Genomic DNA, 55,292 nt, shown 5'->3' with positions numbered 1-55,292 from the left:
CGCTCCGCCCTTTGCGTTTTGCTCATGCCGATTGCTGCTCTCTATCACGCCGTGCCGCCCCCTCAGGTCCCCGCGCGCCGGATATTTCGGGCGACCGCCACGCGCCGATCCGTCAGCTGCGCCAAGGCACAGCTTTCCTGTCCGGACAAGCGGTCCGAAAAGTTGCGAATCATGTCGATGTGGCGGCCACCGGCGAAGGCCGACGACGCCCCTGTCTAGTCAGGGCGCGGCGAGTCGATCAAGGGCTGGCCATGTAAAAATACTGAAATAAAAATCTTGACTCACCGGGGGGACCGGAATCCCGCCAAGATGCGATTTTTTCTATTGTTTTCAGTATCTTATTTGTGACAATCCGGAGGCAAAACAACGAATCGCCGTAAATCCGTCACTTACCGCGGTGCAACACTATTGCCACGGCGTTGTCACAATATCCGATGCAAAAAAGGACCCGCGGGCAAGATGCCCGCGGGTCCTTTTTGTTCCCTTTCGGGACGCGATGAATCAGGCGATCGCGTTCACGCTCTTGGTCAGGCGCGAATATTTGCGGGCCACGGTGTTCTTGTGGAGCACGCCCTTCGCGACGCCACGCGCCATTTCGGGCTGCGCCGCCTTCAGCGCGGCAGCGGCGCCATCCTTGTCACCGGCGGCGACGGCGGTTTCGACCTTCTTCACCAGCGTGCGAATGCGCGAAACGCGATTCTTGTTCACGATGGTGCGCGCGGTGTTGCGGCGGATGCGCTTCTTTGCCTGCGGCGTATTGGCCATAAATTCCTCTAGTCTTTCAAACGGTCTACATGGTCGGAGCACAGCCTCAACGGAGCAGCCGAATCGTGCGAGGTGCAGCGAATCAATGTCCGGATGCGGCCGGTTCCGGACGCCCGGACCCTGCTCGAAGGGTGCGCGCATAGCGGCGACAGGCGATTTGGTCAATGGGTTTACGGGAAAAATCCCGCACTAGCGCTGGCATTTGGGGCAATAGAAGGTCGAGCGGCCCGATTGCACGATCCGCGCGATCGTCCCGCCGCATTCGCATTGCTCGCCTTCCCGGCCATAGACGCGCCAGTCCTTGGCGAAATAGCCGAGATCACCTTCGGGGCCGAGAAAATCGCGCAGGGTCGAGCCGCCGGCCGCGATCGCGGCGATCAACACCTCCTTGATCGCGGGGGCCAGCAGGGCGAGCTTCGCCCTGGAGACATCGGCGGCGGGCTTCACCGGCGAAATACGCGCCATGTTGAGCGCTTCGCAGACATAGATGTTGCCGAGCCCCGCGACGATGGTCTGGTCGAGCAGCATCGCCTTGACCGGCGCGCGCCGCCCGGCGAGCGCCTTTGCCAGATAGGCGGCATCGAACGCTTCGGACAAGGGTTCGGGACCGAGCGTCACAAAGGCGGAGAAGCGCGTCAGCGGGTCGCCGCTCACCAGGTCGACCGAACCGAAACGGCGCGGATCGTGGAGGAAGAGCCGATGCCCGGCGCCGGTTTCGAGCAGCAGATGGTCGTGCTTGCCCGCCGCGCCGCCCTCGGTCCGCCAACGCCCCGACATGCCGAGGTGGAAGATCATATGGTCGTCGCGGTCAGTCGAGATGACGCCATATTTGGCGCGGCGCGACAAGGTCGTGACCGTCGCCCCGGTCAGCCGCTGCGCAAGGTCGGCGGGAAAGGGCCGACGCAGGTCCGGACGAAATGTGGTGACCGCCGTCAGCCTTTGCCCTTGGAGAAAGGGCGCGAGGCCGCGGACGGTGGTTTCGACTTCGGGCAACTCTGGCATATCGCCTGTCGGGCTACGCGCCATTTGCGCGCGCGACAAGGCCCCGCTAAAGGCCGTTCGACTTTATCTCTCCCCCGCAAAGGCGCGCACTCCATGGCCACCCCCGATACCGTCAGCTTCGGCTATGAACAGGTCCCCGCGGGCGAGAAGACCGCGATGGTTGGCGAAGTGTTCAGCCGCGTCGCGCGCAAGTACGACATCATGAACGACGCGATGTCGGGCGGCATGCACCGCCTGTGGAAAGACCGCTTCGTGCGCCGCGTGAAACCGCGCGAGGGCGAGACGATCCTCGACATGGCGGGCGGCACCGGCGACATCGCCTTTCGCATGGAGCGCTTCGGCGCCAGCATAACCGTCGCCGACATCAACCCCGACATGCTCGGCGTCGGCGTCGAACGCGCCGCCGAGCGCGGCATCGACAGCCTCGTCTGGTCCGAGCAGAATGCCGAGAAGCTCTCCTTCCCCGACCAGTTTTTCGACGCCTATACGATCGCCTTCGGCATCCGCAACGTCACCGACATCCCGGCGGCGCTGAAGGAAGCGCACCGCGTGCTGCGCTATGGCGGGCGCTTTTTCTGCCTCGAATTTTCGACCAACGAATGGCCGGGTTTCGCGCAGGCCTATGACGCTTACTCGCACCACCTCGTCCCCAAGCTCGGCAAGCTGATCGCCGATGACGAGGACAGCTATCGCTACCTGATCGAATCGATCCGCCGCTTCCCGCCGATGCCGAAGTTCGCGCAGATGATCCGCGACGCGGGCTTCACCGCGGTGAAGGTCGAGCCGATCCTCGGCGGTCTCGTCGCGATCCACAGCGGGTGGAAAGCTTGACCCGACCCGTCACCCATATCGTCCGCCTGCTGAAGTGGGGGCGCATCCTTGCGCGCCACGGCGCGCTGCGCGGGATCGAGACCGCGCCGCAGACGCCGCCGGGGGTGAAGCGGCTGTGCCGCCTCGCGCGGCTCGGGACGATTCAGCCCAAAATCCCCGATTATGCCGCTGCCTTTCAGGCGATCGGCCCTGCGGCGGTCAAGCTGGGCCAGACGCTCGCGACGCGCCCCGATCTGGTCGGCGAAGAGGCCGCGCGCAACCTGCTGAGCCTGCAGGACGCGCTCGCGCCGGTCGCGTTCGAGCGCATCCGCCAGGAAATCGAGGCGACCTTCGAGGTTCCGCTCGAAAGCCTTTACAGCGCATTCGACCCCGAACCCGTCGGATCGGCGTCGATTGCGCAGGTCCACCGCGCGGTGACGACCGACGGGCGCCAGGTCGCGGTCAAGGTGCGCCGACCCGGCATCGACAAGCAGTTCGCGCGCGACATCGAAACCTATGAATGGGCGGCCGCGCATCTCGAAGCCTTTGGCGGCGAAGCGTCGCGCCTCCGCCCGCGGCAGGTGATCGCCAATTTCCGCCGCTGGACGCTGCGCGAGCTCGACCTGCGCCGCGAGGCCGCCTCGGCGTCCGAACTGGCCGACGCGATGGCGGCGGTGCCCGAATATGAGGTGCCCGCGATCGACTGGGACCGCACCGCCAGCCGGGTGATGACGCTGGACTGGATCGACGGCATCAAGATTTCGCATCGCGAGCAGCTCATCGCCGCGGGGCACGACATGGAAAAATTGTCGGCGAACCTCGTCAACGCCTTCCTGCGCCAGGCGATCGCCGAGGGCTTCTTCCACGCCGACATGCATCAGGGCAATTTGTTCGTGAAGGCCGACGGCACGATCGCGGCGGTCGATTTCGGAATCATGGGGCGGATCAACCGGCAGGCGCGCTACTGGCTTGCCGAGATCCTCTATGGGCTAACCACGGGCAATTACCGCCGCGTCGCCGAAATCCATTTCGAGGCGCAATATGTGCCCGACTATCACAATGTCGAAGAATTCGCGACGGCGCTGCGCGCGGTCGGCGAGCCGATGCGCGGCAAGCCGGTGAGCGAGCTCAGCGTCGGGCAGATGCTCGACGGGCTGTTCGCGATCACGCGCGACTTCGACATGCAGACGCAGCCGCACCTGCTCCTCCTTCAGAAGACGATGGTGATGGTCGAGGGCGTCGCGACGATGCTCAATCCCAAGATCAACATGTGGGACGTCTCGGGTCCCTTCGTAAGCGCATGGATCCGCGACGAACTCGGCCCCGAGGCCGCGCTCGCCGACGGTCTGCGCGAACAGGGCAAGACGCTGGCGTTGATCCCCGACATCATCCGCCGCCTCGACGCGCAATTGCCGAAGAAGGGCGCTGCGCCGCCTGCGCCGCCGCTGCCCGACATTCCGCTGATGTGGGACAAGGGCGAGAAGCGGCGCTGGTGGCGCTATGCGCTGACCGCCGTCGCGGGGGCCGCGGCGGGATCCGGCCTCCTCAACTGGCTCGGCTGAGCCGGCGAGCACGCGCGGCTTTTGGTTACCGGACATTTACCCTAAATCATTATGGCCTGACCTCGACCAACCCCGGACGTGAAATCCGGATAGAGCCGAGGTTTCATGCGCCACGACATATTGATTGCCGATTCGCCGCTGACGATCGATGCGCTGCCGCTCGATGTCGCGGTGGTCGTGCCGACGCTCAACGAAGCCGCCAATGTCGAAAAGCTGATCGCGAAACTGTCGGTGGTGCTCGCCGGACGCGGCTGGGAAGTCCTTTTCGTCGATGACAATTCCGCCGACGGGACGAGCGAATTGGTGCGCCGCATCGCCCGCGAATCGCGCCATGTCCGCATCGTCCAGCGCGTCGGCCGGCGAGGCCTGTCGTCGGCGGTGGTCGAGGGCATTTTGGCGACCGCAGCACCCATCGTCGCGGTGATGGACGGCGACCTCCAGCATAGCGAGGACGCGCTGCCGCGGCTGATCGACGCGATTGCGGACGACGGAGCCGATATCGCCGTCGGCACGCGCTATGTCGCGGGCGGCGGGATCGGCGACTGGGACAGCGACCGTGCACGGATGAGCCGGCTCGCGACGCGCGCCGGACAGATCGCGCTCGGCACCGACGTCAGCGACCCGATGAGCGGCTTTTTCGCGATCCGCCGCGACGCCTTCGAGCGCGCCCTGCCGCGCCTGTCGGCGATCGGTTTCAAGATATTGCTCGACATATTGGCGTCTAGCCCCACCCCGCTGAAGGTCGCCGAAATCCCCTATCAATTCCGCAGCCGCGAGGCTGGCGAAAGCAAGATCGGGGCGCGCGTGATCGCCGAATATGCCGAACTGATCGCCGACAAGACGATCGGCCGCTTCGTTCCCGTGCGCCTGATCAAATTCCTGATGGTCGGCGGGCTCGGCGTGTTCGTCCACCTCGCCGTGCTGCGCGCGGTGCTCGGCACGGGCAGCGCCTTTGTCGCCGCGCAGACGGCGGCGGTGATGACCGCGATCGCCTTTAACTTCTTCCTCAACAACAGCTTCACCTATGCCGACCGCAAGCTGAAAGGCTGGCGCCTGATCGGCGGCCTTGCGAGCTTCTATGCGATTTCGGCGCTGGGCGCGGTGGCCAACATCGGCATCGGCACCTGGATGGCAGGACAGGACGAACGCTGGTGGGTCGCGGGGGTCGCGGGCGTCGTCGTCGGCGCGATCTGGAACTTCGCCATGTCGTCGGCGCTGACCTGGCGCAAATGACCGGCGCCGCATCCGGCTGGAACCGTTTTGGCGGGGCATCGCGCCCGGCGGCGGCGGCGGTGCTGGCGCTGCTTGCCCTCGTGATGCTGTGGGGCGCGACCGGCGGCGTCGGGCGCGATCACCTCCGCACCGCGGTGCCGACTTCGGCGCGGTTCGACGGGCTCGTCGGCGATCATGCGCTCTATGCGCGCATTGTGCAGCGTGTCGGCGCTGGCGAATCCTATTATGCCGCGGCGGCGGCCGAGCACCGGGCAGGAAATTATCCGCTGCGCCCGTTCGTGACGGTCCGCCTGCCGACGCTCGCCCATATCCTCGCCACGCTCGGCGAGTGGAATATGATGCTCGCGCTCCTCCTGATCGGCGGCGCGGCGATCCTCTTCTGGTACCGAAGACTGCGGACCGAGGCCGGGCTGCCCCGCTATGCTGCGGTGGGCGCGCTGTTCGTCGCGGCGAACCTAACGCAGCTCGCCGCGCGCGAGTGGCTGTATATTCACGAGGTGACGGCGGGCGTCCTTCTCGCACTGGCGCTCGCGTTCTATCGCCCGGCGCGGCCGTGGGTGACGATGGCCCTCGTCGCAGCCGCGCTGGCGATCCGCGAGACCGTCCTGCCCGTCGCGATGCTGTTCGGGCTGTTCGCGCTGATCGACCGCGACTGGCGCGCGGCCGCCGGGTGGATGGCGGTCGGTCTGGCCTTTGCGGGCGGGCTCGCTGCCCATATCGCCGCGCTCGCCGCGGTCACATCGCCGGCCGACGCGGCGAGCCAGGGCTGGCACGGGCAAGGCGGCTGGATCGCCTATCTGTCGTTCGTTCAGGCTTCGTCGCTGCTGCGTTTCTTCGCGGGCTGGACCGGCGCGCTGCTCGTCCCGCTCGCGCTGCTCGGGTGGGCCGCGTGGCGCTCGCGGCTCGGGCTGGCCGTGCTCGTCGTCCAGCTCCTTTATGCCGCGCTGCTCATGCTCTTTGCGCGGCCCGCCAATTTCTATTGGGCGATGCTGGTCACGCCGACGCTGTTCATCGGTCTTGCCTTCGCGCCCGCCGCGCTCGCCGCGCTGGCGCGTTCGCTGTGGCGCCCGGCACGCACCGTGGCTCCCGCCGCCTAGCTATCCTTGAACTGGCGCGCCGAAGCGCATAACTGGGGAGCGAAGGAGACGGCGATGAATCACCCCCTGTCGATCGCCGCCTGCGGCGGACCGGCCTGCCCCCGCTGATGGCCGCCCCGCGCATCCTGCTCATCATCGGCGGCGGCATCGCCGCGTACAAGAGCATCGAGCTTGTCCGCCTGCTTCGCAAGGCAGGCATGACCGTGCGCTGCGTGATCACGCGCGCGGGCGAGCAGTTCGTGACCCCGCTGACGCTCGCGGCATTGAGCGAGAACAAGGTCCATACCAATCTCTTCGACCTCAAGGACGAGGTCGAGATGGGGCATATTCAATTAAGCCGCGAGGCCGACCTGGTCGTCGTCGCGCCCGCGACCGCGGCCCTGCTCGCGAAAATGGCCGCTGGCATCGCCGACGACCTTGCGACGACGCTGCTGCTCGCGACCGACAAACCGGTGCTCGCGGCGCCCGCGATGAATGTGCGAATGTGGCTGCACGCCGCGACGCGGCGCAATGTCGCCACGCTGCGCGGCGATGGCGTCACGGTGATGGAACCCGACGAGGGCGAGATGGCGTGCGGCGAATATGGCCCCGGCCGCCTGCCCGAGCCCGAAACGATCAAGGCGGCGATCGATACCGCCCTCGCCCACGCGCCCGCCGCAATACCGCTCACCGGCCAGCCCGATTTCGCGCCTGCGAACCATCGCCCGCTGTTCGGACGCCGCATATTGGTCACCGCGGGGCCGACGCACGAGCCGATCGACCCGGTGCGCTATATCGCCAACCGCTCGAGCGGGAAGCAGGGCTTCGCGATCGCCGCCGCCGCCGCCGAGGCGGGCGCGGAGGTGCTGCTGATCGCAGGGCCGGTGCCGCTGCCGACGCCGCCCGGCGTGATCCGCGTCGATGTCGAGACCGCGGTCGAGATGGCCACCGAAGTCGCCGAGGGCCTGCCGGTCGATGCGGCGATCATGGTTGCCGCGGTTGCCGACTGGCGCGCCGCCGACGCGAAGGCGCAAAAGATCAAGAAGGATGGCAGCGGCACCGTCGCGCCGCTCGCGCTCGCCGAAAATCCCGACATATTGGCGAGCGTCGCCAAAAGCCCGGATCGCCCGCCGCTGCTGATCGGTTTCGCCGCCGAAACCAACGACGTCATCGCGCACGCCGAGGCCAAGCTCGCGCGCAAGGGATGCGACTGGATCGTCGCCAACGACGTGTCCGCCGACCCGATGGGCGGCGAAAGCAACCGGGTGCATATCGTTAGCAAAGACGGCGTAGACAGCTGGGACCGGCTCCCCAAACCGGCCGTCGCCCGCAAATTGATGGAAAAGATCGCCGATGAACTCGACAAGCATGTCCCCCTTGCAAGAGATTGAAATCGCCATCCAGCGCCTGCCCAACGGCGGCGGCCTGCCCCTGCCCGCCTATGCGTCGGATGGCGCGGCGGGGATGGACGTCGTCGCGGCGGAGTCGCTGACGATCCGCCCCGGCACGCGCCACGCGGTCGCGACGGGCTTCGCGATGGCGATTCCCGCAGGGTATGAGGTGCAGGTGCGACCGCGTTCGGGGCTCGCGCTCAAGCATGGAGTCACCTGCCTCAACACGCCGGGGACGATCGACAGCGATTATCGCGGCGAAGTGAAGGTGATCCTCGCCAATCTGGGCGACGAACCCTTCGAGATCAGGCGCGGCGACCGCATCGCGCAACTCGTGCCCGCGCCAGTCCAGCGCGCCGCCTTCGCCGAAGTCGAGACGCTTGACGAGACGGCGCGCGGCGCGGGGGGCTTCGGGTCGACCGGGGTCGAAAGCGACGCCGTCGACGAGACGGCGGACACGTTGGGCCTTGCCTCGCTGTCGGGCATCAAGCTGCGCCGCCCGGGCGAATAATGCTCGGCGACGCCGAACTCGACCGGTACGCACGCCAGATCATCCTTCCGGCCTTTGGCGGCGCGGGACAGGCGAAGCTGAAGGCGGCGCATGTCGCGCTGATCGGTGCGGGCGGGATCGGTTGCCCGGCGATCACCTATCTGGCGGCGGCGGGCGTCGGAAAGCTGACGATCATCGATCACGACCGGGTCGAGCTGTCGAACCTCCAGCGCCAACCGCTGTTTACCGACGCCGACCTGGGCGCGCGCAAGGCGGAGGTTGCGGCAGAGGCGGCGCGGCGGATCAATCCGCACGTCGATGCCGTTGCGGTGGCGCAGCGGCTCGACGACGCGAACGCCGAAGCGCTTCTGGCGGGCGCGAACCTGATCCTCGACGGCTGCGACAATTTCGCCACACGGCTTGCGGTCAACCGCGCGGCGGTGACGCTCCAAATTCCGCTGCTCAGCGCCGCGATCGGCGCGTTCGAGGGACAGGTCGCGCTCTATGAGGGCTGGCGCGCGGGCCATGCCTGCTACGCCTGCCTCGTCGGCAACGATCCCGACCGGCCGGGGATCAACTGCGCCGAAACCGGCGTGATGGGCGCGCTCGCGGGGATGATCGGGACGATGGCGGCGCTGGAGGCGGTGCGCGCGCTTTCCGGCTGGGGATCCCCGCTCGCCGGCCGCCTCGCGATCGTCGATATGCTCGATCGCCGCTGGCGCGAGGTCGGCGTGCCCGAGGACCCCGAGTGCCCGATATGCAAGGCCTGAACATCATCGTCGCGGTCGCCGAGGGGCGGCGGCTCTATGCGGCGCTCGAGGCGGGGATGGCGGCGGCCGCGCTCGGGCGCCGGGTGCGCATCTTCCTGCAGGGCGAAGCCGCGGCGCTGCTGCGCGATCCGGTGTCCTTTGCCGGCGACGAGGCGCGCCGCGCGGCGGGCCAGCCCGACCTTGCCTCGCTGGTCGAGGAAGCGGTGGCGATGGAGGTCGCGCTGTTCGTCTGCCAGTCGGGCATGGCGCTCGTCGGCATGGCGGCGACCGATCTGGTGCCGCACGTCCGCGCTGCGGGACTGGTCAGCTTCCTCGCCGACGTGGGCGCCGATGACCAGCTGATCGTCTATTAGGGACACAGACCTAGGGGTTGTCGCAGACCTTGATCGCGTCCGGTTCGGGGCGTTTGCCCTTGGGCACGAAGCGCGCGAGATAGCCGCCGGCGTGCTGCTTGTCGTCGTAGGAGACGAGCTTGTAGCCCACCGCCTGAAACTCGCAGACGAGCAGGCGGAAGGGCGTGCCGTGCTGCGCGATCGGGCGGTCGCCATCGACGACGATCACCTGCCCGCCCGCCCGCAGCGCCGGGCGGAGGCGCCACAGGAAGGCGTAGGGTTCGCCGATCTCGTGATACATATGGACCATGAAAACGCGGTCGAAGCTCGCGCCGGGCAAGCGCGGATCGTCGACCGCGCCGAGTTTCAGCGAAACATTGTCGAGCCGTTCGCGCGCGACGCGGTCGGCGAGCCGCTCGATTACTTCGGGCATGATGTCCTGCGCGAGCACGCGGCCATTGGCGCCGACGCGCTGCGCGAGGCGGACGGTATAATAGCCGTCGCCCGCGCCGATGTCGGCGACGGTCATGCCGGGCCGGACGTCGGCCGAATCCATGACGTCGTCGGCCTCGTTGACGCGATCGCGTGCTTCCTCGGTCGACCATTTGGTCGAGGTGATCGGGGCCACCGGGCGGTCGGCGGGAGGAAATTTGCGCGCCGTTTCGATGCGGTCGCTGTCGTCGCCCCAAGGCGCATCGCAACCACCGAGCAGCGGCAGGAGCGCAAGGAGGGCGAGCGCGCGGCGGATCAATCGATATCCTCCACCTCGACCTTTTCGCCGGTCACCTTCTGCGACAGCGCCGCCGCCATGAACGGGTCGAGCGCGCCGTCGAGCACGTCGCCGGGGGCGGTCGAGGTCACCCCGGTACGCAGGTCCTTCACCAGCTGATAGGGCTGGAGGACGTAGGAGCGGATCTGGTGGCCCCAGCCGATTTCGGTCTTCGCCTGATATTCGCCCGAGGCCGCCGCCTCTCGCTTCTGAAGCTCGGCCTCGTACATCCGTGCCTTGAGCATCCCCATCGCGGTCGCGCGGTTCTTGTGCTGCGAGCGGTCGTTCTGGCTCGCGACGACGATCCCGGTCGGGATGTGCGTGATGCGGACGGCCGAGTCGGTCGTGTTGACGTGCTGCCCGCCCGCGCCCGAGGCGCGATAGGTATCGATCTTGAGGTCGCCCTCGTTGATCTCAATCTCGATATTGTCGTCGATCACCGGATAGACCCAGACGCTCGAAAAGCTGGTGTGGCGGCGCGCCGAGCTGTCATAGGGCGAGATGCGGACGAGGCGGTGGACGCCGCTCTCGGTCTTCGCATAGCCATAGGCATTCTCGCCCTTCACCAGCATCGTCGCCGACTTGATGCCCGCCTGTTCGCCGGCCTGATATTCGACGAGTTCGACCTTCATTCCGCGCTTTTCGGCCCAGCGCATATACATGCGCTGGAGCATTTCGGCCCAGTCCTGGCTCTCGGTCCCGCCGGCGCCGGCATGGACTTCGATATAGGCGTCATTGCCATCGGCCTCACCCGCTAGCAGCGCCTTGATCTTGTCTTCCTCGGCGCGCGCCGCGAGCGCCGCGAGCGAAGCCACCGCCTCGTCGACCATCGCTTCGTCGCCTTCCATCTCGGCGAGTTCGATCAGCTCGGCGGTGTCGGCGCATTCGCTTTCGATCGCGCGCGTCGCCGTGATCGCCTCGTCGAGACGGCGGCGTTCGCGCATGACCTCTTGCGCCGCCTTCGCGTCGTTCCACAGCGTCGGGTCCTCGACCTTCGCATTGAGTTCGTCGAGCCGCCGCACCGCGCGGTCCCAGTCGAGAAAGCGGCGCAGCAACGCCAACGCGGCGCCAATCTTGTCGATATGATCCTGCGCTTCGGCGCGCATGTCCTTGCTCCTGAAATATGTTGGTCCCGCCCTTAGGGCTTCGCGCGCTCCATGAAAAGGCGGCGCGAAAGGAGATGTGCGGCGTCAGATGATGCCGCCGCGATCCTCCAGGAATTCGCTGTCGCTGCGCCGACCCGGACTTTGCTGAACGGGCGCGTCCTGACGCCGCGGTGTCCTGACGGGCTTGATTTCTTCTTCGCGGATCGTCCGCCGCGGCTCGCTTTCGGGCTTGAAGGCCTCCCAGATGATCGATGCCTTGGGATCGGTGCCCGGCCAGCTGCCATAGACGCGCCGGCCCGACTGGCGGTCGATGCGTACCATACGGACGCCCTTTGGCGCCGCGAAGGGAATCGGCTGGCGATCGGCGAGCGCCGCGAGCGCAAAATCCTTGAAGATCGGCGCGGCATAGCTGCCGCCCTGCGCATAGCCGCCCATGCTTCGCGGCTGGTCGAAGCCGATATACATGCCCGCGACCACATCGGGCGTGCCGCCGACGAACCAGACGTCGTTCGGCCCCGTCGTCGTCCCGGTCTTGCCGAATAGCGGCACGCCAAGGTCGCGCAGCCGCACTGCGGTGCCGCGCTGGACGACGCCTTCGAGCATATGGACGACCTGATAGGCGGTGATCGGGTCCATCAGCTGCTTGCCCGACTTGGCGAAGCGCGGCATCGGCCGCCCGTCCCAATCCTTTTTGTTGCAGCCTTCGCACGGTTTCCAGTTCGCCGGGAAGATCACCTTGCCGCGGCGATCCTGCGCATAATCGATCACGCGCGGCTTGAGTTCACGCCCGTGATTGGCGAGCATGGCAAAGGCGTTGGTCATCTTCTCGACCGTTGTCGATCCGGCGCCGAGCGCGGTCGATAGATAGGGTTCGTGCTTGCCGATGCCCATCCTGCCGATCATCTCGACGACCGGTTCCATGCCGACCTGACTCGCCGCGCGCACCGTCATCAGGTTGCGCGACTGTTCGAGACCCCAGCGCATCGTATGCTCGCCGCTGCCGCCCGAATTGCCGAAGTTGCGGAAGCATTTGTTGCCCAGCGCCGCGCCCTGATAGACGCAGAACGGCCCGTCGACGATCATCGTCGCCGGCGTCATGCCATTGTCGAGCGCGGCGGCGTAGACGAAGGGTTTGATCGTCGAGCCCGGCTGGCGTTCGGCCTGCGTCGCGCGGTTGAAGGGAGACAGGCGGACGTCGAAGCCGCCCTGCACCGCATAGATACGGCCCGAATGCGGGCTTTCGACGACCATGCCGCCCGATACTTCGGGAATGTTGCGCAGCGCGTAGCGGTCGGCTCCGGTCGATTTGACGGCGATCAGGTCGCCGGGGCGCATCGCAGAAAAGGCGCTGCCGCCCGTCTTGCGATAACGCAGGGTCGCGGCGCTCGCGGGCAGGCGTCCGCTATCGCCGTTCGCAAAGCCGATCCGCGCCTCACCGCCCGATTTAGAGAGCACCGCGGCAACGCGCCAATTGTCATAGTCGATGCCGATAAAGCTCGACGCAAGGCGGCTCTGCCACTGGTCGTCGGCCTCGATCGTCGCGATCGGCCCCGACCAGCCCTTGCCCGCATCATAACGCTGGAGCCCCTTGCGCAGCGCCATCGCCGCCGCCTGCTGCATCTTGCCGTCATAGGGCGTGCGCACCCAGAGGCCGCCGGCATAGACGCTGAGCGGGCCGTCCTCGGCGGTTTCGCCGAACTGCGCGATCAACTGGCGCCGCACCTCTTCCATATAATAACCGCCGACCTGCGCGATCGCGGTATTGCCACTGTTGGTCAGGCCGAGCGGCATCGCGCGCGCGGCGTCGCGCTGCGCCGCGCTGATCCAGCCATTATCCTCCATCGATCCGAGCACGAAATTGCGGCGCGCCAGCGCCTCGCGCTCGAAGCGCGCGCGGCCATATTTCTCGGGCGCCTTGGGCAGAATCGCGAGGAAGGCCATTTCGTGGAGCTGAAGCTGGTCGACATCCTTGTCGAAATAGGCGCGGCTCGCCGCCTGGACGCCGAAGCTGCGGCGGCCGAGCGGAATTTCGTTGAGATAAAGCTCGAGAATCTGTTCCTTGGTCAGCGCATTCTCGATGCGCATCGCGAGTATCGCCTCGCGCACCTTGCGGCGATAGCTGAGCTCGTTCGTGAGCAGGAGGTTCTTCGCGACCTGCTGCGTGATGGTCGAGGCGCCGATCGGACGGCCGCTGCTCGTCAGGTTGGTGATGATCGCCGAGGCGATGCCCGGATAATCGATGCCGCCGTGGCTGAAGAAGGTCTTGTCTTCGGCCGCGAGGAAGGAGCGCACCAAAAGCTGCGGATATTCGCTATATTCGAGCTGGACGCGGCGTTCACGGGCATAGCTGTGCACCGGCTTGCCCTCGCCATCGCGGACCATCGTCGGCAGCGGCGGCTCATAGTCGCGCAGCTGGTCGACCGAGGGCAGGTCGCGCGCGAAAACGGCCCAGATCAGCGCGATGCCGAGCAGGCCGGCAAGCACCAGATAGCCGAGCCAACGGAACCAGCGCCGCGTCCACATGTCGCGGAACCAGGCGATGACGGCATTGCCGTCGCGGCGGAGGCGAAGGCGGAAATCGGGCGGACTGTCGGCGGCCATATGCCCCGCCTCTAAAGCCTGTGTCGCCGAAAGGGAAGCATGGTTGCGGCGAGGCGGGCTATGAGGCGCTGTCGGCCAGATCGAGCAGCGTCCGGCGTAGCATCGAGGCGACTTCGGCGAAGACGGTGCCGGACGAAACGCGATCTTCTTCGTAAAGCATTTCGTCGACCGCAAAGCCGATCTCGACCGCGAGCCGCAGGGGCGTCCACAGGGTTTGGCGGTCGGCGCCGGGAAGATGCGGGCCACAGGCGTCCGTCAACCGGTCGGCAACATCGCGATGCGATTCGAGTCGGACGTGGACAAGTTGCGGCGACGCGTGGAGTGCGCGCAAAATCCACACCGCCCCCGGTTCGGCGCGCGTCACAGCCGCATTTTCGGCCAGCAGTTCGCCGATATGATCGGCCATGTCCGCGATTCCGGCCGGAGCATGGCGCGCCAGCCAGGCTTCGAGGACGGTGTTCTGGCGTTGCATCAGCCGCCGGCCGAGCGCTTCGAGCACCGCATATTTGTCACCGAAATAACGGTAAAGCGCGGGCGGGGTGAGCCCGGCGCGCGCCGCGATCATATTGGTCGAGATCCGTTCGATTCCGACCTCGGCAAGCAATTCGCCCGCGACGTCGAGCAGGCGTTCGCGCGTCTGGCGCGCGCGATCCTGCTGCGGCGGGCGGCGGGCGGCTACGCTCATCGCGCGCGGCCGCGCGCGCTGACCGGCCAGATGTCGATGAGCGCGTCGCCGGAAACGACATGGTAGAAATCATAGAGATTCACCGTCGGATCGCAGTGCGGAACGGTCAGGCTGACCGGATCGCCGGGGGCGAGTTCGGTCCCGATTTCGGGCGCGATGAGCGCGGCATGTTCGTCGCCCATGAAAGCGAAAAAGGCCGTTTCGGACGCGCCGCGCTGCACCACCGCGACACCGCCGTCGGTCGAGAGCGACTTGTAGCCGGCATCGATCGTGACGAGCCCGCTGTGGTTCGCGCTGACGACGCGCGCATCGACCGACAGCGACACCTCGAACGGCGACGCTTCACCACCCGTGATGTCGCAATCGAGATATTGCTTGTCCATGAAGACGTATGACCCGGCCTGCAACTCGGTGAAGACGCCGAGGTCGAGGTCTATCCGGTGCGTTCCCGTGCCCGATCCGGTGACGATGGCGGGCGCGAAGCCGGCATCGGTCAGCGCGGCGATGACCTCCTGCAGATAGGCGGTGCGCTCGACGATCGCGGCGCGGCGATCGGCATAGCTTTCGATATGCTGCTGCGACCCGCAATAATATTGGACGCCGCGATATCGAAGCTTGGATGACCGGTGGATCGCCTTGGCGAGTGCGACCGCCGCCTCGGCCGAGGCGACACCGGTGCGCGCGATCCCCGGGTCGATGTCGATGACGACGTCGAGCCGCGCGTCGGCAGCGGCGAGCGCGACCTGCACCCGTTCGGCGACGGCGGGATGGTCGACCACCGCCATCAGCCCTTCGGCCCGCGCGGCGAGCCCCGCCAGCCGCTCGACCGCGCGCGGCGCAGCGACGGGCGAGGTGATGAGGATGCCTGTCACGCCGCCATCGGCCAGCACCTCGGCCTCGCCGATCTTGGCGCAGCAGACACCGACCGCGCCCGCCGCGATCTGGCGCTTGGCGATATCGACGCTTTTATGCGTCTTCGCATGCGGGCGCAGCGCGACCCCCTTGCCCGCCGTCAGCGCGGCCATCGCCGCAATATTGCGGTCGAGCGCCTCGACGTCGAGCACCAGCACGGGCGTGTTGAGGTCAGCGCGCGATCCCTGGCGGCCGATCAGATGTTCGTGCAATTCGCGGTCGGTCGTCATGCGAAAAAGGCCTCCAGATGCGGATTGAGAAATTTTCCGCGCGGGTCGGCGGCGTGGCGCACGGCGCTGTAGCGCCCCGCCATCGGATAGAGCGCCGTGACGTCGGCACGGTTCAATGTGTGACGCTTGGCCCAGTGCGGTCGCCCGCCGGCGCTTCGGAAGATCGCCTCGGCCTCGGCGAACAGGGAAGCCCATGGCATCTTCGCATATTGGTGCATCGAGATCGCGGCGACCGGGCCCGCGTTCATCGGGCTCATCCATATATCGTCGGCGGCGACGGTGCGATATTCGAAGGGAAAGGCCACCGGCAGACGTTTCCTTCGGATCCAGCCGACGATCTCGTCCAGCGTGTCGAGCCCGACGGCACGCGGCATTTCATATTCCATCTCCTCGAAGCGGACCGTGCGGTCGGACGGAAAGATGTTGTGCGCGGGGCCGCGGCGGCGGCCCGAAATGCCGCTTTTCATCATCAATCGCTGGAGAAAGGGGGTCAGGAACGGCAGGCGCGCCGAGATATCGAGGATACGGCGAAAGGTCGCCTCCTCCATGTCGGTCGTCGTCGGCGGCGGGTCGCAGGGATCGCAGGGATCGAGCGTCTTCAGGATCACATGGTCGCTGTGCGGGAAGAACCAGAATTCGATATGGCGATGCCGCTGCGCCAGTTCGTCATGGCTTTCGCGGATTTCGGCCCAGCGTCGTTTTTCGATCCGTTCGGCGAGATGAAAGGCCGGGACGACAGCGACCTCGATTTCGGTCGCAACGCCGAACAGCCCGAGCGACAGGCGCTGCGCCTGATAGAGATCGGCGTTGGTCGTCGCATCGCACCAATGCACATCGCCCTCGGCATCGACGAGGCGGAAACCGCGCGCGAAGGTCGAAAGCGAACCAAGATCGACACCGGTGCCGTGGGTGCCGGTCGCCATTGCGCCGGCAAGCGATTGCGGATTGACGTCGCCCTGATTGGCGAGCGCCAGCCCCTCCTCCCACAAGGCCGCGGTGAGCCGGCGGATGCTCCAGCCGGCCGGAATACGCGCGGTCCGGCGGTCGGCGGCCACGCGGATCGCGCCCGCCATATCTTCGAGGCTGAGGATCAGCTCGCTCGATTCGCACAGCGGCATGAAGCTGTGCCCAGCGCCGGTGACGCGCAATTTGCTGGCGCTGCGGACGAGCGCCGCCAGCTCATCCTCGCTTTGCGGGCGCGCAAGGGCGGCGCTCGCGGTCACGCTGCCCGACCAGTTGCTCCACGCCATACGCCTCTCCCAACCCGCCGAGGCTGGCGGCGCACGAAAAGTTAGTCAAGACTATATATTGCCGGAAGGGCGGTTCATCGCTCCGCGATCCGGCGGGCGAAGTGGATCTGCACCGCTTCGCGAACGCCGCGTGCGACCTTCTTCTGGCCGGCGGACGAAGCGAGGAATTCGATATCGTCCTTGTTCGAGATGAAGCCGGTTTCGAAAAGCACCGATGGGGTGTCGGGCGCCTTCAGCACGATGAAGGAGGCGAAGCGGTGCGCGGTGGTGCGGAATTTGACCTCGTCGGACGCCTCGCGCTGAAGCAGCCGCGCGAAGTCGGAGGCGACGTTCATCGACTCGCGCTGGGTGAGGTCGAGCAGGATCGCCGACACGTCGCCGCTATGCGCGCCGAGATCGACGCCATTGATGATATTCGCCTTGTTCTCCCGCGCCGCCAGCCGCGCCGCCTCGCGGTCGGAAGCGACCTCTGACAGCGTATAGATCGACGCGCCGCTGGCCTCCTGGTTTTCGGCGGCGTCGGCGTGGACCGAGATGAACAGGTCGGCTTTCAGCCGCCGCGCGATGCCGTAACGTTCCTCGAGCACGAGGAAACGGTCGTCCGAGCGCGTAAGCGCGACGCGCACCCGGCCCAGCGCGAGCAGATCCTTTCGGATCGCGCGGGCCAGCGCCAGCGTGATGTCCTTTTCCCGGCTGCCGTCGTGCGGCGAGATCGCGCCGGGATCGTGCCCGCCGTGACCGGCGTCGATCACGACCAGCGGCAGCCGCGCATCGGCAGGGCCATCGATGCGCGGCAGCGTCACCGCGGGCTTGGGCTTTCCGATCGGGACGGTCACGCTGTAGCGCTTTTCCGGGCGCTTGGCGCGAAAGCCGGCGAATGATCGCGGTTCGCCGCGCGGAGCCCGCGAAGCAGGCCCAAATTCGCCCGTTATGAGGGGGCGCGGATCGCCATCGATCGCGCCCGCCTGCCCCGGCGATGCTGCCGGGAGGGCTCCGATCAGGCCAATCAGGACGAGCAGCGGACTCATGGCCTGTCTATGCCGTCCACGGCGGGCGATGGTCCAGCTTTATTCGGATTCGTCGGCGCCCGGCACGTCATCGCGGTGAATCCGCCCTTGACCATGGCGGGACAATGCCGCGCCGACCGGCGGGTCAGCCGCCGATTCCGCAAACGCAACCCGATGGTTTTCTTGCAACACCTCCACGCCATCCCATCTTTCTGCGGCGGTTGTGGTTGCCGTCGGTCCGTGCCGATGCTAGCACGCCATCACTGACGGTGTCGTTCCCGGTGCCGTCCGGCCTTTTGAGGGGAGGGCCTGTTCCGCGAATATGCGGATCATGGCCGCCTTGGCGCCGGACATATTGGGAAGGACAAGCCTGCCGCCAGTCCACCCGGTTGACCGGACAGTCGGGGCGTTCGCAAGGCGCCCGCCCTGCCCGCCCGCTCATCCCGTAACAGGTTGATGCCGTATGAGGCTTGCCATGCCCTCTTCATATCCCGACGCGGGCGCTTTCGCCCCGGCCGTCGCCGGATTTGAAGACCGCATGCGCGTCCAGGACCGGACGCAGGCTCCTTTCGGCAATAACGTCTTTTTTCCTTTCATCCGTATCCGCCGCGGCCTTCCGCAAGGAGGGTTAGCGGGATTTTTTGATGGCGCGCCGAGGCGCGCTTGGAGTGTAACTAATGACCACGCGCATGTTGATCGACGCGCGGCACCGGGAAGAAACCCGGGTCGCCGTCACCAAGGGAAACCGAATCGAGGAGTTTGATTTCGAGTCCGCCGAGCACAAGCAGCTCAAGGGCAATATCTATCTGGCCAAGGTGACCCGCGTCGAACCGTCGCTGCAGGCGGCGTTCGTCGAATATGGCGGCAATCGCCACGGCTTCCTCGCCTTCAGCGAAATCCACCCCGACTATTACCAGATTCCGAAAGAGGATCGCGAAGCACTGCTCCGCGAAGAGGCCGAGCACGCCGCCGCCGCCGCGCAGCGCGCCGAGGAGGACCTCGACGAGCTCGAAGGCGATGTCGCCGACGTCGAATATCATGACGAAGACGAAAATGGCGACGCCCCCGCCCCCGAAACCATCGGCGAAGACGCCGACGGCGACGAAGGCGACGCTGAAAACGGCGACGCCGAGGACGGGGAAGAAGGCGCCGAGGAAGGCTCAGAAGGAACCGGGGACGGTCGCGGCGACCGCAAGCGCCGTGGACGCGATGGCCGCAAGGGCGGCCGTGGCCGCGGGCGCGGGCGTCGGGGTGACGACGAGGACGGCGAGAGCCGCATGTCGCTGCGCCGCCGCTACAAGATCCAGGACGTCATCCGTCGCCGCCAGGTGATGCTGGTGCAGGTCGTCAAGGAAGAACGCGGCAACAAGGGCGCTGCGCTCACCACCTATCTGTCGCTCGCCGGCCGCTATTGCGTGCTGATGCCGAACACGATGCACGGTGGCGGGATCAGCCGGAAGATTTCGAACGGCGCCGATCGCCGCAAGCTGAAGGCGATGATCGACGAGCTCAATCTGCCGCCGACGATGGGCTGCATCGTGCGCACCGCAGGGATGAGCCGCACCAAGGTCGAGATCAAGCGCGACTTCGACTATCTCGCGCGCCTGTGGGACGAAATTCGCGAGAATACGCTGGGTTCGAGCGCGCCGGCGCTGATCCATTCGGACAGCGACCTCGTCAAGCGCGCGATCCGCGACATCTATCACAAGGACATCGAGGAAGTGCTCGTCGAGGGCGACGAGGGCTACAAGGCCGCCAAGCAGTTCATGAAGCTGTTGATGCCGAGCCACGCGCGGCGCGTGAAGCAATATGCCGATCCCGTGTCGCTCTATCAGCGTTACGGCGTCGAGGATCAGCTCGCCGGGATGCTCAATCCGGTCGTCCAGCTGAAATCGGGCGGCTATCTGGTGATCAACCCGACCGAAGCCTTGGTGTCGATCGACATCAATTCGGGCCGATCGACGCGCGAGCATAATATCGAGCAGACCGCGCTCAGCACCAACCTCGAGGCTGCGGCCGAAATCGCGCGCCAGCTGCGCCTGCGCGACATGGCCGGGCTGGTCGTGATCGACTTCATCGACATGGATCATGGCTCGAACGTCCGCAAGGTCGAGCGCGCGATGAAGGATGCGTTGAAGAACGACCGTGCGCGCATCCAAGTCGGCCGCATCTCGGGCTTTGGCCTGATGGAGATGAGCCGCCAGCGCTTGCGCACCGGCGTGCTCGAAGCCTCGACGCGTCCCTGCCCGCATTGCGAAGGCACCGGCCTCGTCCGCACCGCCTCGTCGGCGGGTCTCAGCGCACTGCGCCTGATCGAAGAGGAAGCCGCGCGCGGCAAGGGTAACAAGATCACCCTGCGCGCGAGCCAGGAGGCGACCTTCTACCTCCTCAACGAAAAGCGCCGCGAACTGCGCGAGATCGAGGAGCTTTATGGCGTCACGGTCGAGATCCTGCCCGATGGCGAGACCGAAGGTGCGCGCATGGCGGTCGAAGTGAGCGGTCCGCCGCCGATCGCCCGCCGCAGCTTCGCACCGATCACACCGATCGAGGACGATGACGACGACTATCCCGAGGACGAGGAAGAAGAAGCCGAAGAAGAGGCCGCCGAAGATCGTCCTGCGCGTTCGCGTGACCGCGAAGAAGGCGCGCGCGACCGCGAGGAAGGCGATGCCGACGGCGAAGGCCGCAAGCGCCGCCGCCGCCGCCGCCGCGGCCGCCGCGGGCGTCGCGACGAGGAAGGCAATGAGACCGCTGACACCGTCGAAAGCGGCGAGGAAGGCGAAGGCGATGCCGCCGGGGCCGGCGAAGACGAGGAGGCTCCCGCCGACGCAGCCGTGGCTTCCGAGGCGGAGGCCGAAGAGGCCGAAGCCAAGCCGCGGCGCCGCCGTGGTGGCCGGAGCCGCAAAAAGGCCGACGCCGAGGAAAACTCCGGTGAGGCCGTGGCCGAAGAAGCGGCACCGCTAGAAGTGGCCGAAGCGCCGCCCGAACCGGTTGTCGAGGAAGCGCCGGCCGCCGAGGAGAAGCCGAAACGCAAGCGCGCGCCGCGCAAGACCAAGGCCGCCGCGGCCGCCGAAGCCGAAGCTGCGGAAGCCGCTGCAGAGGCGCCGGTCCCCGAAGCGCCTGCCGTCGAAGCGCCGACCGAAGCCGAACCCGCCAAGCCCGCGCCAAAGAAGCGCGCAAGCCGGGCGAAGAAAGCCGTCGCCGCCGAAGCCGCCCCCGAAGCCACGCGCGAGGCCGAACCCGTCGCCGCCAATGGCGACGAGTCGGGCGAAGGCGCCGAGGGCGAACCGCGCCGCGGCTGGTGGCAGCGCACATTTGGCAACTGATTGACCAAGTCGATCGGGCGGAAACTGATCCGCGGCAACCGATCGCAGAATCTGCAAGCTGACCTTGCGTCCGCGCGTGCTGGCCCCCAATAAGCCTTTATGGCTTCACTCGGGGTTCAGGCGCGCGGCGCAAGAGAGGCGGGGATGACCGCTTTCCCGCCGCAACCCGCGTCCGGCGCGCAAAGGCTGCGCCCCATTTTCCATATCCTGCTGACTTTGCTCGCGATGGTCGCGATCGCGATGCGCCCGGCAGCGGCGCAGTCGATCCTGCGCGACGCCGAGACCGAGGCCTTGTTCCAGGACATGATGGACCCGCTGCTCGTCGCCGCGGGGCTCCGGCCCGGACAGGTGCGTGTCCACCTGCTCGGCGACCGCAGCATCAACGCCTTCGTCGCAGGCAGCCAGGATATTTACGTTTTCAGCGGGCTGATCGAGGCGGCCGACAGCGCCGAAGAGGTGCAGGGTGTGCTCGCGCACGAACTCGGCCATGTCATGGGCGGCCACGCGATCCGCGTCAACGAGGGCGCCAAGGCGGCGAGCGGCATTTCGCTGCTCAGCTTGTTGCTCGGCGCCGCGGCGATTGCCGCCGGCGGCGGGGAGGCCGGCATGGGAATCATGATGGCCGGCCAGCAGGCGGCGCTCGGCAAGTTCCTCGCGTTCAGCCGCGTTCAGGAATCGACCGCCGATGCCGCGGGCGCGCAATATCTGTCGAAAGCGGGGATCAGCGGCCGCGGCAGCCTCGCCTTCTTCAAGAAGCTCCAGAACCTCGAATTCCGCTATGCGGTGAAGCAGGACGACGACCAGGCCTATGGTCGCACTCACCCGATGTCGGGCGACCGTATCCAGACGTTACGCGAGGTCTATGTCATCGATCCCGCGTGGAACAAACCCGCCGATCCCGCGATCGAGAAACGGTTCCAGCGCATCAAGGCCAAGCTTTCGGGCTATATGTCCGACCCGGAGCGAACGTTGCGCCAGTTTCCGGAGAGCAACAGCAGCATCCCCGCGCGCTATGCTCGCGCCTATGCCTGGCACAAGAGCGCCTATCCGCAAAAGGCATTGGCGGAGGTTGAGGGATTGCTCGCGACGAACCCGAACGATCCCTATTTCCTCGAGCTCGAAGGGCAGGTGCTGCTCGAATCGGGGCGGCCCAAGGACGCCATCCCCCCGCTGCGCAAGGCGGTTTCGCAGTCGCGCTCGCAGCCGCTGATCAGCGCGACGCTGGGCCATGCACTGATCGCGACAGAGGATCCCGCCAATTACCCCGAAGCCGAAGAGGTCCTGAAAACGGCGGTGGCACTCGACAATGAAAATCCTTTCGCCTGGTACCAGCTCGGTATCGTCTATGCGAGCAAGGGCGATCAGGCGCGCGCCGCGCTCGCCTCGGCCGAACGCTACAGCCTGGAGGGTGGACAGGCCGGGCTCGCGCTGCGTAATGCCGAAATGGCGATGCAGGGACTGCCCCAGGGCTCCCCCGACTGGATCCGTGCACAGGATATTTCGATGGTGGCTCGCGCCGAGGTGGAACGCGAGCGCAAACGGCGTTAGATTCAAGCAGGGCAAACGGGGACCGCATCGCCAATAATGATGCGCAAGGGCGTGAGGGTCAGCTCCTATGAATGGGACGGCTGAGGTTTGGGGCAAATTTGTTCAGTGCGAGGAAGAGCGGCGCAGGCATATGGGAATATTCCAAGGCGCTCTGACGCGGCAATGGACAAATTTGACCAAATCCCCGAGGGACGGAAAAATGGCTTCCCTCTCGGACCAAATGTCCCTTGGACATAGAACCACTATGACCGGCGGGCCATTCGGCCCGATATGTTCGCCATTTTTCCGCCTCAGCCGTCCCATTCATAGGACCTGACCCTTAGTGACTGACCGAAAAGACGATTATTACCAGCCGTGGCTGCGCGATCCCGCGCCGACGTCGGGCATGGGCGCGCCGACACCGGACGAAGGATTGGCGAAACCGAAGGAGGAGCCCCCCGTCGGCATCGACCTGACGCGCTATAACAAGCCCGAGAAGCCGCGCGGCGAGCCGCTGGTAAAGCCCGAGGCGATCAAGGCCGGTGCCGCGAACCTGTGGGACCGCATCCAGGGCGGCGCCGAGGCTTTTGCCGACTGGACGATCCGCGTCGGCGAGCGCGCCGATATTCCCGCACGCGTCGAGGCGATGGAAATCCCCCGCCGCTCGCGCGAACTGGCAGCGAGAACCGGCGCGGCGACCGCGCGCGCGGCGCGCGCCGCCGGACGCGGATCGGCGCAGGCCGGTCGCGCGGCGGCCAAGGCGGGCGGTGAAGCGTGGGAAAAAATGGCACTCGGCGACAAGGCGCGGAAGCTGTCGAGCGAGGCCGGGCGCGGGCTTGGCGAGGTCGCGGGCAAGACCAGGGCGGGGGTCGTCGATATTGCCAAGGCCGGAAGCGAAAGCCTGCGCGAGCAGCTGGGCGATGCGGCGACCAAGCTGCGTCCCGCGCCGCGCGAGGAGATGGCGCCGCCGCCGTCGGGGCTCGAACAATTGCTCGCGCGCGAAGAATCCGAAGCGAAAGCCGCAGCGACGGCGGCCGCCGCGCCCGACCTGCCACTCTTCGCGGGTGACACCGCAATCCCGGCCATGGCGAAGCCTGCTCCGGCGGACGCGGCGGCCATGGCGGAAGGCGACGACCGTTCGCCGATCGCCCCACCGGCGAAGAAGCCCGCGGGCGCCAAAGCCATGTCGGCGCAGCGCCTGCCGCAAATCAAGGGGACCGGGATGGAAGGCGTTGCCACGCGCGCATGGGGCCTTGCGCTCGGCGGCCTGTTGCTACTCGCGCTCGTCTTCTGGCTCGGCGGCCGTTTCGGCGGCGGAATGAGCAAGGCCGAGGTCGAAACCATCGTCGCCGACTATATCAAGGCGAACCCGCAGATCATTCCCGAGGCGCTCGAAGCGCAGCGCGACGGCGAAATCGCGAAGGCGATCGACGCGATCCGCCCGGCGCTCGAAAAGCCCTATGCCGGCGCGTGGGCAGGCAACGCCGACGGCGATGTCACGCTGGTCGTGTTCACCGACTATGCCTGCGGTTTCTGCCGCGCGAGCGTGCCCGACGTCGACCGGCTGATCCGCGAGGACAAGCGCCTGAAGGTCGTGTTCCGCGAGCTGCCGATCATCGCGCCGCAGAGCCGCGACGCCGCGATCATGGCGCTCGCCGCCGCGCGGCAGGGCAAATATGACGCCTTCCACCACGCGATGTTCCGGGCATCGTCGCTCGACCCCTCGGCGATCGCCGCGGCGGCGGAAAAGGCGGGCGTCGTGACCGACGGCAGCGCCGACGCGACCGCGAACGAGGCGCTGTTCCAGCGCGAACTCGACAGCAACCTCGCGATCGCGACCCAGCTCCAGCTCAACGCCACCCCAACGTGGGTCGTCGGCGACCAGCTGTTCCAGGGCCAGATCGGCTATGACGCGCTGCGGCAGGCGGTAGCCAAGGCCCGCGCGGCGAAAAGCTGAGGCGGGGGCATTTGGCGACCGTCACGCTCGATCAGGCGCTCGCCAACGCCCGCCAGCTCCTGAACGGCCAGCCCGGGGCGGCGCTGGCGCAGGCGCAGGCGATCATCGACGAAGTGCCGACATCGGCGGCGGCGCACCGCCTTGCCGCGCATGCGCTGCGCGCGCTGAACCGCGAAGAGGAAGCGCAGGCGGCGTCGCTCGCTGCGGTTTCGGCCGCCGTCCACGACGAGGCCATGGTCGATACGGCGCTCGCGCTTGCCGAAAACCGGTTGCCCGACGCCGAGGGCGCGCTGCGCCAGCGGCTGCGCGAGGATGCGACCGACGTCGCGGCGATCCGCATGCTCGCCGAGGTAGCGGGGCGGCTCGGGCGCTATGAGGACGCCGAAAAGCTGCTTTCGCGCGCGCTTGCGCTTGCGCCGGGTTTCGGTGCGGCGCGCGCCAATCTTGCGACCGTCTATTACAAGCAGAACCGCTTTGCCGAGGCGGCCGAAACGCTCGAGGCCGTGCTCGAAAGCGATCCGGGCAATCCCGCGCACGCGAACCTTCGCGCCGCCGCGCTCGGGCGCATCGGCGGGTATGACGAAGCGCTCGCGCTTTACGAGGAACTGACGCGCCGTTTTCCCGATCACGCCAAGCTGTGGATGAGCTATGGCCATATGCTGAAGACCGTCGGGCGGCAGGAGGACGGCATCGCCGCCTATCGTCGAGCGCTCGCCGCCGATCCCGGGCTCGGCGAAATCTGGTGGAGCCTCGCGAACCTCAAGACGATCCGCTTCGACGCCGCCGATCGCTCCGCGATGGAAGCGGCGCTGGTTGCCGCCGAACCCGAAAGCGACGCGCGCGCCGACGACCGCCTTCATCTCCATTTTGCGCTCGGCAAGGCGTATGACGACAGCGACGAGCACGAACCCGCCTTTCGCCATTATGCCGCAGGCAACGCGATCCGTTCCGCCCAGCTCGGCTATCGCGCCGCCGAGACGCGCGCGACGGTCGATGCGATCATCGCCGCCAGCACAGCCGAATTCTTCGCCGCGCGCGCCGGCGCGGGCGACCCGGCGCCCGATCCGATCTTCATCCTCGGCATGCCGCGCGCCGGGTCGACGCTGATCGAACAGATCCTGAGCTGCCACTCGGCGATCGAGGGCACGATGGAGCTGCCCGACATCCCTGCGCTCGCGCTCGGACTCGGTCGCGAGACAAAGCAGGACGGACGCCGATGGATCGAGGCGCTGGCCGAGGCGCCGCACGCCCAGCTCGCCGAACTGGGCGCGGCCTTCCTCGATCGCACCGCCGTGCAGCGCAAGACCGGCAAGCCCTTCTATATCGACAAGCTGCCGAACAACTGGCTCTATACCGTTTTCATCCGCCTGATCCTGCCCAATGCGAAGATCATCGACGCGCGGCGCGCGCCCCTCGATTGCTGTTTTTCGAACTTCCGGCAGCATTTCGCCAAGGGGCAGGCTTTCAGCTACGGCCTCGCCGATGTCGGCGCTTATTACCGCGATTATGTCCGGCTGATGGCCCATATCGACGCCGTGCAGCCGGGGCGCGTCCACCGCGTGGTCCACGAAGCGCTGCTCGACGAACCCGAGGCCGAAGTGCGCAAGATGATCGCCTATCTGGGCCAACCGTTCGAGGAGGCGTGCATGGCGTTCCACGCCAACGCGCGCGCGGTGCGCACCGCGTCGAGCGAACAGGTGCGCCGCCCGATCAATCGCGACGGCGTCGGGCAATGGCAGCCTTACGAAGAATGGCTCGGCCCGCTGAAGGACGCATTGGGGCCCGTGCTCACCGCCTATCCGGCCGTGCCCGCCGATTTCGGCTGAGCACGTCCACGACAAAACGTTGCCTTTCGGCAACAGCAGGCGACATTTTCGACCAACGACCGCTGCGCTGCACAACAATGCTTGCGCTTGCGCTGCGCCGCGTCATTCTCCGTCACAGGACTGTCATCTGAGGGGGATCTCATGCGGAAGCTACCGGCAGTATTTACCAAAAGCGGCGCCTTTCTGCTCGGCAGCACGATCCTGTGCACGTCGGGAACCGCGCTCGCGCAGGAGGCGAGCACCAACGACGACCGCGACATCGTGGTCACCGCGTCGAAGCGCGAACAGAATTTGCAGGATGTGCCGCTTGCGATCACCGCGATCGGGACCGAGCGGCTCGACGAGCTGCAGGTCAAGGAATTTCAGGATGTCGTCAAATTCCTGCCGTCGGTGACGATCCAGACCGCTGCGCCCGGGTTCAGCCAGGTCTATTTCCGCGGCGTCGCGTCGGGCGAGAACGCCAATCACTCGGCGTCGCTGCCGACCGTCGGCACCTATCTGGACGAAATGCCGATCACGACGATCCAGGGCGCGCTCGACATCCACGCCTATGACTTGGCGCGCGTCGAGGCGCTCGCCGGGCCGCAGGGCACGCTTTACGGTGCAAGCTCGATGGCGGGGACGATCAAGCTCGTCACCAACCAGCCCGACACCAGCGGCACCTATGGCGAGGTAGGAGTCGAGGTCAACAATGTCGCGCACGGCGATTTCGGCGGCGTGGTCGAGGGCTTCATCAACGCCCCGCTCGGCGAGCGGGCGGCGCTGCGCCTTGTCGGCTGGTATCGCCATGACGCGGGCTATATCGACAATATCCCGGGAAGCCGAACCTATCCGATCAAGCAATTTGTCGGCGATGACCTTGTCGACCTGCCCGGCGACGACATTGTCCAGACCAATGCGGGCCTTGCCGAAAAGAATTACAACGACGCCGACACCTATGGCGCGCGGCTCGCGCTCGGGATCGATCTTGACGACGACTGGACGCTGCGCCCGACGATCATGGGCCAGATCCAGAAGACGAACGGCAGCTTCGCCCAGGAACGGTCGAGCGCCGTCACCGACAAGCTGCAAACCGTCCAGTACAACCCCGAATCGTCGAAGGACAAATGGCTGCAGGCCGCGCTGACGATCGAGGGCAAGCTCGGCAATTGGGATCTGACCGTGACCGGCGGGCACCTGCGCCGCAAGACCGACGTCGAGAGCGACTATTCGGACTATGCCTATTTCTATGACGCGCTCTATGGATCGGCGGTCTATTTCTACGATAATGCGGGCGACCAGATCAGTCCGAACCAGTATATCCAGGGCATCGACCGCTATCGGCGTAATTTCTTCGAAGCGCGCGTCGCCTCGCCCGCCGATGCACGCATCCGCTTTATCGGCGGCGTGTTCTGGCAACGGCAGAAGCATAATATCGAACAGCATTACATCATCGACGACCTGTCCGACGATCTGCAGGTCCCCGGCACCGTCGACAATATCTGGCTGACCAAGCAGATCCGCGTCGACCGCGATTATGCCGCATTCGGCGAGATCAGCTTCGACATCACCGACCAGCTGACGCTGACCGGCGGCGGGCGGGTGTATAAATATGACAACAGCCTCGTCGGCTTCTTCGGTTACAACAACCCCGGCTTCAGCGGCAATCCGGTCTATGCCTGCCAGGGGCCGGCGGTGGTCGACGGGTCGCCCTGTACCAACCTCGACAAGCGGACGAAGAAGACCGACTTCATCCACAAGCTGAACCTCACCTACAAGTTCAGCGACGACGCGCTCGTCTATGCGACCTGGTCGCGGGGTTTCCGCCCCGGCGGGATCAACCGGCGCGGATCGTTGCCGCCCTATGGCTCGGACACGCTCGACAATTACGAGTTCGGGTGGAAGACGAGCTGGGGCCCGGTGCGTTTCAACGGCGCGATATACCAGCAGGACTGGAACGACATCCAGCTCTCCTTCCTCGGCCTCAACGGGCTCAGCGAAATCCGCAATGCGGGTGTCGCGCGGATTCGCGGGATCGAACTCGACCTCGGCTACCGCCAGGACGGCTTCTCGATCAACGCGGGCATGAGCTATAACGACGCCGAAATCCGCCGCGATTTCTGCGCCATTGCCAATGACGCCTTCGACTGCACGCTGCCGGGCGCCGACGGCGCCGACAACGCGCTGCTCGCGCCGAAGGGCACGAGCCTGCCGGTGACGCCGAAGTTCAAGGGCAACATCGTCGCGCGCTATGAATTCCCGGTCGGCGACCTCGGCGCGCACGTCCAGTTCGCGGTCAACCATATCGGCAAGCGTCGCAGCGACGTTCGCACGCTTGAAAATGGCATCAAGGGCATGTTCGACGCCTATACGACCGCCGACGTCAGCGTCGGGGTGAAGGGCGAGAGCTGGAAGGCCGAGCTGTTCGCGACGAACCTGTTCGACAGCAACGGGGTCATCAACGCCGGCGTCCAGTGCCTCGAAACCACTTGCGGCGATCCCGACGGGGTGACCGCGAACGGCGGCGTCTTCTATGACACGGTCATTCGCCCGCGCCTGATCGGCATCAAGGTCAGCAAGGAATTCTGATCGGGTGACCCAGTCACCGACCCGCAGCGAGGGGCCGGGCCGCAAGCTCGGCCTTTCGATGTGTATCGCGCTCGTGATGGGCAATATGATCGGGTCGGGGGTGTTCCTGCTTCCCGCCAGCCTCGCGCCCTTCGGCTGGAACGGCGTCGCGGGCTGGGCGATCACGATCGCCGGCGCGCTGGCGCTCGCAATGGTCCTCGCGCGGCTGACCGTCGCCTTTCCGCAAGCGAGCGGGCCGACCGCCTTCGTCCAGCTCGCCTTCGGGCGCATCCCCAGCTTCATGATCGGCTGGGCCTATTGGGTGTCGGTGTGGACCGCCAATGTGACGCTCGCGGTCGCAGCTGTCAGCTTCCTCAGCCTTTTCGCGCCCGCGCTCGGGCAGCATATGGCGATCTCGACGCTCGCGCTGATCTGGATCGTCACCGCGATTAACTGGCGCGGCGCGCGCGCCGCGGGCCGCTTCCAGGTCGTGACCTTGCTGATCAAGCTGATCCCGCTGCTGACGGTGATCGTCCTTATCCCCGTCGCGTTCGGCGGCGCGGTGCCAGTCGCAACCACCCCCTTTCCGGCCGAGGGGCTGTCGCTGACGGCGGTCAGCGGATCGGCGATCCTGACGCTGTGGGCGTTGCTCGGCTTCGAATCGGCGAGCATCGCGACCGACAAGGTCGAGGATCCGGTCGTCACCATCCCGCGCGCGACGATCATCGGCACGCTCGCGACGGGAATCCTCTACCTCATCGTCTGCTCGGCGGTCGCGCTGATGCTGCCCGCGGACGAGGTTGCGAAGTCCGACGCCCCCTTTGCGCTGTTCGCCGAAACCTATTGGGGGCATGGCCCGGCCTTGTTCATCGCCGCCTTTGCCGCGATCAGCGCGATCGGCGCGCTCAACGGCTTCACGCTGATCCAGGCCGAACTGCCTGCGACGCTCGCGCGCCAAGGCCTGTTCCCCGCGCGCTTCGCCGCAACCAACCGCCACGGGACGCCCATTGTCGCGCTGTTCAGCGCGAGCCTCCTCGCGACCGCCTGCGTCGTGCTGAACAGCAGCAAGTCGACCGCCGAGATGTTCACCTTCATGGCGATATTGTCGACCTCGGTGACGCTGTGGCTCTATCTGTCCTGCGCCGCCGCCGCGCTGCGGCTGCGTGTCGCCATCCCGGTCGCGCTGATCGGCCTCGCCTATTCCGGCTGGACGCTGTGGGGGGCCGGGCTGAATGTCAGCGCGATGAGCCTGATCCTGATGGCGGCGGGGCTGCCGCTTTATTGGTGGACGCGCGAAGCGGCGCCGACCTCAACGCCATCTGGGCGCGAAGAAACCCCGGTCGCGTAAAATCACCTGCGCCGCATTATGCCCCGGCGCGCCGGTCACGCCGCCGCCCGGATGCGTGCCCGCGCCGCACATATAGAGCCCCTTTACCGGTCCGCGATACCCGCCGTTGCCGAGCACGGGGCGCGCCGACCAGAGCTGGTCGAGGCTCATATTGCCGTGCATGATGTCGCCGCCGACGAGCCCGAACTTGCGTTCGAGACCCTTGGGCGAGAGGCGCGTCTGCGCGATGATGCTCGCGCGGAAACCCGGCGCATGCTTCTCGACGGTGTCGAGGATAGCGTCGGCAGCGGCTTCTTCCTCGTCGTCCCAGTCGCGGCCATCGGGCAGCACCGGCGCGAATTGCTGGCAGAACAGGCTGGCGACATGGCTCCCGGGCGGCGCGAGGCTGTCGTCGACGGTCGACGGGATCAGCATCTCGACGATCGGCGCCTTCGACCAGCCATGCTGTTTCGCGTCGAGGAAGGCGCGGTCCATATAATCGAGCGTCGGCGCGAGGATGATCCCCGACTGGTGATGTTCGCCCGGCTCGGGGAGGCAGGTAAAGCGCGGTAGTTCGGACAGCGCGACGTTCATGCGGAAGGTGCCGCTGCCCGCCTTGAAGCCCTTGATCCGGCGCTCGTACCCCGCGGGCAGGTCGCTGGGGTCCATCATGCGCTCGTAAAGCAATTTCGGCCCGACATTGGCGATCACGCGCGCCGCCGCGATTTCCTCGCCGCCGGCCAGCTTGACCCCGACCGCCTTGCCGGCGTCGACGAGCACCTTGTCGACCGGGCTTTCGAGGCTGATCTCGACCCCCAAGTCGCGGCAGACCTTGGCCATGATCTCGGTGATCCTGCCCATGCCGCCGATGCTGTGGCCCCAGGCGCCCTTCTTGCCGTTCACTTCGCCGAAGACGTGATGAAGAAGGACATAGGCGCTGCCCGGCGTGTCGGGGCTGGCATAATTGCCGACGACCGCGTCGAAGCCGAAGGCGGCCTTGACCGCTTCGCTCTCGAACCAGCTATCCAGCATCGTGCGCGCCGATTTCGTAAACAGGTCGAGCACGTCGCGCTGCTGTTCGAGGCTGAGGGTCGCGAAGCGCCGCCCCTGCCGCGCGCCGTCGATCAGCGTGCGAAAGCCATCACCGATGTTGGGCGGAACCTTCAACGCAAGGTCGCGGAGCAGTTCGGCGACATTTTCGAGCGCGTCATAATATTGCGGCAGCACCTCGGCATCACGGTGGCTGAACTTTCGGAACTCGGCCTGCGTGCGTTCGAGCCCGCCTCCGAGCTTGAGGTAGCCCCCATCTTCCTGCGGCAGGAAATTGCTGATCGGACGTTCGATGACGCGATAGCCATGATCGGCGAGCTTCATGTCGGCGATGACCTTCGGCTGGAGCAGGCTGACCGTGTAGCTCGCGACCGAGTTGCGGAATCCCGGCGCAAACTCCTCGGTCACCGCGGCGCCGCCGACGATGTCGCGCGCCTCGACGATCCGCACCTTCAGCCCCGCCTTGGCGAGATAGAAAGCGCAGACGAGGCCGTTGTGGCCGGCGCCGATAATCAGGGCGTCATAGGCTTTGGTCATGAAAATTCTTTCGCAAGCGGGGATTGGACATGCTGGCGGCCGAAGCCGAGGCCGAGGATACGGCCCGGGATGCGGCGGAGCAGCGGGATGCGGTCGAGCAGGCGAACGGCAAGCGGCACGCGGGTGATTTCGCCGCGAAGCATCGGTTCGATGATATTCTGATGCGCGAAGCGCTGGAGCCCCTGCATCCGCGTCGTCGGTTTCCAGCGGCGTTCCTGGACCTTGACGAGCAGCGGGTCGGGGTTTGCGCCCGCAGCCATCGGTGCGGCGAGGATATTGGCGGTGGCCACGGCATCCTGCACCGCGAGGTTTATGCCCACCCCGCCGACCGGCGACATCGCGTGCGCCGCGTCGCCGATCGCGAGCAGGCCCGGCCGCGACCAGCGCGTGAGGCGATCAAGCGCGACGGTGAGCAGTTTTACGTCGTCGAAGCTGGCGATCGTGTCGATCCCGGCGGAAAGACCAGGGACGAGCGCGGTGACATCGTCGCGGAAGGCGGCGATCCCGCGCGCTTCGATCGCCGGCAAGCCGCCCTTTTCGATAATCCGCGCGCATTGCCAATAATCGCCGCGCGGGATGGCGACGACCATGCCGCGCGCGTCGATGGTGCCGAGCGGCACGTCGGTCGGGGCGTCGGCGGGCATCGGGATACGGAACCACAGCACATCCATCGGCGCGCCAAGATCTTCGAGCGGCAGGTCGGCGGCGTCGCGCAGCACCGAGCGGCGGCCGTCGGCGGCGATGACAAGGCGCGCGGCCAATGTCTCGCCCGTGGTCAGGGTCACGCCGTTCACGCGGCCTGCGGCGTCGAAGGTCGGTCCGGCGGCTTCGGTCGACATGCGCAGGTCGAAGGTCGGATAGGCCTTCCCCTGCCGCGCGATGAAATCGAGCAGGTCCCATTGCGGCATCATCGCGACGTACGGCGCGGCGACGGGCAGGCTTTTGAGCGACGCGATCGTGTAGCGCCCGCCGAGCAGGTCGAGGGTCATCGTGTCGACCTTCGCATGCGGCAGGTTCAGCAGCTGATCGAGCCGCCCGATTTCGTGGAACAGGTCGAGCGTCGAGGGGTGCACCGTGTCGCCGCGGAAATCGCGGAGGAAATCGGCGTGTTTTTCAAGGATGGTGACGGGCACCCCGGCGCGCGCGAGCAGCAGGCCCGCGACCATACCGGCGGGGCCGCCGCCGACGATGATGACTGGATCGCTCATACTCCCCTCCCGCTTGCGGGAGGGGCCGGGGGAGGGCCTGTCCCGCTGACAATCGACCGGGAGGAAACAGGCCCTCCCCTAGCCCCTCCCGCAAGCGGGAGGGGAACTCTTACCGGCTCCACCCCGGCGGCGGCGCTGTCTCAAGCCGCGCTTCGGGGATCAGGTCGCGCATCCGCGAACAGAAATGCTTGAGGCACACTTCTTTGTCGCTGAGCGGTCCCATGGTGAAGCTCTTCGACGCCATCCCCTGCTGGACGCGGGTGATGAGCGCGGTGTCCTCGGCATTGACCTGGCGGTTGATGCGCCAGTTCAAATAGCGCGCGGCCTTCATCTCGCGGCGCTCATCGGGAAGGACATAGCTAATCTCGCGGATCAGGCAGGTGGTCGGCCCGGTGGGCAACCATTGCATGAAATCGACCTGGTCGGGATAGATGTCGAAGGCGACGTTCGGCCAGAGCTTGAAATAAAGCCAGTGGCGCTGGTTGGCTTCGGGCAGGTGTGGCACCGGGGGCAGCAGCCGCTGGTACATGCGTTCGGACCAGTTCACCGACGGCCGATCGATCAGATCGCCCCACATGCGGTCGACATTGTCCTCGGCCTCGACACCATAGCTTTTGCCGAACAGGCGCGTGAGGCCGGGGTGCGCGACGGGGATGTGGAGGCCGTCCGAATAATTGTCGCCGACATTCTTCCAGTTCACCTCGCGCGGACGCAGCGTGACGCGGCCGAGCGCACCGAGGGCCTCGAAGCGATAGGGCGCGACCTGCGCCTCATAGGGCGCCATCATTCTCGCCACCGACGGACCGCCGTCATCTTCGAGCCGCACGAACCAGAAGCCGCGCCATTGCTCGAGACCGACGGGAACGAGCCCGGCCCTGCCCTTGTCGAGTGTCGGATAGCTGGCCGAGTCGGGCACGCCGGTCAGCCGGCCGTCGAGTTCGTAGGTCCAGGCATGATAGGGGCAGACGAGCTTTTTCGCGCAGCCCGCCGCGCCGTCGAGCAGCCGCGAGCCGCGATGGCGGCAGACGTTGGCGAAGGCGCGAACGACATGGTCGGTGCCGCGCACGACAATCACGCTCTCGCCGCAATAATCGATGCTGTGCCAGTCGCCGGCGTTCGGAATGTCGCTGTCGTGACAGACGACCTGCCAGCTCGGGCGGAAGATGCGCTCCATCTCGGCGGCGTGGAAATCGGGATCGCTGTACGTCCAGGCGGGCAGCGACCAGCCATCGAGCGGGTCGCGATCGGGTGCGTGAAGCAGTGCAGTTGCCATGGCTCGTTCCTTGTTATACAAACGTATAACAGTATGCAGCCCGCTCGCCAAGCCTTTACGCGCGAAAGCGCCGATGCCCGCCGGGCGGACCTGATCGAGGCAACCGCGGCGTGCCTCGCCGAACACGGCCTTGCGGGGACGAATGTGCGCGCGATCTGCAGAAAAGCCGGGGTGTCGCCCGGGCTGCTGCGGCATTATTTCGGGGGTATCGACGATCTGGTCGCCGCGACCTATCAGGCGACGAGCGACCGGATGGACGCGATTTTCGCGGGCGCGGTCGAGGATGCGGACCATGATCCGCGCGCGCGGCTGACCGCCTATCTGACCGCAAGTTTCCGCCCGCCGGTAACCGATCCCGATCTGCTCGGCGCGTGGACCGCCTTCTGGGCGCTGGCGCGCAGTGACGCGCGCATGGCGGACATCCACGCGGAAAGTTACGCCGGCTATCGCGCGCGGCTGACCGAGTTGCTGACGGCGTGCGACGCGCGCGAGCCCGAGCGGCTCGCGATCATGCTCACCGCGATGGTCGACGGGCTGTGGCTCGAACTGTCGCTCGACGCCGCGAGCTTCGGCGCCGAAGCGGCGGTCGCTATGGTCGAGCGGGCGGTGGGGGCGTTGTTGCCATAGCTGTGCGCCTGCGAAGGCAGGGGCCCAGCCCCGGCCTTCTTCGCATGCGGCGGTTTATCACATAACCTCAGGTGATAGGCCCCTGCCTTCGCAGGGGCCCGGCCTCATTTCGACAAATCGCGAAGCAGGCTGTCCCAATGCGCGAGCGCGGGGGCAATGGCGTCGACGGGCACGCGCTCGTTGAGGCCGTGGGCGAAGCTGTCGCTTGCTTTCGAGAAGAGACCCGCGACGCCATAGCTCGGCACGCCCTGCGCGCGGAAATGATAGGAGTCGGTGGCGCCCGCGCTCATCGACGGAATGATCGGCAAGCCCGGGGCGCGAGCATGCACCGCCTTCTTCACCGCCGCCATCACGTCGGGCCGCAGGGGCGAAGCATCGCTGGCGCTGGCGTCGGGATCGGTGTTCACCTTGACCGCCGGATCGGCAATCACCTTTTCGAGTTCGGCGCGCACGGTTTCAACCGGCACGCCGGGAAAGATACGGCAGTTGATGTTCGCGGTCGCGCGCTGGGGAAGCGCGTTCTCGGCATGACCGCCCTTGACCAGCGTCGGCACGCAGGTCGTGCCGATCTGGCCGACATATTCCGGTTCGGCGCGAATCTTGGCGATCGCCGCGGCGTCGGCGGGATTGGCGGCGAACGCCCTCAATGCCGCGCCGATCTCGCCGCCGACCTGGTCGGCGACGATCGGCATACCGACCCTGGTCAGCTCATTCTGCTGCGGCGTGAAGCGATAGGCGCCGACCTTGGCGAGCGCGTTCGACAACTGGACGATCGCGTTGACGGGCGAAGGACGCGAGCTGTGGCCACCCGCGTTGGTGACTTCGAGCGTGAAGTCGGCATAGGTCTTCTCGCCCGCCTGCAGCCCATAATATTGCGGCTTGCCATCCTCCGCGATCAGCCCGCCACCGCCGTCGCCATTCAGCGCGAATTCGGCACCCTTATATTTGGCGGCCAGCGCGCGCGTCGTCGTCATCTGCGTTTCCTCATCGCCCGACAAGAGCAGGATGATCGAACGCTTCGGCTTGAAACCGTCCTTCTTGAGCTGCGCCATCGTCGCGACCATCATCGAAACGTCGAACTTGTTGTCCTCCGACCCGCGACCGAAGATATAGCCATCCTCCTCGACCGGCACGAAGGGATCGCGCGTCCAGTCCTTGGGATCGGCCTCGACGACGTCCATATGGCCGAGCAGCACGATCGGCTTCTGCTTCGTCGTGCCCGCGAGCGTCGCGGCGAAGGTCGCCGTTTCGCCCATCGGGGTGATCTCGATATCGCTGTCGGCATAGCCCGCCGCCTTGAGGACACTCGCATAATAGGCCGCCAGTTCGGGCACCTTGCCGCGCCCTTCGACGGTCGGGATCGCGATGCTGTCCTTCAATATCTTCTTCGCCGCCTCCGTGTCGGCGGGCTTGGCGTGGACGGGCGCGGCGGCGAGCAGGGCGGCGGCGAGGGCGAGCGGGGCGGTGAGGCGGTGCATGGCAGCGGACTATGCCGCGTCGGCCCGGCTTCGCAAGGGGGCATCGGCGCGCGAACCCGACGCGCCGTTCAGCCAGGCAGGATTTGCGCGACGGCGGCGCCGGCGATCCGCGCGCTGGCGAGGAGGCGGGGCAGGTCGTGTCCGGCGCGCGCTTTCGCCGAAAGCCCCAGCATGATCGTGCCGACATAGTCGGTCACGCTGTCGGCGGCTTCCGGATGGCGGACGGCGATATAGTCGCGAATCGCCTGCTCCGCTGCGCCACTCAGTGCCCGCGCGGCCTCGCGCGCGCCCTCGTCATTGCAGCGGGTCCCTTCGAGCACGAGGCATCCGCCAGCGTGGGTGCCGGACGCGTAATGGCGGGCGGCCTCCTCCAGCAAGGCGGCAAGCGCGTCGGAGACCGGGGTATCGGCGCGCAGGATGTCGGCGAGCGGGATCGCCGCGGTTTCGGTCCAATGGTCGAGCACGCGCGCGTAGAGGCCGGCCTTGCTGCCGAAAGCGGCGTAGAGGCTCGGCGGGTTGATACCGAGCGCATCGGTGACGTCGGCGACGCTGACCGCGTCATAGCCGCGCGCGTGAAAGAGGTGCTGCGCCGTCGCGACCGCCGCGTCGGGATCGAAGCGGCGCGGACGTCCACGGGATTTATTTGTAGTCACTATTACAAAATACCTTGACGTTGGCCTTGGGAGTTTTATGTAGTGCTCCCTACATTAATAAGCAAGGAGTCTTCCTGTGTCTGCATTCCAAGGAAAATCCGTTCTCGTCCTCGGCGGCAGCCGGGGCATCGGCGCGGCGATCGTGCGCCGCTTCGCCGCCGACGGCGCGAACGTCGTCTTCACTTACAACGGTTCGCGCGAGGCAGCCGAAACGCTGGCGGCCGAGACCGGGACGAGTGCGGTGCCGACGGACAGCGCCGATCGCGACGCGGTGATCGCGCGGGTGCGCGAGAGCGGCGCGCTCGACATATTGGTCGTGAACGCGGGCTACGCGATTTTCGGCGACGCGCTGGAACAGGATCCCGACGCCATCGACCGGCTGTTCCGCGTTAACGTCCACGCGCCCTACCATGCGTCGGTCGAGGCGGCGCGGCACATGCCCGACGGCGGGCGGATCATCGTGATCGGGTCGGTCAACGGCGACCGTATGCCCGTCCCCGGCATGGCCTCCTATGCGCTGAGCAAATCGGCGCTGCAGGGCATGGCGCGCGGACTGGCGCGCGATTTCGGGCCGCGCGGGATCACGATCAATGTCGTGCAACCGGGGCCGATCGATACCGATGCGAACCCGGAGGACGGCCCGATGCGCGAACTGATGCACGGCTTCATGGCGATCAAGCGCCACGGGCGGCCCGAAGAGGTCGCGGGCATGGTCGCCTGGCTGGCGGGCCCCGAAGCGGGCTTCGTCACCGGCGCGATGCACACGATCGACGGGGCGTTCGGCGCCTGATGCGGCTGGGGCGGCGCCCCCCGCCCCCCCCCCCAAGGGGGAGAGCGGCGGGATTCGACCGGAGTTAGCCGTACCCCGGCGAAAGCCGGGGTCCAGAATTCCCGCGCTGGCGTTGCGCTTTTACGCACTGGGCCCCGACATTCGCCGGGGTGCACAAGGGTCAGCTCCCCACCCCAAAGCCGGCGTCGTCGCGGCTAACGCCGCGCGGCGAAGAAGTCCCTCAGCAGCGCCGCCGCCTCGGCTTCGCCGATGCCGTCGTAGATTTCGGGGCGATGGTGGATCGTGGGCTGCGCGAAGGTCCGCGGACCGTGGACGACCGCTCCGCCCTTCGGGTCGTCGGCGCCATAATAGAGCCGCGCGATTCGCGCATGCGCGATCGCGCCCGCGCACATCGCGCAGGGTTCGAGCGTGACATAGAGATCGCACCCGTCGAGCCGTTCGTTGCCGAGCTTCGCCGCCGCGATGCGAATCGCGACGATTTCGGCGTGCGCGGTCGGATCGTGTGATTCGCGCGGGCGGTTGTGGCCCTCGGCGATGATCTCGCCATCCTTGACGATCACCGCGCCGACGGGCACTTCGCCCCATTCGGCGGCGATACGGGCGAGATCGAGCGCGCGGCGCATCGGTTCGGGCAACGGAAAACGGGACATGTTCCCCCGCTAATCGCTTGACGAATCTCCGGCAAGCCGATAAGCGCGCGCCTTTCCCGGCTCACTCCGGTTCTGCATTGCCCGTTTCTCGGGAAGTGCCCGGACGCCGATCCGAAATTTTTTGACGAGGACGAAGACGATGTCGCGCATCTGCGAACTGACCGGCAAGGGCCGCCAGGTTGGCCACAATGTCAGCCACGCCAACAACAAGACCAAGCGCACCTTCCTGCCCAACCTGCAGAATGTGACGCTGCTGTCGGACGCCCTCGGCAAGGGCGTAAAGCTGCGCGTGTCGACCCACGGCCTGCGCACGGTCGAGCATAATGGCGGCCTCGACAACTGGCTGCTCAAGGCCGGCGACGACCAGCTGTCGGCTTCGGCGCGCAAGGTGAAGAAGGAAGTCGCGAAGAAGCTGGCCGAAAAGGCCGCTTAGGCGCTTTGATCCGGCGCGGTTCCGGCCGGAACCGTTTCGGGGCACCAAGAACGCAATCAGGCCGCCGGGTTACTGCGCGGCCTTTTTGCTGTCCGGCATCCTTTTCGGCGGAAGGTCCACCAATTCGAACTGCAGCAGCAGGCTGCGCTGCCAGACGTTGAAATTATCGTCGGCGACGAGCCAGAGAAAGGTGCGGCCACCTTCGACCGACACGGCCGCACCCTCATAATTTTCGGCGAGCGGCCAGGGCACGCGGCCGATTGTCCGCGCGCGAAGGACGGCGTCTTCCTGGATATCGGCGGGATCGGCGATTGCGATGATCGTCGTGAACACCGGATCGAACCCAAGCCGCCGATGGACGAGCAGGATGCGCCCGTCGGGCAGCGGCGCGGCATCGCTGACCAGGCCGCGCCCGTCCGACGCATAGAAGAAGCGAAAGGGCTTCGGCCCCGGCGCCGCCGGATCGCCGGTAAAGACCAGCGCCTCGCGCCCGCGCGGATCGTCGGCGGCGTCCTCCGAAAAGACGAGCGTGCGCCCGTCGGCGAGCCGCACCATCGCTTCCGGCCCGCTGTTCGTGGGCCAGCGCGGCGGGGGGAGCTTGCGGCGCGCCTCGATGACCGCAAGGCCGCGATCGAGCCGCCAGATCTGGTTGATCCCTTCTAGCGCGATCCAGCTCTTTCCGCTGGCGCGATCGACGAACATCGCTTCGGCATCGACCGTCGATTTGCGCGCCGGGCGCCCGTCGGGGGTAGGAAGCGCGCGAATCCGGACGTCGGAAACCGCGCCGCGCGAACCGAGCGTGAACCGCGTCCAATAGCCATTGTCGCCGATCAGCTGGAAACCGCCCACCCCTCTCTCAGCCCCCGTCCGCGCGAGCGCAGAGAAGCCACCGAAGCGGCTGTGCGGGCTGACGAGGTGCCATCCGCGCACGAAGCGCATCGTGCCGCCCGCTTCCGCCGTGAAGCGTAGCGGGCGCGCGGCGGCGCTCTCGGTCAAGTCGACGCGCGGAAAGCGCAGGACGGTTCCGGGCATCGGCCCGAGCGCGGCGAAGGCCAGGGCGGCGTAAAGGAGGCGGCGCATCGCGGCGGGTTAGGGTGCCCGCATGGGAAAGGGAAGCGTTTCGGCGCGGAAAGCTGAACAACAGCCAACAATGATGTTCAGGCTTGGCTCAATGCGAATCGGGCAAAACCCCTTCATCGACCACAGCCCCAAAGGGCCAAACGACGAAAGAAGGAGAACGACGATGAAAAAGATGGTGACCCTCTCGATCGCCGCCCTGATGTCCACCGCGACGCTGGGCCTGGCAGCACCCGCCGCGGCGCAGAACGGCTATTACGACCGCGACGGCTATTCGAGCTATTACAGCGGTTATGACCGCGACGACCGTCGCTATGACCGCCGCGATTATCGCCGCGACAACCGCCGCGATTACCGCAACAACCGCAATTATTACCGCGGCGATCGTCGCAACTATCGCCAGTGCGACAAGGGCACCGGCGGGACGATCATCGGCGCGATCGCCGGCGGCCTAGCCGGTCATGAAATCGCCGGTCGCGGCGACCGCACGGTCGGCACGATCATCGGCGGCGCCGTCGGCGCCATCGCCGGCCGCGCGATCGACAAGGGGAACGACGGCTGCCGTTAAGAGGCAGGCCCGACCCCCAATAACTTCCTCTCCCACTTCCCCCGTCCGGCCCCGTGCCGGGCGGGGTTTTCCTTGTTCCCCGGCACCTGGACGGGGCCTTGCCATAATCGCGGGGGGAGCCTAGGTTCTGCGCCAAGTGCACGTTCGCGGTTTTGCGGACGCGTGAGCAGACAGGTAATAATAGCCATGCGGCAAATGGCAGCGCCATCGCGGCGACCGCCGCGGCCCGGCCCGGCGGCAAAAGGACGAAAAGCGGGCGGCGAATCGCGCCCCGTGCCGATCACGCGGTCGCGCAGCTATGCCGCGATCGACCTTGGCACCAACAATTGCAGACTCCTGATCGCGCGCCCGCAAAATGGCGAGCTCGTCGTCATCGACGCTTTTTCGCGCATCGTCCGGCTGGGCGAAGGTTTGCACGGCAGCGGCCGGATCAGCGACGCGGCGATGGACCGCACCGTCGCCGCGCTGGCGATCTGCGCCGACAAGCTGCGCCGCCGCCATGTCTCGCTGTCGCGCGCGGTGGCGACCGAGGCGTGCCGCCGCGCGAGCAACGGCGAAGAGCTGGCCGAACGCGTCCGCCGCGAGACGGGGATCGTCCTCGACATCATTTCGGCCGCCGAGGAAGCCCGGCTCGCGGTGCTGGGCTGCCACAATCTGATGGAGCCCGGCGAAGGCCCGGCGCTGATCTTCGACATCGGCGGCGGATCGACCGAGTTGATGCACGTCGATGTGTCCGACCATGACGTGCAGATCCACGACTGGATCAGCGTGCCGTGGGGCGTCGTGTCGCTGACCGAGCACGCCCCCCTGCCCGACGACAGCCTGGCGGGGCGCCAGGCGGCCTATGCGCATATGCGCGAGGTGACGCGCGAAGCCTTTGCCGGATTTGCGGCGCGCGCCGAACGCTTCACCGGCCAGCCGCTGCGCCTGCTCGGCACCAGCGGCACCGTGACGACGCTCGCGAGCGTCTTCCTGAACCTGCCGCGCTACGACCGGCGCGCGGTCGATGGCCTTGTCGTTCCCGCCGACGCGATGCGCGACATCAGCCGCCGCCTTGCCGACGCGAGCATCGCCGACCGCGCCGAAATCGCCTGCATCGGCCGCGAGCGCGCCGATCTGGTCGTCGCCGGCTGCGCGATCCTCGAAAGCATCATCGACCTGTGGCCCGCCGCGCGCGTCGGCGTCGCTGACCGCGGTATCCGCGAAGGCATTTTACGCTGTCTCGCGATGCAGGGGCGCGACATTCCCGTCACGCGCCGCGAGTATCGCAAATGAGCGGCGGAAAGGGGGGCGCCAAGGGATCGGGGGGGCGCGGTGGCCTGCACGTCCGCGTGAAGACCGCAAAGCGGCGCAGCGTGTCGTCGACGCGCTGGCTGCAACGCCAGCTCAACGATCCCTATGTGCGCCGCGCGCAGGCCGAAGGCTATCGCTCGCGCGCCGCGTACAAGCTGATCGAACTCGACGAGAAATTCGGCTTCCTCAAGAAATCGCGCGCGGTCGTCGACCTGGGCATCACGCCCGGCGGCTGGTCGCAGGTCGTGCGCAAGGCGAACCCGCGCGCGCGCGTCGCCGGGATCGACCTGCTCCATTGCGAGCCGATCGAAGGGGTCGAAATCCTCGAGATGGATTTCATGGACGATGCCGCCCCCGATGCGCTGATCGAGGCGCTCGGCTCCGCCCCCGACCTCGTGATTTCGGATATGGCGGCGAACACCGTCGGCCACCCGCAGACCGACCATCTGCGCACGATCGGCCTCGCCGAGACCGCCGCCGATTTCGCGGTGCAGAATTTGCTGCCCGGCGGCGTTTTCGTGGCGAAAGTGTTCGCGGGCGGCGCCGATCGCGAATTGTTGACTTTACTAAAGCGACACTTTTCAACGGTAAAGCACGCCAAGCCGCCCGCGAGCCGCAAGGGGTCGCCCGAACTTTATGTCATCGCCCAGGGGTTCAAGGGGCGCAGCGATGCCACGGAGACCGAGACGGATTAATCGGGGAATGGGTCGAACCGGGGGGAGAATTTTGATGGGCAAGACGAGGCAGTCGGTGGCGGCTGTAACGCTGGCGGCGCTGATGCTGGCATCGTGCGGCGGCGGCGACGGCGGGACATTGGGTAGCAATCCGGTCACGGTCACCCCGACGCCCAGCCCCACGCCGACCCCGACGCCGAATTGTGCGCTCGCCTCGCGCCAGAGCTTTGCCAAGGCAGTGATCGACGAATGGTATCTGTTCCCGGGCGACGTCGCGAGCGGCGTCAATCCCGGCAGCTACAGCGACGTCCAATCCTATATCGACGCGCTGGTTGCCCCAGCGCGGGCGCTGAACAAGGACCGTTTCTTCACCTACATCACCTCGATCGCCGAGGAGAACGCCTTCTTTTCCAGCGGATCGAGCGCGGGGTTCGGCGTGCTCATGGCCTATGACGCGGCGGGTCAGCGCGTCGTCATCGCCGAAGCCTATGAGGGCGCGCCGGCCTTTGCTGCGGGGATCGACCGCGGCACCGCGATCGTCGGGATCGGCACCAACAGCGGCAATGTGCGGAGCGTTGCGAGCATCGTCGCCGCCGAAGGGACGGCGGGACTGGCCGATGCGCTCGGCCCGAACGATCCGGGGGTGAGCCGCGTGCTGCGCATCACCGACGCGGCCGGCACGCGCGACGTCACCGTCGCCAAGGCCGATTATTCGCTCGACCCGGTTTCGGACCGCTATGGCGCCAAGGTCATCACCGAGGGCGGGCGGAGCTATGGCTATCTCAACCTGCGCAGCTTCATCTCGTCGGCCGACGGCCAGCTGACCAATGCCTTCGCCGATTTCCGCGCGCAGGGCGTCACCGACATCATCATCGATTTCCGCTATAATGGCGGCGGTCTGGTTTCGACGGCCAATCTTATGGGCGACCTGATGGGCGCGGGGCGCGCCGGCCAGCTCTTTTCGCAGACGCGCTTTCGCAGCAGTAAGTCGAGCGAGGACGACGAGCATCGCTTCGCGCCGGTCGCGCAATCGATCGCGCCGACGCGCATCGCCTTCATCGGAACCGGATCGACCGCCTCGGCCAGCGAGCTGGTGATCAATTCGATGCTGCCCTATCTCGGCGCCGACATGACGCTCGTCGGCAGCAACACCTATGGCAAGCCGGTCGGCCAGATCGCGCTCGACAAGGCCGAATGCGACGACCGCATGCGCGTGGTCGCATTCGCCACGGGCAATGCCGCAGGACAGAGCGATTATTATGACGGGCTCGCACCGAAGATCGCGAACAGCTGCGCCGCGAACGATGATCTGACGCTCCCGCTCGGCGACCCGCGCGAGGCGTCGATCCGCGCCGCGATCGACTTCCTCGCCGGCAACGCCTGCCCGACCCGGATCGCCGATGCGAGTGCCGGCGCGGCGGCGCGCAGCAGCCGGATGCTGGTGCCCGCGGCCCCCGCGATGCTGGTGCCCGAGCGCCCGAGCGCGGCGCAGCGGGAATTGCCAGGGCTGTTCTGACCGATCGCGCGCTCCCGTCGCGGCGATTGACCGCGGCCGCCAAAACCGGCTAACGGCCGCGGCAAGCGACAGGTTCCTCGGCGACGGGGACTAAGAGGGAACGGGAAAACCCCGGCTGCCCCTGCAACTGTACGCGGCGAGCCATCGGCCACATGCCATTGGGACTTTCAGTCCCGAGAAGGCGGCCGACCGGCGCTGACCCGCAAGCCAGGAGACCTGCCCGTCGCCGTCGTCTTTCGACCGGACAGGGTGTGCCGGGCGGACGGGGGTGAACCCGCATGACGACAAGCTTGGCCGCGTTCGCGCGCGGGCTCGATGTCGTGCGTCCCCAAAGGACAACCCATCGAGCCCGCGCGCGCGGGCGGCATTGTCGATGGGTTGATTATATGTTCAAATTTATTTTCCGAAGTTCGATCTGCCTTGCCGCCGTCGCGGCCTCCTCCGCCGCGGCCGCCGAGGACGCACCCTCCGCACACGCCGTCGCCGCCGACGGCGACAGCATCATCGTCACCGCGACGCGCGCGCCGCTGGCGCTCGACGAAGTGCCGTCGTCGATAACCGTGCTCGACAAGGAAGCGATCGACCGCGCGCAGGATATCGGCGTCACCGAATTGCTGCTCCGCACGCCGGGTATCAGCATCTCGCGCAACGGCGGCTATGGCACGTCGACCTCGCTGCGCATCCGCGGCGCCGAGTCCGAGCATAGCGTCGTCGTCATCGACGGGGTGAAGCTCAACGATCCATCATCGACCGGCGGCGGCTTCAACTTCACCAATTTGCTGGCGGGCGATATTTCGCGGATCGAGGTGCTGCGCGGGCCACAGTCGATCCTATGGGGCAGCCAGGCGATCGGCGGGGTCGTCAATATCGTCACCGCCTCGCCCGAAAAGGCGCTCGAAGGCAGCTTCGACCTCGAGGCTGGGTCGCGCCAGACCGTCAGCGCGCGCGCCGCGGTCGGCGGGCGAACGGGGCCACTCAGCTGGCGCCTCGGCGGCCAGCGTTTCACCACCGACGGCATTTCGTCGCACGCCGAGGCGTTCGGCGGCACCGAGCGCGACGGCTATCGCAACAGCAATGCCTCGGGCCGCGCCGAACTGGCGCTCGCCGACAATGTCAGCGCCGAAGTGCACGGCACTTATTCGAGCGGCCGGGTCGAATTCGACGGCTTCAACACCGATAGCAACGACTATGGGCTGAACAAGGAATTCGTCGGCTATGCGGGGCTGAATTTCGACCTTGCCGGCGGGCGATTCCGCAACCGGATCGCTTTTGCCTATACCGACACGAACCGCGACAATTTCAACCCTGACCGCGCGCGGCCGCGCAGTTTCGAGGCCGACGGCGCGAACAAGCGCTGGGAATATCAGGGTAGCTTCGACGTCAGCGCCCGCATCACCGCGATTTTCGGGGTCGAAAACGAACGCTCGGACTTTCGCAGCCGCTCGCCCTCGGCATCGCTTGGAACCCCGCTCCCCGATTTCGTGCGCGGCAAGGCCGAGATCACGAGCGTCTATGGCCAGCTCGGCGTCGAGCCGGTTGACGGGCTGACGCTCAACGGCGGCGTCCGTTACGACGATCATGATCGCTACGGCGGGCAGACGCTGTTCGCGGCGGGTGGCGTGTGGCGCCTTTCGACGGGCACGGTGCTGCGCGCGAGCTATGGCGAGGGGTTCAAGGCGCCGGGGCTTTACCAGCTGTTCAGCGAATATGGGAATGTCGGGCTCGACCCCGAGGAAGCGCACGGCTGGGAAGCCGGGATCGAACAGCATCTTCTGGGCCGCAAACTCGTCGTCGGCGCGATCTGGTTCGATCGCACGACGACGAACCAGATCATCTACAATGGCTGTTCGACGCCCTCGACCGATCCGCTCTGCACGGTTCCCGGCATCAACCCGCCCACCCCGCGCTTCGGATATTATCTCAACGTCGCGCGCAGCGAAGCGCATGGCGTCGAAGGCTCCGCGGCGCTCACCCTCGGCGCGCTGACGGTGGACGGCAATTATAGCTGGATAGCCTCCGAGGATCGTTCGGCGGGCGCCAATTTCGGCAATTGGCTGCCGCGCCGCCCGCGCTATACCGCCAATGCATCGGCAAGTTATGGCTTCGGCTTCGGGCTCGAACTCGGCGCGGCGCTGCGCTGGTCGGGCAAGAGCTATGACAATGCGAGCAACGCCCAGCGGCTGGGTGGCTATACGCTCGTCGACCTGCGCGCAGAAGTTGCACTGTCCGACGCGGTGAAGCTGTTCGCGCGTGCCGAAAATATCTTCGCCGAGCATTATATGACGGCCTACCGCTATGGCTCGCTCGGCCGCAGCATCTATGCCGGCATAAGGGGGCGTTTCTGATGCTGACACGCGTCGATCCCGGGCCCGCGGTGGTGGTGTGCAATAGCTGCCGCCACAGCCGCGCGGCCCAAGTCGATGCCGAAGGCGTGCGTGGCGGCGCGCGGCTGGTCGCGGCGCTGAAGCGTCTCAAGCTCGCCGAGCCGCGCTACGCCGGGATCGCGGTGCAGGACATGGCATGCCTCTTTGCCTGCCAGGATCATTGCACCGTCCATCTGCGCGCGCCGGGCAAGATCGGCTATGTGCTTGGGCGGTTCGGCGGCGACGAGGCCTCAGCGCGCGCGATTCTCGACTATGCCGTCCATTATGCGGCGAGCGCGCATGGTCGCGTCGCCTATTCGCTGTGGCCCGAGGGCGTCAAAGGCCATTTCATCGCTCGGACACCACCACCGGGATTTGTTGGCGAATGACCTGTTTTCTGTCGATCGAAGCCTTCGAGGCCGCTCTCGCCGAGCTGCGCGACCCCGATGCCCATGCCGCCGCCGATGCACGCGTGCGGCAGGCCGAGCTGACCAAACCCGCCGGATCGCTCGGGCGGCTCGAGGATCTGGCGATCTTCTTCGCCGGCTGGCAGGGCCGCGCGCGGCCACGGATCGCGCGCGCTCGCGCCGCGATCTTCGCGGGCAATCACGGCGTCACCATCCACGGCGTCAGCGCCTTTCCGCCGAGCGTAACCGCGCAGATGGTCGCCAATTTCGCGAACGGGGGCGCAGCGATCAACGCCTTGTCGGAGGCGGCGGGGGTCGAGCTGACGGTGGTCGCGCTCGACCTCGAGCGGCCGACCGCCGATTTCACGAACGCCCCCGCGATGGCCGAGGCCGAATGCCTCGACGCGCTGAACCGCGGCGCGGCGGTGGTCGAGGCCGATCTCGACCTGATCCTGCTCGGCGAGATGGGTATCGGCAATTCGACCGCCGCCGCCGCGCTCTGCGCGCGCAGCTTTGCCGGCGGCGTGACGGGATGGGTCGGCCCGGGGACCGGGGTCGACGGCCACGGCGTCGCGCGCAAGATCGAGGTGATTGAACGCGCACTCGCCTTCCATGGCGCTGCGCCGCGCTCGGCTTTCGAAACGCTGCGCCGCGTCGGCGGGCGCGAGATCGCGGCAATCGCGGGCGCCATCGTGCGCGCGCGCCAGCTGGGCGTTCCGGTGCTGCTCGACGGCTTTATCTGCACATCGGCAATCGCGCCGCTGGCGGCGGAGAATCCCGCGATCGTCGGCCATTGCATCGCGGGCCATTGCTCGGCGGAGCCGGGGCACAAGCGCCTGCTGGCATTGCTCGGACTCGACCCTTTGCTGTCGCTCGATATGCGGCTCGGCGAAGGCAGCGGCGCGGCGGTCGCGGCCAATATCGTCCGCAGCGCGCTCGCGGCGCACGACCGGATGGCGACCTTTGCCGAGGCGCAGGTTTCGGCGTCGCTGTGAGCGGCTTCGCGCTTCATTTGCTGCGCCACGGCGCGCCCGAAACGCCGGGGCTGCTGATGGGGCGCACCGACGGCTCGCCGACCGCGGCAGGCATCGCCGCTTGCGCCGCGCAAGCCGGAGGCCTCGGCATCGAACGCCTGATCGCGTCCGACCTTCGCCGCAGCCGCGACGCCGGCGAAGTCATCGGCGACGCGATCGGCGTGCCGCTCGCGATCGATCCGCGCTGGCGTGAACTCGATTTCGGCGACTGGGACGGCGGGCCAGCCAGCGCGGTCGACGCGCAGGCGCTCGGCCGTTTCTGGGACGATCCCGACACCAACCCGCCGCCGGGCGGCGAACGCTGGTCGGCGCTGGTTGCGCGGGTGTCCGCGGCAATAGCGGATCTGTCTCCGGTCCCGACGCTGGTCGTCACCCACGGCGGGGCGATGCGCGCGGCGCTGCACCATCTTTGCGGATTCGACCAGCGCCAGCTCTGGGCCTTCGACCTCCCCTATGCGGCACTGCTTTCGCTCCGCGTCTGGCCGGGTGAGCGGCGAAGTGCACAGATCGCAGGGCTTTACCCATGAAAGGGCTGATTATCGCGATCCAGTTCCTGACGCGGCTGCCGACCCCGCGCGTCGCGGTGTCGAGCGACGAATTCGCGGCGTCGATGCGCTGGTTTCCCGCTGTCGGGCTGATCGTCGGTATTCTCGTCGCCGGCGCGGGTTGGACCGGGGCGCGGATCGATCCATGGACCGGCGCGCTTGCGGCGCTGGTCGTATGGGGCGCCGTCACCGGCGCGCTGCACCTCGACGGGCTGGGTGACATCGCCGACGCGAGCGGTGCGGCGCACAAGCACCGCGACCGGCTGCTCGCGGTGCTGGGCGACCCGCATGCCGGGAGCTTCGCGGTGGTCGCGATCGCCCTGCAATTGATCGCCAAGCTGGTGCTGCTCCACGCATTGCTCGAGCGCGAGGCGTTCGTCGCCATCGCGCTCGTGCCTTTCGCGGCGCGGATCGGCCCGCTGATATGGTCGCGCGTGCTGCCCGACCTGCACGCGGGGCTCGGCTCGCGCTTCCGCAATGTGGTGCGTCCGGCCGATTTGCTGATCTGGGCCCTGCTGCTCGTCGCGGCGGCGTGGGTATCGCCGTCGCTGCTCGCCGCACCGCTGGTCTTCCTTTTCTGGGGCTGGTGGCTGATGCGCCGGATCGGCGGGATTTCGGGCGACGGGCATGGCGCGGGCATCGAGATCGGCGAAAGCCTGCTCCTCGCAGCCGCGCTGGTGCTGGCGCATTTCGCATGAACGATCGGTGGATCTGGCATGGCGGGGGCATCGAAGCCGCGAAGCGCCATTTCGGCGAAGGCGACTGGATCGACCTGTCGACGGGTCTCAACCCGCATCCCTGGCCAGGCGCCGCGAGCATGGTGTTCGACTGGCGGCGATTGCCCGAGCCCGAGGCCCTCGCACAGCTCGAAGCCAACGCCGCCGCCTGTTTCGGGGTCGATCCGCGTTACGTCTGCGCAGTGCCGGGCAGCGAGATCGGGTTGCGCCTTGTCGGCGCGCTGATCGGGGGCGCCGCACGCCATGTCGTTCCCGGATATCGCACGCATGGTGAGATGATTCCGGACAGCATAGCGACCGACCGCGACGACGCGCCGGGCGCCGCAGGGCATTTGATCCTCGCCAACCCCAACAATCCCGACGGGCGCACCATCGCCGCCGAAGCGATCCGCGAATTGCTCGACCCCCGCGACGGCTGGCTGCTCGTCGATGAGGCCTTTGCCGACGCCGACCCGACGCAGAGCGTCGCGGCGGCGGTCGATGACGCGCAAAGGCTGATCGTCTTTCGATCGTTCGGCAAATTCTTCGGCCTTGCGGGGGTGCGGCTCGGTTTCGTCCTCGCCCCGCAGGTGATCGTCGCGGCGCTGCGAGCGCGGCTCGGCGCATGGCCCTTGTCCCAAGCGGCCATCGCGATGGGCACCGCCGCCTATACCGATTCCGGGTGGATCGCCGCGACGCGGCGCCGCCTCCCCGATGACGCTGCGGCGCTCGATGCGATGCTGGCGCGACATGGTTATCGCCCGGCGGGCGCCTGTCCCCTCTTCCGCCTGATCGAGGCCGACGACGCGCGCGCGCTGTTCGAGCATCTCGCCCGGCGCGCGATCCTCACCCGCCCCTTTGCCGAGCAGCCGCGCTGGCTGCGCCTCGGCCTGCCCGCCGACGCCGCGGCGCTCGCGCGGCTCGACGCCGCGCTTGGCCGTGGCTGAGCCCGTCGCGCTCACCGCGCTCGCGCTCGACGCGGCGCTCGGCTGGCCGCGCGCGCTCTATCGACGCGTCGGCCATCCGGTCGGGCTGTTCGCGCGGATCATCGCCGGCTGCGAGGCGCGGTGGAACCGGGCCGAATATGGCTTTGCCAGGCGGCGCGCGCTGGGTGCTTTGGCGCTTGGCTTGCTGTTGTTCGGCACGAGCGGCGCCGGCCTCGCAGTCCAGACGCTGCTGCTCGCGCGCTTCGGGGCATGGGGCTGGATTACCGTCGCGATCCTCGTTTGGCCGGCGCTTGCGCAGCGCAGTCTGTTCGATCATGTCCGCGCGGTCGGCGAGCGGATCGATGCCGGCGACCTGCCCGGTGCCCGCGCGGCCGTCGGGATGATCGTCGGCCGCGACACCGCCGCGCTGGGCGAAGCCGGGGTCGCGCGCGCCGCGATCGAAAGCCTTGCCGAAAGCTTTTGCGACGGGGTCGCCGCGCCGCTTTTCTGGCTGCTGATCTTCGGCCTGCCGGGCGTATGGGCGTATAAGGCGGCGAACACCGCAGACAGCCTGATCGGCCATCGCGAGGACCGCTGGCGCGCCTTCGGCTGGGCGGCGGCCCGCACGGACGATCTCGCGAACTGGATTCCCGCGCGGCTGTCGGGGCTGCTTCTGTGTATCGTCGGCGGCGGATGGCGCATCATGTGGCGCGACGCGCGCAATCACGCCTCGCCCAACGCGGGCTGGCCCGAAGCGGCGATGGCGGGCGCGTTGGGGCTTCGGCTGGCGGGCCCGGTCGCCTATGACGGGGTGATGCACGACAAGCCATGGATCGGCGATGGGGCCAGCGACGCAGGCGGCGGTGATATCGACCGCGCGCTCGCCGTCTATTTGCGCGCCTGCCTGCTCCTGTGGCTGATCGCGGGGGGCGCGGCATGGCTGCGCTGATGTTGCAGGGTACGGGGTCCGATGTCGGCAAGTCGGTGCTCGTCGCGGCGCTGTGCCGCTGTCTGACCAATCGCGACCTTCGCGTACTTCCATTCAAGCCGCAGAATATGTCGAACAATGCCGCGGTCACCGCCGACGGCGGTGAGATCGGGCGCGCGCAGGCGCTGCAGGCGCTGGCGTGCCGCGCGGAGCCGCACAGCGACATGAACCCCGTGCTGCTGAAGCCGCAGGCCGACCGCACGTCGCAACTGATCGTCCACGGACGGGTGCGCGGCACATTGGGCAGCGGCAATTTCCGCGAGGCGCGGGGCGCGCTGATGGCCGAGGTGCTCGAAAGCCATGACAGGCTGCGGCGCCAGTGCGACATCATCATCGTCGAAGGCGCCGGATCGCCGGCCGAGATCAACCTGCGCGCGGGCGACATCGCCAACATGGGCTTCGCGCGCGCCGCCAACGTGCCCGTCGTGCTGATCGGCGACATCGACCGCGGCGGCGTGATCGCGTCGGTCGTCGGGACGCGCGCGGTGATCGAGCCCGACGACGCGGCTATGATCCGCGGTTTCCTGATCAACAAGTTTCGCGGCGACCCCACGCTGTTCGAGGACGGCTATCGCGCGATCGAGCGGCGGAGCGGCTGGCCGGGGCTGGGCGTCATTCCCTGGCTGAGCGCGGCGGCGCGCTTGCCAAGCGAGGACGCGGTGATCCTCGACCGCGCCGCCGACCCGCAGGAGGGGCGCAAGCTGATCGCCTGCCCGATCCTGCCGCGCATATCGAATTTCGACGACCTCGATCCGCTGAAGCTCGAACCAGGAGTCGAGGTCGTGATGGTACCGCCGGGGCGGCCGATCCCCGCCGAGGCGGCAATGATCGTGCTGCCGGGATCGAAAGCGACGATCGCCGACCTCGCCGCGCTGCGCGCCGAGGGCTGGGATATCGACATCCGGGCGCACCACCGGCGCGGCGGGCTGATCGTCGGGCTGTGCGGCGGATATCAGATGCTCGGGCGCCGGATCGCCGATCCGCTGGGGATCGAAGGCGCACCTGCCGAGGTCGAGGGGCTGGGCCTGCTCGACGTCGAAACGACACTCTCGCCCGCGAAAATATTGCGCCGCGTGCGCGGCACCGCATTGGGTGCGCCGGTGGAAGGCTATGAAATGCACATGGGCGAAACGCGCGGCCCCGGTGCGGCGCGGCGCATGGCGATGCTCGAGGATGGCGCAGAGGACGGCGCGATCGATCCAGCGGGCCGCGTGATCGGCTCCTATCTGCATGGCCTGTTCGCGTCGGCCGACCTGCGCCGCGCGCTACTCGCGCGGATCGATGTCACGGCAAGCGGACGCGATTATGCCGCCGATGTCGACACCGCGCTCGACGATATCGCCGCCGAGTTCGCGCGCTACGCCGATGTTGACGCGATGCTGCGGATCGCGGGGATCGGCGGATGAGCGGGCCGTCGCTGTTCGTGCTCGGCGGCGCGCGGTCGGGCAAGAGCCGCTATGCGCAGGCGCGCGCCGAGGCGGCCGGGGCGAACCCCGTCTTCGTCGCGACCGCCGAAGCCTTCGACGACGAGATGCGCGAGCGCATCGCGCGCCATCGCGCCGACCGCGATATGCGCTGGACGACGGTCGAGGCGCCGCGCGAACTGCCCGCCGCAATCGATGCCGTGAATGGAGAAGGAGCCGTCGTGCTCGTCGACTGCCTGACGCTCTGGGTGTCGAACCTGCTGCTCGCCGACGCAAATATCGCGCGCGCCGGGCAGCAATTATGCGATGCGATCGGCCGTTTCGAGGGCACGCTGATCCTCGTCGCCAACGAGGTCGGCCTCGGCATCGTGCCCGACAACGCACTGGCGCGGGCGTTTCGCGACGCGGCCGGGCAGCTCAACCAGTCGGTCGCCGCCACCGCGGCGGAAGTCGTGCTGGTCACCGCCGGCCTCCCGCTCACGCTCAAACCGCGGCATTAGTCTCGACGCTGCGCCAATCATGGTGAACGCACTGTTTACCATGACCATGAAGCAGATTCTCACTTCGCCCCGGCAAAGCGGGCGGCATGAGCAAGTCTGCCCATCCTGTCTACGGCGAGTCGCGGTGGCTTCCTGTCGCCATCGTGATGGCGGCCGCGGCGATGACGCCAACCGCCGTCCATGCATCGCCCAAGCTGCTCAACGTGAAGACGTTGGCGGGCGGCAAGGCGGCGTGCCCCGTCGCCGCGAGCCATGCGGGGACGCAGGCTCCCGCCGATATTTCGCGCGCCATATTGGGCGGCGCGCCGAGCGCGCTCGACCGTATCCGGGCGGAGCAGGGGGCGGAAACGACCGCCGTGCCGGTTACCGCGGGCCTCGCCGGGACGCCCGTCCAGCGGGCGCTCGAACCCGCAAGTCAGCGCCCTATTTCCTTCGCGCTTCCCGCCACCGGCTGCAGCGCCCCCTCTATCCTTCCCTCCTTGGCCGAAGCCGACGCGGCGTCCGAACTCGGCACGCGCGCGATCCCCGTCAGGCGCACGCGCTTCGACGCCCGCTGGAACCGCGTCCGCCGCGCCGCGCCCGCGGCGCTGATGCAGGGCAAGCTTCGCAGCGCCAACGCCTCGCCGGGCCTCGCCGAGCCCGAGTTGCTCGCGCGCGTCAACCAGTGGGTCAACCGCGAGATCGCCTATGTCGGCGACGACCGCAATTACCGCCAGCGCGATTTCTGGGCGACCGCCGAGCAGACGATCGCGCGCGGCAAGGGCGACTGCGAGGATTTCGCGATCCTGAAGATGCAGATGCTGCGCGCCGCGGGAGTCGATGCCGAGCGGATGAAGCTGGTGCTGCTCCGCGATCTTGCCGCCAACGCCGACCATGCCTTCCTGCTCGTCCAGACCGATGCCGGCAAGCTGGTGCTCGATAATGTGACCGACCGGCTTTACGACGGGAGCCAGGCCAATGCGGTGCGCCCGGTGCTGTCGTTCAGCGGCAACCGCCGCTGGGTCCACGCCTATCGCGGCGCGCAGCCGTCGCCGGACCTTGCCGCCCTCCCCGCGTCGGAAAAGAGTTACACACTGGCGCTGAACGATCAGCGTTCGGTGAGCGCCGATCCGCTGACCTTCAAGACCGGTTTCAGCAAATAGCTCAGCACCGACTTTTTGCCGGTCACGATCTCGACATCGCATAGCATGCCCGGAGTGATCGGCAGGCGCCGGCCGTTCGAGGTCAGATAGCTGTTCGACGTTTCGACGACGACGGTGAAATAGGCCTGCCGCTCGACCTCGTCATAGATGCTGTCGGCCGACACGCGCACGACCTTGCCGTTGAGGCCGCCATAGATCGAGAAATCATAGGCCGTGACCTTGACGTTCGCGGGATCGCCGACCTTGATGAAGGCGATGTCGCGCGGCGTAACGCGCGTCTCGATCAGCAATTTGTCGCCCAAGGGCACAATCTGCATGATCTGTTCACCCGCGTTCACATAGCCGCCGAGTGTGTTGACGAGCAGGTCGTTGACGACGCCGCGCGCCGGCGAGCGGATTTCGGACCGCGCAAGCCGGCCCTCGGCGCCGCGGATCGTTTCCTCGTTGACCGCCATCTTCGTCGTCAGCTGGCTGCGTTCGTTGAGCGCCTCCTGCTGGAAATCGAAGCGTGCGCGCTGCACCTCGGCGCCGGCTTCGCGCACCGCCGCCTGCGAGCGCGAGATCGCCTGGCGCGCGGCGGCCAGCCGGCCCTGGATATCGACGACCTCGCGCTGCGCGGTCAACAGCTCGGTCTGCGGCACGACGCCCTTTGCCGCGAGCGGTTCGAGCATCGCGACCTGTTGGCGCGCGAGGCGCAGGCTGCTTTCGAGCGACGAGGCGGTGGCCTGCGCTTCGCCCATGTCGCGGCGGCGCTGTTCGACGCTGGCGGACAGCGCGGCGAGCTGGCTTTGCAGCGACGAACGCCGCACCTGGGCAAGGCGCGCTTCGTCGCCGCAATCGGCCCCGGCGCAAGCCGCGCCGCTGCCGCCTTCGCCCGCAAGGCGCGCGGCGCGCTGTGCGAGACGGGCGTTTTCGGTTT

48 protein-coding genes and 1 riboswitch (1 of these 49 running past the window's edge) are annotated in these 55,292 nt (G+C 67.2%); of the genes, 31 read left to right on the top strand and 17 right to left on the bottom strand.

The genetic code is table 11. The features are described 5' to 3' along the window. Nucleotides 1-501: 501 nt before the first annotated feature. Together rpsT and mutM are read right to left on the bottom strand one after the other, a co-directional pair. Nucleotides 502-765, bottom strand: coding sequence for a 30S ribosomal protein S20 (gene rpsT / locus VSX79_RS18560; protein WP_179498173.1), 264 nt, complete (start codon nt 763-765; stop codon nt 502-504). A 189-nt stretch (nt 766-954) separates the two neighbouring features. Then, nucleotides 955-1,767 carry a bifunctional DNA-formamidopyrimidine glycosylase/DNA-(apurinic or apyrimidinic site) lyase gene (mutM, locus tag VSX79_RS18555; protein ID WP_326914064.1) on the bottom strand — a complete coding sequence of 271 codons (813 nt, stop codon included), beginning with the start codon at nt 1,765-1,767 and terminating at the stop codon, nt 955-957. A gap of 93 nt (nt 1,768-1,860) precedes the next feature. Here mutM and VSX79_RS18550 point away from each other — a divergent pair, with 93 nt between their 5' ends. The 8 genes from VSX79_RS18550 (at nt 1,861) to VSX79_RS18515 (ending at nt 9,452) form a co-directional block, all read left to right on the top strand. Next, nucleotides 1,861-2,598 (top strand): class I SAM-dependent methyltransferase, encoded by a 738-nt coding sequence (locus VSX79_RS18550; RefSeq protein ID WP_179498169.1) that lies wholly within the window; start codon nt 1,861-1,863, stop codon nt 2,596-2,598. Beyond that, nucleotides 2,595-4,139: a 2-polyprenylphenol 6-hydroxylase gene (ubiB, locus tag VSX79_RS18545; protein WP_326914063.1), complete on the top strand. Its 1,545-nt coding sequence runs from the start codon at nt 2,595-2,597 to the stop codon at nt 4,137-4,139. Before VSX79_RS18550 ends, ubiB begins: the two co-directional genes overlap by 4 nt. A 105-nt stretch (nt 4,140-4,244) precedes the next feature. After that, a complete protein-coding gene (locus VSX79_RS18540; protein WP_326914062.1) occupies nt 4,245-5,372 on the top strand; it encodes a glycosyltransferase family 2 protein in 1,128 nt (375 codons plus the stop codon). Further along, a complete protein-coding gene (locus tag VSX79_RS18535; RefSeq protein ID WP_326914061.1) occupies nt 5,369-6,469 on the top strand; it encodes a hypothetical protein in 1,101 nt (366 codons plus the stop codon). Before VSX79_RS18540 ends, VSX79_RS18535 begins: the two co-directional genes overlap by 4 nt. A 107-nt stretch (nt 6,470-6,576) precedes the next feature. After that, nucleotides 6,577-7,839 carry a bifunctional phosphopantothenoylcysteine decarboxylase/phosphopantothenate--cysteine ligase CoaBC gene (gene coaBC, locus VSX79_RS18530; RefSeq protein WP_179498161.1) on the top strand — a complete coding sequence of 421 codons (1,263 nt, stop codon included), beginning with the start codon at nt 6,577-6,579 and terminating at the stop codon, nt 7,837-7,839. After that, nucleotides 7,817-8,350: a dUTP diphosphatase gene (dut, locus tag VSX79_RS18525; protein ID WP_179498159.1), complete on the top strand. Its 534-nt coding sequence runs from the start codon at nt 7,817-7,819 to the stop codon at nt 8,348-8,350. Before coaBC ends, dut begins: the two co-directional genes overlap by 23 nt. Beyond that, nucleotides 8,350-9,099 carry a HesA/MoeB/ThiF family protein gene (locus VSX79_RS18520; RefSeq protein ID WP_326914060.1) on the top strand — a complete coding sequence of 250 codons (750 nt, stop codon included), beginning with the start codon at nt 8,350-8,352 and terminating at the stop codon, nt 9,097-9,099. Before dut ends, VSX79_RS18520 begins: the two co-directional genes overlap by 1 nt. After that, nucleotides 9,087-9,452: a DsrE family protein gene (locus tag VSX79_RS18515; protein WP_326915279.1), complete on the top strand. Its 366-nt coding sequence runs from the start codon at nt 9,087-9,089 to the stop codon at nt 9,450-9,452. Before VSX79_RS18520 ends, VSX79_RS18515 begins: the two co-directional genes overlap by 13 nt. A gap of 10 nt (nt 9,453-9,462) precedes the next feature. On the opposite strand, the gene VSX79_RS18510 is transcribed toward VSX79_RS18515, so the two are convergent. The 7 genes from VSX79_RS18510 to VSX79_RS18480 form a co-directional block, all read right to left on the bottom strand. Further along, nucleotides 9,463-10,182, bottom strand: coding sequence for a class I SAM-dependent methyltransferase (locus VSX79_RS18510; RefSeq protein WP_179498155.1), 720 nt, complete (start codon nt 10,180-10,182; stop codon nt 9,463-9,465). Continuing rightward, nucleotides 10,179-11,306, bottom strand: a complete 1,128-nt coding sequence (prfB, locus tag VSX79_RS18505; RefSeq protein ID WP_179498153.1) for a peptide chain release factor 2 — start codon at nt 11,304-11,306, stop codon at nt 10,179-10,181. Before prfB ends, VSX79_RS18510 begins: the two co-directional genes overlap by 4 nt. Nucleotides 11,307-11,390: 84 nt before the next feature. Continuing rightward, nucleotides 11,391-13,907 (bottom strand): penicillin-binding protein 1A, encoded by a 2,517-nt coding sequence (locus VSX79_RS18500; RefSeq protein ID WP_326914059.1) that lies wholly within the window; start codon nt 13,905-13,907, stop codon nt 11,391-11,393. Between the two features lie 58 nt (nt 13,908-13,965). Beyond that, on the bottom strand, nt 13,966-14,592 hold the full coding sequence (locus tag VSX79_RS18495; protein WP_179498143.1) for a TetR/AcrR family transcriptional regulator: 627 nt from the start codon (nt 14,590-14,592) through the stop codon (nt 13,966-13,968). After that, nucleotides 14,589-15,734, bottom strand: a complete 1,146-nt coding sequence (locus tag VSX79_RS18490; protein WP_179498141.1) for a DSD1 family PLP-dependent enzyme — start codon at nt 15,732-15,734, stop codon at nt 14,589-14,591. The genes VSX79_RS18495 and VSX79_RS18490 overlap by 4 nt, the downstream gene beginning before the upstream one ends. After that, a complete protein-coding gene (locus tag VSX79_RS18485) occupies nt 15,731-16,984 on the bottom strand; it encodes a D-arabinono-1,4-lactone oxidase (protein WP_326914058.1) in 1,254 nt (417 codons plus the stop codon). Before VSX79_RS18485 ends, VSX79_RS18490 begins: the two co-directional genes overlap by 4 nt. A gap of 74 nt (nt 16,985-17,058) precedes the next feature. Then, nucleotides 17,059-18,012, bottom strand: a complete 954-nt coding sequence (locus VSX79_RS18480) for an N-acetylmuramoyl-L-alanine amidase family protein (RefSeq protein WP_179498137.1) — start codon at nt 18,010-18,012, stop codon at nt 17,059-17,061. A 656-nt stretch (nt 18,013-18,668) separates the two neighbouring features. On the opposite strand from VSX79_RS18480, the gene VSX79_RS18475 reads away from it, so the two are divergent. The 6 genes from VSX79_RS18475 to VSX79_RS18450 all read left to right on the top strand — a co-directional run bounded on the left by VSX79_RS18475 (nt 18,669) and on the right by VSX79_RS18450 (nt 30,522). Then, a complete protein-coding gene (locus tag VSX79_RS18475) occupies nt 18,669-21,317 on the top strand; it encodes an Rne/Rng family ribonuclease (RefSeq protein WP_326914057.1) in 2,649 nt (882 codons plus the stop codon). A 144-nt stretch (nt 21,318-21,461) separates the two neighbouring features. Next, nucleotides 21,462-22,865: a M48 family metalloprotease gene (locus tag VSX79_RS18470; RefSeq protein WP_257018265.1), complete on the top strand. Its 1,404-nt coding sequence runs from the start codon at nt 21,462-21,464 to the stop codon at nt 22,863-22,865. A gap of 322 nt (nt 22,866-23,187) precedes the next feature. Continuing rightward, nucleotides 23,188-24,801, top strand: coding sequence for a DsbA family protein (locus VSX79_RS18465; protein WP_326914056.1), 1,614 nt, complete (start codon nt 23,188-23,190; stop codon nt 24,799-24,801). Nucleotides 24,802-24,812: 11 nt separating this feature from the next. Beyond that, nucleotides 24,813-26,627 (top strand): tetratricopeptide repeat-containing sulfotransferase family protein, encoded by a 1,815-nt coding sequence (locus VSX79_RS18460; protein ID WP_326914055.1) that lies wholly within the window; start codon nt 24,813-24,815, stop codon nt 26,625-26,627. Nucleotides 26,628-26,768: 141 nt separating this feature from the next. Further along, nucleotides 26,769-29,195, top strand: a complete 2,427-nt coding sequence (locus tag VSX79_RS18455) for a TonB-dependent receptor (RefSeq protein WP_179498129.1) — start codon at nt 26,769-26,771, stop codon at nt 29,193-29,195. Between the two features lie 76 nt (nt 29,196-29,271). Then, complete coding sequence (locus VSX79_RS18450) at nt 29,272-30,522, top strand: amino acid permease (protein ID WP_407697292.1); 1,251 nt, start codon at nt 29,272-29,274, stop codon at nt 30,520-30,522. Here VSX79_RS18450 and VSX79_RS18445 read toward each other — a convergent pair. From VSX79_RS18445 to VSX79_RS18435, 3 genes are all read right to left on the bottom strand, one after another. Further along, complete coding sequence (locus tag VSX79_RS18445) at nt 30,484-32,088, bottom strand: phytoene desaturase family protein (protein ID WP_326914054.1); 1,605 nt, start codon at nt 32,086-32,088, stop codon at nt 30,484-30,486. The two genes, VSX79_RS18450 and VSX79_RS18445, sit on opposite strands and share 39 nt — an antisense overlap. Then, nucleotides 32,085-33,296, bottom strand: a complete 1,212-nt coding sequence (locus VSX79_RS18440) for an FAD-dependent oxidoreductase (RefSeq protein ID WP_326914053.1) — start codon at nt 33,294-33,296, stop codon at nt 32,085-32,087. Before VSX79_RS18440 ends, VSX79_RS18445 begins: the two co-directional genes overlap by 4 nt. Before the next feature lie 109 nt (nt 33,297-33,405). Beyond that, complete coding sequence (locus VSX79_RS18435; protein ID WP_326914052.1) at nt 33,406-34,569, bottom strand: aromatic ring-hydroxylating oxygenase subunit alpha; 1,164 nt, start codon at nt 34,567-34,569, stop codon at nt 33,406-33,408. 33 nt (nt 34,570-34,602) lie between these two features. On the opposite strand from VSX79_RS18435, the gene VSX79_RS18430 reads away from it, so the two are divergent. Continuing rightward, entirely contained in the window at nt 34,603-35,196 is a 594-nt protein-coding gene (locus tag VSX79_RS18430; RefSeq protein ID WP_326914051.1) for a TetR/AcrR family transcriptional regulator, read from the top strand. Nucleotides 35,197-35,300: 104 nt separating this feature from the next. Here the strand turns inward: VSX79_RS18430 and VSX79_RS18425 are convergent, their stop codons facing one another. Further along, on the bottom strand, nt 35,301-36,674 hold the full coding sequence (locus VSX79_RS18425) for a M20/M25/M40 family metallo-hydrolase (protein WP_326914050.1): 1,374 nt from the start codon (nt 36,672-36,674) through the stop codon (nt 35,301-35,303). 68 nt (nt 36,675-36,742) lie between these two features. Continuing rightward, nucleotides 36,743-37,327 (bottom strand): TetR/AcrR family transcriptional regulator, encoded by a 585-nt coding sequence (locus VSX79_RS18420; RefSeq protein ID WP_326914049.1) that lies wholly within the window; start codon nt 37,325-37,327, stop codon nt 36,743-36,745. 76 nt (nt 37,328-37,403) lie between these two features. Here VSX79_RS18420 and bdcA point away from each other — a divergent pair, with 76 nt between their 5' ends. Further along, nucleotides 37,404-38,117, top strand: a complete 714-nt coding sequence (bdcA, locus tag VSX79_RS18415; RefSeq protein ID WP_179498115.1) for an SDR family oxidoreductase — start codon at nt 37,404-37,406, stop codon at nt 38,115-38,117. A gap of 194 nt (nt 38,118-38,311) precedes the next feature. Here the strand turns inward: bdcA and tadA are convergent, their stop codons facing one another. Further along, nucleotides 38,312-38,767: a tRNA adenosine(34) deaminase TadA gene (gene tadA / locus VSX79_RS18410; RefSeq protein ID WP_179498113.1), complete on the bottom strand. Its 456-nt coding sequence runs from the start codon at nt 38,765-38,767 to the stop codon at nt 38,312-38,314. A gap of 139 nt (nt 38,768-38,906) precedes the next feature. On the opposite strand from tadA, the gene rpmB reads away from it, so the two are divergent. Further along, nucleotides 38,907-39,200, top strand: a complete 294-nt coding sequence (rpmB, locus tag VSX79_RS18405; protein ID WP_105999446.1) for a 50S ribosomal protein L28 — start codon at nt 38,907-38,909, stop codon at nt 39,198-39,200. A 69-nt stretch (nt 39,201-39,269) separates the two neighbouring features. Here rpmB and VSX79_RS18400 read toward each other — a convergent pair whose 3' ends face one another. After that, nucleotides 39,270-40,280, bottom strand: coding sequence for an esterase-like activity of phytase family protein (locus tag VSX79_RS18400; protein WP_326914048.1), 1,011 nt, complete (start codon nt 40,278-40,280; stop codon nt 39,270-39,272). A gap of 163 nt (nt 40,281-40,443) precedes the next feature. On the opposite strand from VSX79_RS18400, the gene VSX79_RS18395 reads away from it, so the two are divergent. The 14 genes from VSX79_RS18395 to VSX79_RS18330 all read left to right on the top strand — a co-directional run bounded on the left by VSX79_RS18395 (nt 40,444) and on the right by VSX79_RS18330 (nt 54,373). Beyond that, the gene (locus VSX79_RS18395; RefSeq protein ID WP_179498109.1) at nt 40,444-40,845 is read left to right on the top strand and encodes a glycine zipper 2TM domain-containing protein; all 402 of its coding nucleotides are present in this window, start codon (nt 40,444-40,446) and stop codon (nt 40,843-40,845) included. Nucleotides 40,846-41,031: 186 nt separating this feature from the next. Next, on the top strand, nt 41,032-42,120 hold the full coding sequence (locus VSX79_RS18390; RefSeq protein ID WP_179498107.1) for a Ppx/GppA phosphatase family protein: 1,089 nt from the start codon (nt 41,032-41,034) through the stop codon (nt 42,118-42,120). Further along, nucleotides 42,117-42,833: an RlmE family RNA methyltransferase gene (locus VSX79_RS18385; protein WP_179498105.1), complete on the top strand. Its 717-nt coding sequence runs from the start codon at nt 42,117-42,119 to the stop codon at nt 42,831-42,833. The genes VSX79_RS18390 and VSX79_RS18385 overlap by 4 nt, the downstream gene beginning before the upstream one ends. A 34-nt stretch (nt 42,834-42,867) precedes the next feature. Further along, a complete protein-coding gene (locus VSX79_RS18380) occupies nt 42,868-44,328 on the top strand; it encodes a S41 family peptidase (RefSeq protein WP_179498103.1) in 1,461 nt (486 codons plus the stop codon). Between the two features lie 53 nt (nt 44,329-44,381). After that, nucleotides 44,382-44,566: riboswitch (cobalamin riboswitch) on the top strand. A 148-nt stretch (nt 44,567-44,714) separates the two neighbouring features. Continuing rightward, complete coding sequence (locus tag VSX79_RS18375; protein WP_326914046.1) at nt 44,715-46,673, top strand: TonB-dependent receptor plug domain-containing protein; 1,959 nt, start codon at nt 44,715-44,717, stop codon at nt 46,671-46,673. Continuing rightward, a complete protein-coding gene (locus VSX79_RS18370) occupies nt 46,673-47,080 on the top strand; it encodes a DUF1636 domain-containing protein (RefSeq protein ID WP_179498099.1) in 408 nt (135 codons plus the stop codon). The genes VSX79_RS18375 and VSX79_RS18370 overlap by 1 nt, the downstream gene beginning before the upstream one ends. Next, complete coding sequence (gene cobT / locus VSX79_RS18365; protein WP_326914045.1) at nt 47,077-48,093, top strand: nicotinate-nucleotide--dimethylbenzimidazole phosphoribosyltransferase; 1,017 nt, start codon at nt 47,077-47,079, stop codon at nt 48,091-48,093. Before VSX79_RS18370 ends, cobT begins: the two co-directional genes overlap by 4 nt. Continuing rightward, nucleotides 48,090-48,659, top strand: coding sequence for a histidine phosphatase family protein (locus VSX79_RS18360; RefSeq protein WP_179498095.1), 570 nt, complete (start codon nt 48,090-48,092; stop codon nt 48,657-48,659). Before cobT ends, VSX79_RS18360 begins: the two co-directional genes overlap by 4 nt. Continuing rightward, nucleotides 48,656-49,375 carry an adenosylcobinamide-GDP ribazoletransferase gene (locus VSX79_RS18355; protein ID WP_326914044.1) on the top strand — a complete coding sequence of 240 codons (720 nt, stop codon included), beginning with the start codon at nt 48,656-48,658 and terminating at the stop codon, nt 49,373-49,375. The genes VSX79_RS18360 and VSX79_RS18355 overlap by 4 nt, the downstream gene beginning before the upstream one ends. Then, nucleotides 49,372-50,340 (top strand): aminotransferase class I/II-fold pyridoxal phosphate-dependent enzyme, encoded by a 969-nt coding sequence (locus VSX79_RS18350; protein ID WP_326914043.1) that lies wholly within the window; start codon nt 49,372-49,374, stop codon nt 50,338-50,340. The genes VSX79_RS18355 and VSX79_RS18350 overlap by 4 nt, the downstream gene beginning before the upstream one ends. Then, the gene (gene cbiB / locus VSX79_RS18345) at nt 50,333-51,268 is read left to right on the top strand and encodes an adenosylcobinamide-phosphate synthase CbiB (RefSeq protein ID WP_326914042.1); all 936 of its coding nucleotides are present in this window, start codon (nt 50,333-50,335) and stop codon (nt 51,266-51,268) included. Before VSX79_RS18350 ends, cbiB begins: the two co-directional genes overlap by 8 nt. Beyond that, nucleotides 51,256-52,713, top strand: coding sequence for a cobyric acid synthase (locus tag VSX79_RS18340; RefSeq protein ID WP_326914041.1), 1,458 nt, complete (start codon nt 51,256-51,258; stop codon nt 52,711-52,713). Before cbiB ends, VSX79_RS18340 begins: the two co-directional genes overlap by 13 nt. Further along, complete coding sequence (gene cobU, locus VSX79_RS18335; RefSeq protein ID WP_326914040.1) at nt 52,710-53,231, top strand: bifunctional adenosylcobinamide kinase/adenosylcobinamide-phosphate guanylyltransferase; 522 nt, start codon at nt 52,710-52,712, stop codon at nt 53,229-53,231. The genes VSX79_RS18340 and cobU overlap by 4 nt, the downstream gene beginning before the upstream one ends. Nucleotides 53,232-53,317: 86 nt before the next feature. Continuing rightward, the gene (locus VSX79_RS18330; protein ID WP_326914039.1) at nt 53,318-54,373 is read left to right on the top strand and encodes a transglutaminase-like cysteine peptidase; all 1,056 of its coding nucleotides are present in this window, start codon (nt 53,318-53,320) and stop codon (nt 54,371-54,373) included. On the opposite strand, the gene VSX79_RS18325 is transcribed toward VSX79_RS18330, so the two are convergent. Next, nucleotides 54,319-55,292 carry the 3' portion of an HlyD family type I secretion periplasmic adaptor subunit gene (locus tag VSX79_RS18325; RefSeq protein ID WP_179498081.1) on the bottom strand. The gene runs 286 nt beyond the window's last position, so only the last 974 of its 1,260 coding nucleotides appear in the window; the start codon falls outside the window, past its right edge; it ends in the stop codon at nt 54,319-54,321. The genes VSX79_RS18330 and VSX79_RS18325 overlap by 55 nt on opposite strands.

It is taken from the genome of Sphingopyxis chilensis, assembly GCF_035930445.1.
In the GTDB taxonomy this organism is placed as follows: domain Bacteria; phylum Pseudomonadota; class Alphaproteobacteria; order Sphingomonadales; family Sphingomonadaceae; genus Sphingopyxis; species Sphingopyxis chilensis.
The sequence above is the reverse complement of the archived record's forward strand: the minus strand, read 5'-3'. Positions and strand labels throughout refer to the sequence as shown.

Coding starts and splice junctions, on each gene's coding strand:
- rpsT (WP_179498173.1), bottom strand. CDS start 765: ATGGCCAATACGCCGCAGGCAAAGAAGCGCATCCGCCGCAACACCGCG.
- mutM (WP_326914064.1), bottom strand. CDS start 1,767: ATGCCAGAGTTGCCCGAAGTCGAAACCACCGTCCGCGGCCTCGCGCCC.
- VSX79_RS18550 (WP_179498169.1), top strand. CDS start 1,861: ATGGCCACCCCCGATACCGTCAGCTTCGGCTATGAACAGGTCCCCGCG.
- VSX79_RS18540 (WP_326914062.1), top strand. CDS start 4,245: ATGCGCCACGACATATTGATTGCCGATTCGCCGCTGACGATCGATGCG.
- VSX79_RS18535 (WP_326914061.1), top strand. CDS start 5,369: ATGACCGGCGCCGCATCCGGCTGGAACCGTTTTGGCGGGGCATCGCGC.
- coaBC (WP_179498161.1), top strand. CDS start 6,577: ATGGCCGCCCCGCGCATCCTGCTCATCATCGGCGGCGGCATCGCCGCG.
- dut (WP_179498159.1), top strand. CDS start 7,817: ATGTCCCCCTTGCAAGAGATTGAAATCGCCATCCAGCGCCTGCCCAAC.
- VSX79_RS18520 (WP_326914060.1), top strand. CDS start 8,350: ATGCTCGGCGACGCCGAACTCGACCGGTACGCACGCCAGATCATCCTT.
- VSX79_RS18515 (WP_326915279.1), top strand. CDS start 9,087: ATGCAAGGCCTGAACATCATCGTCGCGGTCGCCGAGGGGCGGCGGCTC.
- prfB (WP_179498153.1), bottom strand. CDS start 11,306: ATGCGCGCCGAAGCGCAGGATCATATCGACAAGATTGGCGCCGCGTTG.
- VSX79_RS18500 (WP_326914059.1), bottom strand. CDS start 13,907: ATGGCCGCCGACAGTCCGCCCGATTTCCGCCTTCGCCTCCGCCGCGAC.
- VSX79_RS18495 (WP_179498143.1), bottom strand. CDS start 14,592: ATGAGCGTAGCCGCCCGCCGCCCGCCGCAGCAGGATCGCGCGCGCCAG.
- VSX79_RS18490 (WP_179498141.1), bottom strand. CDS start 15,734: ATGACGACCGACCGCGAATTGCACGAACATCTGATCGGCCGCCAGGGA.
- VSX79_RS18485 (WP_326914058.1), bottom strand. CDS start 16,984: ATGGCGTGGAGCAACTGGTCGGGCAGCGTGACCGCGAGCGCCGCCCTT.
- VSX79_RS18480 (WP_179498137.1), bottom strand. CDS start 18,012: ATGAGTCCGCTGCTCGTCCTGATTGGCCTGATCGGAGCCCTCCCGGCA.
- VSX79_RS18475 (WP_326914057.1), top strand. CDS start 18,669: ATGACCACGCGCATGTTGATCGACGCGCGGCACCGGGAAGAAACCCGG.
- VSX79_RS18470 (WP_257018265.1), top strand. CDS start 21,462: ATGACCGCTTTCCCGCCGCAACCCGCGTCCGGCGCGCAAAGGCTGCGC.
- VSX79_RS18455 (WP_179498129.1), top strand. CDS start 26,769: ATGCGGAAGCTACCGGCAGTATTTACCAAAAGCGGCGCCTTTCTGCTC.
- VSX79_RS18450 (WP_407697292.1), top strand. CDS start 29,272: ATGGGCAATATGATCGGGTCGGGGGTGTTCCTGCTTCCCGCCAGCCTC.
- VSX79_RS18445 (WP_326914054.1), bottom strand. CDS start 32,088: ATGACCAAAGCCTATGACGCCCTGATTATCGGCGCCGGCCACAACGGC.
- VSX79_RS18440 (WP_326914053.1), bottom strand. CDS start 33,296: ATGAGCGATCCAGTCATCATCGTCGGCGGCGGCCCCGCCGGTATGGTC.
- VSX79_RS18435 (WP_326914052.1), bottom strand. CDS start 34,569: ATGGCAACTGCACTGCTTCACGCACCCGATCGCGACCCGCTCGATGGC.
- VSX79_RS18430 (WP_326914051.1), top strand. CDS start 34,603: ATGCAGCCCGCTCGCCAAGCCTTTACGCGCGAAAGCGCCGATGCCCGC.
- VSX79_RS18425 (WP_326914050.1), bottom strand. CDS start 36,674: ATGCACCGCCTCACCGCCCCGCTCGCCCTCGCCGCCGCCCTGCTCGCC.
- tadA (WP_179498113.1), bottom strand. CDS start 38,767: ATGTCCCGTTTTCCGTTGCCCGAACCGATGCGCCGCGCGCTCGATCTC.
- rpmB (WP_105999446.1), top strand. CDS start 38,907: ATGTCGCGCATCTGCGAACTGACCGGCAAGGGCCGCCAGGTTGGCCAC.
- VSX79_RS18400 (WP_326914048.1), bottom strand. CDS start 40,280: ATGCGCCGCCTCCTTTACGCCGCCCTGGCCTTCGCCGCGCTCGGGCCG.
- VSX79_RS18395 (WP_179498109.1), top strand. CDS start 40,444: ATGAAAAAGATGGTGACCCTCTCGATCGCCGCCCTGATGTCCACCGCG.
- VSX79_RS18390 (WP_179498107.1), top strand. CDS start 41,032: ATGCGGCAAATGGCAGCGCCATCGCGGCGACCGCCGCGGCCCGGCCCG.
- VSX79_RS18385 (WP_179498105.1), top strand. CDS start 42,117: ATGAGCGGCGGAAAGGGGGGCGCCAAGGGATCGGGGGGGCGCGGTGGC.
- VSX79_RS18380 (WP_179498103.1), top strand. CDS start 42,868: ATGGGCAAGACGAGGCAGTCGGTGGCGGCTGTAACGCTGGCGGCGCTG.
- VSX79_RS18375 (WP_326914046.1), top strand. CDS start 44,715: ATGTTCAAATTTATTTTCCGAAGTTCGATCTGCCTTGCCGCCGTCGCG.
- VSX79_RS18370 (WP_179498099.1), top strand. CDS start 46,673: ATGCTGACACGCGTCGATCCCGGGCCCGCGGTGGTGGTGTGCAATAGC.
- cobT (WP_326914045.1), top strand. CDS start 47,077: ATGACCTGTTTTCTGTCGATCGAAGCCTTCGAGGCCGCTCTCGCCGAG.
- VSX79_RS18355 (WP_326914044.1), top strand. CDS start 48,656: ATGAAAGGGCTGATTATCGCGATCCAGTTCCTGACGCGGCTGCCGACC.
- VSX79_RS18350 (WP_326914043.1), top strand. CDS start 49,372: ATGAACGATCGGTGGATCTGGCATGGCGGGGGCATCGAAGCCGCGAAG.
- VSX79_RS18340 (WP_326914041.1), top strand. CDS start 51,256: ATGGCTGCGCTGATGTTGCAGGGTACGGGGTCCGATGTCGGCAAGTCG.
- cobU (WP_326914040.1), top strand. CDS start 52,710: ATGAGCGGGCCGTCGCTGTTCGTGCTCGGCGGCGCGCGGTCGGGCAAG.
- VSX79_RS18330 (WP_326914039.1), top strand. CDS start 53,318: ATGAGCAAGTCTGCCCATCCTGTCTACGGCGAGTCGCGGTGGCTTCCT.